This window comes from Nocardia sp. CC227C (genome assembly GCF_030767025.1).
Classification (GTDB): domain Bacteria; phylum Actinomycetota; class Actinomycetes; order Mycobacteriales; family Mycobacteriaceae; genus Nocardia.
In genome coordinates, this window is the sequence record NZ_JASITE010000009.1 from 224,128 (window position 1) to 281,798 (window position 57,671).

General features: G+C 70.2%; 46 protein-coding genes and 1 pseudogene (2 of these 47 only partly in view). 26 read left to right on the forward strand and 21 right to left on the reverse strand.

Annotated features, from left to right (window positions below):
- Positions 1–9,794, forward strand: the 3' portion of a protein-coding gene (locus QMO76_RS20285) for a non-ribosomal peptide synthetase (protein ID WP_306362892.1). The gene continues 6,529 nt to the left of window position 1, outside the view; only the last 9,794 of its 16,323 coding nucleotides appear in the window; its start codon lies off the left edge, out of view; its stop codon occupies positions 9,792–9,794.
- Between the two features lie 4 nt (positions 9,795–9,798).
- On the opposite strand, the gene QMO76_RS20290 is transcribed toward QMO76_RS20285, so the two are convergent.
- A complete protein-coding gene (locus QMO76_RS20290; protein ID WP_306362893.1) occupies positions 9,799–10,065 on the reverse strand; it encodes a hypothetical protein in 267 nt (88 codons plus the stop codon).
- A 182-nt stretch (positions 10,066–10,247) separates the two neighbouring features.
- Between QMO76_RS20290 and QMO76_RS20295 the strand changes: the two genes are divergently transcribed.
- Positions 10,248–11,624 (forward strand): MFS transporter, encoded by a 1,377-nt coding sequence (locus QMO76_RS20295; RefSeq protein WP_306362958.1) that lies wholly within the window; start codon positions 10,248–10,250, stop codon positions 11,622–11,624.
- Positions 11,625–11,672: 48 nt separating this feature from the next.
- Here QMO76_RS20295 and QMO76_RS20300 read toward each other — a convergent pair whose 3' ends face one another.
- From QMO76_RS20300 to QMO76_RS35385, 5 genes and pseudogenes are all read right to left on the reverse strand, one after another.
- A complete protein-coding gene (locus QMO76_RS20300) occupies positions 11,673–11,912 on the reverse strand; it encodes a hypothetical protein (protein ID WP_306362894.1) in 240 nt (79 codons plus the stop codon).
- A gap of 309 nt (positions 11,913–12,221) precedes the next feature.
- A complete protein-coding gene (locus tag QMO76_RS20305; RefSeq protein WP_306362895.1) occupies positions 12,222–13,376 on the reverse strand; it encodes an LLM class flavin-dependent oxidoreductase in 1,155 nt (384 codons plus the stop codon).
- Between the two features lie 44 nt (positions 13,377–13,420).
- Complete coding sequence (locus QMO76_RS20310) at positions 13,421–14,680, reverse strand: family 2 encapsulin nanocompartment cargo protein terpene cyclase (protein WP_306362896.1); 1,260 nt, start codon at positions 14,678–14,680, stop codon at positions 13,421–13,423.
- Positions 14,681–14,870: 190 nt separating this feature from the next.
- Positions 14,871–18,854: a carboxyl transferase domain-containing protein gene (locus QMO76_RS20315; RefSeq protein ID WP_372342025.1), complete on the reverse strand. Its 3,984-nt coding sequence runs from the start codon at positions 18,852–18,854 to the stop codon at positions 14,871–14,873.
- A gap of 201 nt (positions 18,855–19,055) precedes the next feature.
- Positions 19,056–20,297: pseudogene (locus QMO76_RS35385) on the reverse strand (acetyl/propionyl/methylcrotonyl-CoA carboxylase subunit alpha); the annotation flags it as partial.
- Positions 20,298–20,562: 265 nt separating this feature from the next.
- Here QMO76_RS35385 and QMO76_RS20320 point away from each other — a divergent pair.
- On the forward strand, positions 20,563–20,940 hold the full coding sequence (locus tag QMO76_RS20320) for a hypothetical protein (protein WP_306362898.1): 378 nt from the start codon (positions 20,563–20,565) through the stop codon (positions 20,938–20,940).
- A 282-nt stretch (positions 20,941–21,222) separates the two neighbouring features.
- Here QMO76_RS20320 and QMO76_RS20325 read toward each other — a convergent pair whose 3' ends face one another.
- A complete protein-coding gene (locus QMO76_RS20325; RefSeq protein ID WP_306362899.1) occupies positions 21,223–22,254 on the reverse strand; it encodes an AraC family transcriptional regulator in 1,032 nt (343 codons plus the stop codon).
- 403 nt (positions 22,255–22,657) lie between these two features.
- Between QMO76_RS20325 and QMO76_RS20330 the strand changes: the two genes are divergently transcribed.
- On the forward strand, positions 22,658–22,900 hold the full coding sequence (locus QMO76_RS20330; RefSeq protein ID WP_306362900.1) for a hypothetical protein: 243 nt from the start codon (positions 22,658–22,660) through the stop codon (positions 22,898–22,900).
- Positions 22,901–22,990: 90 nt separating this feature from the next.
- Here the strand turns inward: QMO76_RS20330 and QMO76_RS20335 are convergent, their stop codons facing one another.
- Positions 22,991–23,848, reverse strand: a complete 858-nt coding sequence (locus QMO76_RS20335) for an oxygenase MpaB family protein (protein WP_306362901.1) — start codon at positions 23,846–23,848, stop codon at positions 22,991–22,993.
- Between the two features lie 199 nt (positions 23,849–24,047).
- Here QMO76_RS20335 and QMO76_RS20340 point away from each other — a divergent pair, with 199 nt between their 5' ends.
- From QMO76_RS20340 to QMO76_RS20415, 16 genes are all read left to right on the forward strand, one after another.
- Complete coding sequence (locus tag QMO76_RS20340; protein WP_306362902.1) at positions 24,048–24,272, forward strand: hypothetical protein; 225 nt, start codon at positions 24,048–24,050, stop codon at positions 24,270–24,272.
- A complete protein-coding gene (locus QMO76_RS20345) occupies positions 24,269–25,135 on the forward strand; it encodes an ABC transporter permease (protein WP_306362903.1) in 867 nt (288 codons plus the stop codon). Before QMO76_RS20340 ends, QMO76_RS20345 begins: the two co-directional genes overlap by 4 nt.
- A gap of 1 nt (position 25,136) precedes the next feature.
- Positions 25,137–26,000, forward strand: a complete 864-nt coding sequence (locus QMO76_RS20350) for an ABC transporter permease (protein ID WP_306362904.1) — start codon at positions 25,137–25,139, stop codon at positions 25,998–26,000.
- 8 nt (positions 26,001–26,008) lie between these two features.
- On the forward strand, positions 26,009–27,559 hold the full coding sequence (locus QMO76_RS20355) for an MlaD family protein (RefSeq protein WP_306362905.1): 1,551 nt from the start codon (positions 26,009–26,011) through the stop codon (positions 27,557–27,559).
- 12 nt (positions 27,560–27,571) lie between these two features.
- Positions 27,572–28,594: an MCE family protein gene (locus QMO76_RS20360; protein ID WP_306362906.1), complete on the forward strand. Its 1,023-nt coding sequence runs from the start codon at positions 27,572–27,574 to the stop codon at positions 28,592–28,594.
- Complete coding sequence (locus QMO76_RS20365) at positions 28,591–29,610, forward strand: MlaD family protein (protein ID WP_306362959.1); 1,020 nt, start codon at positions 28,591–28,593, stop codon at positions 29,608–29,610. The genes QMO76_RS20360 and QMO76_RS20365 overlap by 4 nt, the downstream gene beginning before the upstream one ends.
- Before the next feature lie 32 nt (positions 29,611–29,642).
- Complete coding sequence (locus QMO76_RS20370; RefSeq protein ID WP_306362960.1) at positions 29,643–30,746, forward strand: MCE family protein; 1,104 nt, start codon at positions 29,643–29,645, stop codon at positions 30,744–30,746.
- On the forward strand, positions 30,743–31,888 hold the full coding sequence (locus tag QMO76_RS20375; protein ID WP_306362907.1) for an MCE family protein: 1,146 nt from the start codon (positions 30,743–30,745) through the stop codon (positions 31,886–31,888). Before QMO76_RS20370 ends, QMO76_RS20375 begins: the two co-directional genes overlap by 4 nt.
- Complete coding sequence (locus QMO76_RS20380; protein WP_306362908.1) at positions 31,885–33,063, forward strand: MCE family protein; 1,179 nt, start codon at positions 31,885–31,887, stop codon at positions 33,061–33,063. Before QMO76_RS20375 ends, QMO76_RS20380 begins: the two co-directional genes overlap by 4 nt.
- A gap of 10 nt (positions 33,064–33,073) precedes the next feature.
- Positions 33,074–33,745 (forward strand): hypothetical protein, encoded by a 672-nt coding sequence (locus QMO76_RS20385; protein ID WP_306362909.1) that lies wholly within the window; start codon positions 33,074–33,076, stop codon positions 33,743–33,745.
- A gap of 290 nt (positions 33,746–34,035) precedes the next feature.
- Positions 34,036–35,277, forward strand: a complete 1,242-nt coding sequence (locus QMO76_RS20390; protein WP_306362910.1) for an oxygenase MpaB family protein — start codon at positions 34,036–34,038, stop codon at positions 35,275–35,277.
- 25 nt (positions 35,278–35,302) lie between these two features.
- Entirely contained in the window at positions 35,303–35,614 is a 312-nt protein-coding gene (locus QMO76_RS20395) for a hypothetical protein (RefSeq protein ID WP_306362911.1), read from the forward strand.
- A gap of 281 nt (positions 35,615–35,895) precedes the next feature.
- The gene (locus QMO76_RS20400; RefSeq protein ID WP_306362912.1) at positions 35,896–36,885 is read left to right on the forward strand and encodes a TerC/Alx family metal homeostasis membrane protein; all 990 of its coding nucleotides are present in this window, start codon (positions 35,896–35,898) and stop codon (positions 36,883–36,885) included.
- A 128-nt stretch (positions 36,886–37,013) separates the two neighbouring features.
- Positions 37,014–37,586 carry a hypothetical protein gene (locus QMO76_RS20405; RefSeq protein ID WP_306362913.1) on the forward strand — a complete coding sequence of 191 codons (573 nt, stop codon included), beginning with the start codon at positions 37,014–37,016 and terminating at the stop codon, positions 37,584–37,586.
- A gap of 8 nt (positions 37,587–37,594) precedes the next feature.
- A complete protein-coding gene (locus QMO76_RS20410) occupies positions 37,595–37,909 on the forward strand; it encodes a DUF1707 domain-containing protein (protein WP_306362914.1) in 315 nt (104 codons plus the stop codon).
- Between the two features lie 135 nt (positions 37,910–38,044).
- Entirely contained in the window at positions 38,045–38,248 is a 204-nt protein-coding gene (locus QMO76_RS20415) for a hypothetical protein (protein ID WP_306362915.1), read from the forward strand.
- Between the two features lie 45 nt (positions 38,249–38,293).
- Here the strand turns inward: QMO76_RS20415 and QMO76_RS20420 are convergent, their stop codons facing one another.
- Entirely contained in the window at positions 38,294–39,187 is an 894-nt protein-coding gene (locus QMO76_RS20420) for an arylamine N-acetyltransferase (protein WP_306362916.1), read from the reverse strand.
- Positions 39,082–42,627: a BTAD domain-containing putative transcriptional regulator gene (locus tag QMO76_RS20425; RefSeq protein WP_306362917.1), complete on the reverse strand. Its 3,546-nt coding sequence runs from the start codon at positions 42,625–42,627 to the stop codon at positions 39,082–39,084. The genes QMO76_RS20420 and QMO76_RS20425 overlap by 106 nt, the downstream gene beginning before the upstream one ends.
- Positions 42,628–42,779: 152 nt before the next feature.
- Here QMO76_RS20425 and QMO76_RS20430 point away from each other — a divergent pair, with 152 nt between their 5' ends.
- The gene (locus QMO76_RS20430; RefSeq protein WP_306362918.1) at positions 42,780–43,367 is read left to right on the forward strand and encodes an NADPH-dependent FMN reductase; all 588 of its coding nucleotides are present in this window, start codon (positions 42,780–42,782) and stop codon (positions 43,365–43,367) included.
- Between the two features lie 82 nt (positions 43,368–43,449).
- On the opposite strand, the gene QMO76_RS20435 is transcribed toward QMO76_RS20430, so the two are convergent.
- From QMO76_RS20435 to QMO76_RS20445, 3 genes are all read right to left on the reverse strand, one after another.
- Positions 43,450–44,742, reverse strand: coding sequence for a hemolysin family protein (locus QMO76_RS20435; RefSeq protein WP_306362919.1), 1,293 nt, complete (start codon positions 44,740–44,742; stop codon positions 43,450–43,452).
- A 271-nt stretch (positions 44,743–45,013) separates the two neighbouring features.
- Positions 45,014–45,862, reverse strand: coding sequence for a class I SAM-dependent methyltransferase (locus QMO76_RS20440; RefSeq protein WP_306362920.1), 849 nt, complete (start codon positions 45,860–45,862; stop codon positions 45,014–45,016).
- Positions 45,859–47,478, reverse strand: a complete 1,620-nt coding sequence (locus QMO76_RS20445; RefSeq protein ID WP_306362921.1) for a radical SAM protein — start codon at positions 47,476–47,478, stop codon at positions 45,859–45,861. The genes QMO76_RS20440 and QMO76_RS20445 overlap by 4 nt, the downstream gene beginning before the upstream one ends.
- 247 nt (positions 47,479–47,725) lie before the next feature.
- Here QMO76_RS20445 and QMO76_RS20450 point away from each other — a divergent pair, with 247 nt between their 5' ends.
- A complete protein-coding gene (locus QMO76_RS20450; protein WP_306362922.1) occupies positions 47,726–48,076 on the forward strand; it encodes a DUF427 domain-containing protein in 351 nt (116 codons plus the stop codon).
- Positions 48,073–48,468, forward strand: a complete 396-nt coding sequence (locus QMO76_RS20455) for a hypothetical protein (RefSeq protein WP_306362923.1) — start codon at positions 48,073–48,075, stop codon at positions 48,466–48,468. Before QMO76_RS20450 ends, QMO76_RS20455 begins: the two co-directional genes overlap by 4 nt.
- Positions 48,469–48,584: 116 nt before the next feature.
- Here QMO76_RS20455 and QMO76_RS20460 read toward each other — a convergent pair whose 3' ends face one another.
- The 3 genes from QMO76_RS20460 to QMO76_RS20470 all read right to left on the reverse strand — a co-directional run bounded on the left by QMO76_RS20460 (position 48,585) and on the right by QMO76_RS20470 (position 50,827).
- On the reverse strand, positions 48,585–49,469 hold the full coding sequence (locus QMO76_RS20460) for a cytochrome c biogenesis CcdA family protein (protein ID WP_306362924.1): 885 nt from the start codon (positions 49,467–49,469) through the stop codon (positions 48,585–48,587).
- Between the two features lie 5 nt (positions 49,470–49,474).
- Positions 49,475–49,990, reverse strand: a complete 516-nt coding sequence (locus QMO76_RS20465) for a redoxin domain-containing protein (RefSeq protein ID WP_306362961.1) — start codon at positions 49,988–49,990, stop codon at positions 49,475–49,477.
- Positions 49,991–50,092: 102 nt separating this feature from the next.
- Positions 50,093–50,827 (reverse strand): Crp/Fnr family transcriptional regulator, encoded by a 735-nt coding sequence (locus QMO76_RS20470; protein ID WP_306362925.1) that lies wholly within the window; start codon positions 50,825–50,827, stop codon positions 50,093–50,095.
- A gap of 189 nt (positions 50,828–51,016) precedes the next feature.
- Between QMO76_RS20470 and QMO76_RS20475 the strand changes: the two genes are divergently transcribed.
- A complete protein-coding gene (locus QMO76_RS20475; protein WP_306362926.1) occupies positions 51,017–51,592 on the forward strand; it encodes a hypothetical protein in 576 nt (191 codons plus the stop codon).
- Between the two features lie 147 nt (positions 51,593–51,739).
- On the opposite strand, the gene QMO76_RS20480 is transcribed toward QMO76_RS20475, so the two are convergent.
- Positions 51,740–52,405 carry a metalloregulator ArsR/SmtB family transcription factor gene (locus tag QMO76_RS20480; protein WP_306362927.1) on the reverse strand — a complete coding sequence of 222 codons (666 nt, stop codon included), beginning with the start codon at positions 52,403–52,405 and terminating at the stop codon, positions 51,740–51,742.
- A 136-nt stretch (positions 52,406–52,541) separates the two neighbouring features.
- On the opposite strand from QMO76_RS20480, the gene QMO76_RS20485 reads away from it, so the two are divergent.
- The gene (locus QMO76_RS20485; RefSeq protein WP_306362928.1) at positions 52,542–53,840 is read left to right on the forward strand and encodes an MFS transporter; all 1,299 of its coding nucleotides are present in this window, start codon (positions 52,542–52,544) and stop codon (positions 53,838–53,840) included.
- A gap of 46 nt (positions 53,841–53,886) precedes the next feature.
- Here QMO76_RS20485 and QMO76_RS20490 read toward each other — a convergent pair whose 3' ends face one another.
- From QMO76_RS20490 to QMO76_RS20505, 4 genes are all read right to left on the reverse strand, one after another.
- Positions 53,887–54,297, reverse strand: a complete 411-nt coding sequence (locus QMO76_RS20490) for a MerR family transcriptional regulator (protein ID WP_306362929.1) — start codon at positions 54,295–54,297, stop codon at positions 53,887–53,889.
- Complete coding sequence (locus QMO76_RS20495; protein WP_306362930.1) at positions 54,294–54,683, reverse strand: hypothetical protein; 390 nt, start codon at positions 54,681–54,683, stop codon at positions 54,294–54,296. Before QMO76_RS20495 ends, QMO76_RS20490 begins: the two co-directional genes overlap by 4 nt.
- Positions 54,684–54,868: 185 nt before the next feature.
- Positions 54,869–56,269 carry an MFS transporter gene (locus QMO76_RS20500; protein ID WP_306362931.1) on the reverse strand — a complete coding sequence of 467 codons (1,401 nt, stop codon included), beginning with the start codon at positions 56,267–56,269 and terminating at the stop codon, positions 54,869–54,871.
- A 14-nt stretch (positions 56,270–56,283) separates the two neighbouring features.
- On the reverse strand, positions 56,284–57,270 hold the full coding sequence (locus QMO76_RS20505; RefSeq protein ID WP_306362932.1) for an acyl-CoA thioesterase II: 987 nt from the start codon (positions 57,268–57,270) through the stop codon (positions 56,284–56,286).
- Between the two features lie 53 nt (positions 57,271–57,323).
- Here QMO76_RS20505 and QMO76_RS20510 point away from each other — a divergent pair, with 53 nt between their 5' ends.
- Positions 57,324–57,671 carry the 5' portion of a helix-turn-helix domain-containing protein gene (locus QMO76_RS20510; RefSeq protein WP_306362933.1) on the forward strand. Its footprint extends 150 nt past the window's final position, so only the first 348 of its 498 coding nucleotides appear in the window; its start codon is at positions 57,324–57,326; its stop codon lies beyond the right edge, outside the window.

Sequence of the window (57,671 nt, forward strand, 5' to 3'; positions counted from 1 at the left end):
AGGTGCGCGGCTTCCGGGTGGAACTCGGTGAGATCGACGCGGTGCTGACCGAACACGCCGATGTCGACTTCGCGGTCACCCTGGGCCGGACGCTGCCGTCGGGAGCCACCGCGCTGGTGTCGTATGTGCGCGCGGCGCCGGGCCGTGCGGTCGACACCGCCGCCCTCACCGCGTATGCCGCCGACATCCTGCCCGCGCATATGGTGCCCGCCGCGGTGCTGGTGATCGACGAGGTGCCGCTGACCACCAACGGCAAACTCGACCACCGCGCACTGCCGGAACCGGTGTTCGCGACCGCGGTGACGCGCGCGCCCCGGGGACCGGTCGAGACCCGGCTGGCCGAACTGTTCGCCCAGGTGCTCGGCGTCGCGTCGGTCGGGGTGGACGAGTCGTTCTTCGCCGTCGGCGGCGACAGCATCATGTCCATCCAGCTGGTGTCCCGGGCCAAGGCGGCGGGCATCGTCTTCACCGCCCGGGACGTGTTCGAACAGCGCACCGTCGCCGCCCTGGCCCGGGTGGCGAGCGTGGGATGCGATGCGGGCCGACCGGTGCTGACGGAGCTGCCCGGCGGCGGCGTCGGTGAGATTCCGCTGACGCCGGTGCTCGCGGAATTCCTCGCCACCGGCTCCGCCGACCGATTCGCGCAGACCATGGTGCTGGCGCTGCCGGAGGGCGTCGACCGCGCCGGACTGGCCGCCACGCTGGGCGCGGTGCTGGACCGACACGAGATCCTGCGCTCTCGGGTGTGGCGGGACGCGGACCGCTGGCGCTTCGAGACACTGCCCCGATCGGCGGTCGACGCCGACACGCTGATCACGGACACGGTGGTGCCCGCGGATGTCGAGCGCGCGGAACTCGCCCGGATCGGCGCTGCCGCCGTCGATTCCGCCCTGGCCGCCCTGTCCCCCGCCACCGGCCGGATGCTCGCCTGGGTGTGGCTGCGCCGCCCCGACGCCCCCGACGTGCTCGTCATCGCCGCGCACCACTATGTGATCGACGGAGTGTCGTGGCGCATCCTCATTCCGGATCTGGCCACGGCCTGGGCGCAGCGGGCGGCCGGACGGCCGATCGCGCTGCCACCGACCGGTACGTCGTTCCGGCGCTGGGCACACGGCCTGGTGGACGCGGCTCGCGACCGCGTCGGCGATATCGACTACTGGCGACAGGTGCTGACCACCCCGGATCCGCCGCTGGGCGCACGGGCGCTCGATCGCACCCTCGACACCCACGCGACGCTGCGGTCGGTCACGGTACCGGTACCGGTGGAGGTCACCGAGGCGATCCTGACCACCCTGCCCGCCCGCTACCGCGGCGGCGTCAACGACGGACTGCTGGCGGCGCTGGCCATGGCGGTGCGCGCCTGGCGGTCCCGGCGCGGCATCCAGGCCCCGGTCACCCGCGTCCGGCTGGAGGGGCACGGCCGCGAGGAAACCGTGGTGCCGGGCGCGGACCTGACCCGCACCCTGGGCTGGTTCACCAGCGTGCACCCGGTGGCGATCGACCTCACCGGACTCCCGGACACCGACCCGGGCGCGGTGCTCAAATCCGTCAAGGAGCAGCTGCTCGCGGTGCCCGACAGGGGGGTGGGCTTCGGCCTGCTGCGCCATCTCGAACCCGCCGCCGCCGACCGGCTCACCGGCGATATCGGCCAGCTCGGGTTCAACTATCTCGGCCGCACGGGTGTACCCGCCGACGCCGTCGCGCACGAGTGGATGCCGACCGCCGCACTGGGCGACCTCGAGGTCGAATACGATCCCACCCTGCCGCTCGGCACCGTCGTCGACATCAACGCGATCACCGCCGAGACGCCCGACGGCCCCCGGCTCGAACTCGCATTCGGCTACGCGAGCGGCATTCTCGACGAGGCCGCGGTGACCGAGCTGGCCGCCGATTTCACCGCCGCGCTCAGCACGCTGGCCGATCACGTGCGCGATCCGGCGGCCGGTGGGCTCACCCCGGCCGATGTGCCGCTGGTACGCGTGTCCCAGGGCGAGTTGGATCGTTGGCACGCCGACTATCCGGGCCTGTCGGAGGTATTGCCGCTGGCGCCGCTCCAGGGTTCGCTGCGGGTGCTCATGGAGTTGCTCGACGGCTCCGTGGACGCCTACATCATCCAGCTCGCCGTACGCCTCACCGGAGAGCTGGACACGCCGCGTCTGCGCCGCGCGGCGCGCGCCCTGCTGGACCGGCACGCGAATCTGCGCTCCGCCTTCGTCGCCGCCGCGGACGGCACCCCGGTACAGGTGGTGGTGGACGGTCTGGAGGTGCCGCTGCGGGTGGTCGAGGGCGTCGCCGAGGCCGAGCTGCCGGAGCTGATCGCCGCCGAGCAGCGCCGCGGTTTCGACCCCGCGGTCGCACCGCTGCTGCGGTTCACGGTGTACGCCACCGCTTCCGGGACGCGGCATCTGGTGCTCACCGGCCATCACATCCTGCTCGACGGCTGGTCCATGCCGCTGCTCATGCGGGAGTTGCTGGTGCTCTACGCGACCGGCGGCGACCCCGCACCGCTGCCCCCGGTCCGTCCGTATCGCGACTACCTGCGCTGGCTCTCACAGCAGGACCGCCCGGCGGCGGCACGCGCGTGGGCCGAGGCGCTGACCGGTGCCACGCCCACCCTGCTCGCACCCGAGCTGACCTGGCCCGCCGCCACCGGAACCGGCTTCGGGCGTTGCGATATCGAGCTGTCGGCCGCGCAGACCGCCGCGCTCACGACCTATGCGGCCGCGGCCGAGGTGACCGCCAATACCGTGCTCCAGACGGCGTGGGGTCTGACCATCGCGGGCAGCACCGGACGCGACGACGTGCTCTTCGGGGCCACCATCTCCGGCAGGCCCGCGCAGCTCGACGGCATCGGCGAGATGATCGGCCTGTTCGTGGACGCCATTCCGGTGCGCGTCCGCTTCGACGCGCGGACCACCGCGCGGTCGCTGGTGGACGGTGTGCAGGCCGAGCAGGCCGCCCTGCTCGACCATCACCATCTGGGGCTCGGCGCGATTCAGCGCGCGGTCGGACACGGTGAATTGTTCGACACCATGCTGGTTTTCGAGTCCTACCCGGTGGATGTGGCGGGACTGCGGCAGGCCGGTGCGGCCATCGACGGCCTGCGGATCGAGGAGATCGAGGCCGAGGACTTCACGCACTACCCGATCACGGTGCTGGTCTTCCTCGAGCAGCGCACGCTGCTGCGGGTGAAGTACCGGCGCGACCTGGTCGCCGACGAGACGGCGCGGGCCATCGCCGACCGCCTGCACCGGGTGCTGACCGGGCTGCTCGCCGTACCGGACCGGCCGGCCGCGGAATTCGCCCGCGCACTCGGCCGCGAATCCGGCGACACGATCGCGCTCGCCCGCTTCTGGCGCACCGAACTGGCCGAGCTGCCCGAGCGCCCGGGGCTGCCGGTGAGCCGCGCGGCGGGAGCGGACCCCCGTGACCGCGCAGCGGCGGCCGATACCCCTGACCGCGCACAGGCGGCGAACTCCCGTGGCCACGTGACGTTCTCGATACCCGCGCCGGTTCGCGACGGATTGCACCGACTCGCGGACGGCACGGGCATGTCCTGGACCGCGGTGGTGCGGACCGCCGTGGCGGCGGTGGTGGCGCGCCTGGCGGGCGTCGAGGACATCACGGTGGGCACGCCGCGTCCGGGCGGCGAGCGCGCCGACGTGGTGCTGCGCACCCGTGTGGAGCGCACCGCCCGCTTCCGAGACATGCTGCCCACCACGCACCGGTCCGCGCTGGCGGCGTTCGCGCACGCCGGTATCGGACTCGACGAGGTCGCCACACTGGTCGGCGCGAGGCAGCCGCTGTTCCGGGTGGCACTGTCGTTCCAGCGCCCGCCGGACCCGGATACCGAGGTGGCGCTCAGCATTTCCGCCGACGGCCACGGTGAGCTGGCGTTCGCCGCCGAGGTCTTCGACACCGACGGCGCGACCGTGTTCGCGCGGCGGGTGGTGCGGATGCTGGCGGCGGTCGCCGAGCGGCCCGACATCCGTGTCGCGGATCTCCCGCTGCTCGTCGACGACGAGTACGAGCGCCTGACCCGCATGGGCGGCGGCATCCCGACCGTCGTCGGCACGCTGCCCGATCTGCTCACCCGGGGAATGGAATTCGGCCGCGACCGCGTCGCCGTACGCGCGGACGGTCACTCCTACACCTACGGCGAACTGGACGACCATTCTTCCCGGCTGGCACGGGTGCTGATCGAGCGCGGGGTGAGGCCGGATACCGTGGTGGCGCTGGCGCTGCGGCGCTCCTACCGCATGGTCGCGGCCATCTGGGCGGTCGCCAAGGCGGGTGGCGCGTATCTGCCGCTGGACCCCACCCACCCGATCGAGCGCCTCCGGCACCTACTCACCGATTCCGGTGCCGCCCTGGGGATCACGCTCACCGAACGGCTGCCCGGACTGCCCGGCACGGTGGACTGGCTGACGCTCGACGATCCCGACCTGTGCGCGGATCGGTCCCCGGCGGCCGTGACCGACGCGGACCGCCGCGCGCCGCTGCGTCTCTCGAACGCGGCGTACCTGATCTACACCTCCGGATCGACGGGCCTGCCCAAGGGCGTCACCGTCACCCACGCGGGACTCGGCGGACTCGTCGGCCATTCCGCCGAACTGCTGCGGCTGGAGCCCGATTCCCGCATGCTGCACGTCTGTTCGCCCTGCTTCGACCAATCGCTCGAGGAGATCGCCACCGCCTGCTACAGCGGGGCCACCCTGGTGCTCGCCCCGGCGGATACGGTCGGCGGCGGCGAACTGCGCGAACTGCTGCGCGCCGAGCGGGTGACGCACACGATCATCACGCCCGCCCTGCTCGACACCGTCGACCCGACCGGACTCGACGACCTCGCGGTGGTGTCCGCGGGCGGCGAGGCCACCACGGCGGACCTGCTGGCCCGCTGGCAGCCGGGGCGGCGCTTCCTCAACGGCTACGGTCCCACCGAGACCACCATCGGCGCGACGTACACCACACTGCTTGCCGGACAGCCGGTTTCGATCGGCCGCCCGGTCCCCGGCGGCTGGACCGCGGTCCTCGACGACCGGCTGCGACCGGTACCGCCGGGCGTGGTGGGCGAACTGTATCTGGCCGGTCCGGGCCTCGCCCGCGGTTATCACGACCGTCGCGCCACCACGGCCGAGCGTTTCGTCGCCAACCCCTGGGGTGTGCCGGGCGAACGCATGTACCGCACCGGTGATCTGGTGCGCTGGGTCGGCGTCCCGGCCGACGGAACGATCGGCGGCACGCTGGAGTACGTGGGCCGCACGGACTTCCAGGTCAAGATTCGCGGATACCGCGTCGAACTCGGCGAGATCGACGCGGTGCTCACCGCGCATCCGGGGGTGCGTACCGCGGCGACCATCGGGCGCGAGAATGCCGCCGGCGCTGCCACCGTGGTGTCCTACGTGGTGGGCCACGCCGTCGATACGGCGGAGCTGACCCGTTGGGCGGCGGATCGGCTGCCGTCGTACATGGTGCCCGCGGCCATCGTCGCACTCGACGCGCTCCCCCTGACCGCCGTCGGCAAACTCGACCGAAAGGCACTGCCCGAGCCGAGTTCCCCGGCGCGTGCCTACCGCGAGCCCGCGACCGCGACCGAGCGGGCCGTCGCCGAGGTGTTCGCCGCGGTGCTCGGGCTCGACCGGGTCGGCGCGGACGACGACTTCTTCGAGCTGGGCGGCAACTCGCTGCTCGCCACCCGGGTCAGCGCCCGGCTCGGCGCGGCGGCGGGTGCACCGGTGCCGGTGCGACTGGTGTTCACCGCGCCGACCGTCGCGGGTCTGGCGGCCGAACTGGCGGCGATCGGCGGCGCTCCGGCGCGTCCGGCGCTGACGTCCCGCCCACGGCCGGAACGGATTCCGCTGTCCCCCGCCCAGCAGCGCATGTGGTTCCTCAACCGGTTCGACGCCGAATCCACCGCCTACAACATCCCGGTCGCGCTGCGCGTGAGCGGGGCACTCGATGTCGAAGCCATGCGGCGGGCGTTCGCCGATCTGATTCTGCGCCACGAGATCCTGCGCACCGTCTACCCTCGGCACGACGGCGGTCCGGTGCAGGTCGTGCTGCCGCCCGAGGACCGCGCCGTGCCCCGGCTCGAGGTCGGCGCGCTGACCGCCGCCGAGGTGGCGTCCGCGGTGGCCGCGCTCGCGGCCACCGAATTCGACGTCACCTCGCGGGTGCCGCTGCGGGCGGCGCTGTGGCGGGTGGACGCCGACGAGTTCGTGCTGGCCCTGGTCGTCCACCACATCAGCGGTGACGGCTACTCGGCCGGACCGCTCACCCGGGATCTGGTGGCGGCGTACGCGGCTCGTGTGGCGGGCCGGGAACCGGAGTGGAGCCCGCTGCCCGTGCAGTACGCCGACTACGCGCTCTGGCAGCGCGACCTGCTCGGCAGCGAAGCGGATCCGGAATCGCCGGCGGCCCGGCAGATCGCCTACTGGCGCGATGCCCTCGCCGGATTGCCGGATCAGCTGGACCTGCCCGCGGACCGGCCGCGCCCGGCGGTGCGGACCTACGCCGGCGGGCGCGTCGAACTCGGCATCGACGCCCGCACCCATGCGGCGCTGGTGGAGGTGGGGCGCGCGCGGGGCGCGACCCTGTTCATGGTGGTGCACACCGCTTTCGCGCTGCTGCTGTCGCGGCTGTCGGGCAGCGACGACATCGCCGTCGGCACCCCCATCGCCGGGCGCGGTGCGGCCGAACTGGACGATCTCATCGGCATGTTCGTCAACACCCTGGTCTTCCGCACCCGGGTGGACCCGAATTCGGATTTCACCGAACTGCTGGACCGGCAGCGCGATAGCGACATCCGGGCCTTCGCGCACGCCGACGTGCCGTTCGAGCGGCTGGTCGAGGTGTTGAATCCGGCTCGGTCCACCGCCAGGCATCCGCTGTTCCAGGTGGGCCTGTCCTTCCAGAACCTGGCCCCGGTGGCAATGGAGCTGCCCGGCCTGCGGGTGTCCGCGCTGTCGGCGGATCGGCAGCTGTCCCAGTTCGATCTGCACCTGATCCTGGCCGACGCCTACGACGCGCACGGTGCGCCCGCGGGCATCGGCGGCGCGCTCACCTATGCCGCGGATCTGTTCGACGAGTCGACGGCGCGGGGCTTCGCGGACCGCTTCCTCCGGGTGCTCGACGCGGTGGTCGCCGATCCGCGGGTGCGGCTCGACGCCATCGATGTGCTGCTGCCCGCGGAGCGGTCGCGAATGCTGGTGGCGTGCGACGACACCGCGCATCCGACGGATGCGGCCGAGACGCTGGTGTCGCTGCTGGACGCCGCGGTCGCGGCCGACCCCGACGCGGTGGCGGTGGTCGCCGCCGACGGCGACCGCTGGACCTACCGCGAGCTCGACGCCCGGGTGAACCGGCTGGCGCGGCAACTGATCTCGCTCGGCGTCGGTCCGGAATCCCGGGTCGCGCTGGCCATGCGGCGTTCCGCGCGGCTGGTGGTCGCGATGTACGCGGTGAGCCGGGCCGGTGGCGCGTACGTGCCGGTGGACCCCGATCAGCCCGCCGCGCGCACCGACTACATCCTGACCACGGCGGCGCCGGTCTGCGTGCTGACCGATACCGACACCGATTTCGCGACCGCCGCCGCATCGGTCGTCACCGTGGACGCGCTCGACGGCGACCCGGCCAGCGCGGAACCGATCACGGCCGCCGAACGACGCGCGCCCGTGCGCCCCGGCCATGCGGCCTATGTCATCTTCACCTCGGGTTCCACCGGCCGCCCCAAGGGCGTGGTGGTCACCCACGGTGCGATCGTCAACCAGTTGCGCTGGAAGACAGCGGAATTCGGTATGACCGCAGCGGACTCGGTGCTGGTGAAGACGGCGGCGACGTTCGACCTGTCGGTATGGGAGTTCTGGTCCGCCGCCGCCTGCGGCGGCCGTCTGGTCCTCGCCGCACCGGACGGGCATCGCGACCCGGCCCAGCTCACCGCCCTGATGGCCCGCGAACGCGTCACCACGCTGCACGCGGTGCCGTCCCTGCTGGAGGCGCTGCTGACCGAGCGACTCCCCGGTTCCCTGCGCCGTATCCTCGCCATCGGCGAGACGTTGCCCGCCGCGCTCGCCCGCCGCTGCGCCGCCGCCGCACCGCACGCGACCCTGGTCAACCTCTACGGCCCCACCGAGGCGGCGGTGTCGATCACCAGCCATCGGGTCACCGACGCCGATACCCCGTCCGTTCCGATCGGCGCACCGGTCTGGAACAGCCGGGTGTACGTGCTGGACGCACGCCTGCGCCCGGTGCCGGTCGGCGTCCCCGGCGAGCTGTATCTCGCCGGAGCGCAGCTGGCGCGCGGCTACGCCGATCGCCCGGGGCTGACGGCCGAGCGATTCGTCGCCGACCCGTTCCGGCCGGGCGAACGCATGTACCGCACCGGCGATGTGGTGGCGTGGACCGCGGCCGGTGAGCTCGACTATCGGGGCCGCAGCGACTTCCAGGTCAAGATCAGGGGTTTCCGCATCGAACTCGGCGAGATCGACGCCGTGCTGGCCGCACATCCCGACATCGACGCCGTGGTCACGGTGGGACGGGAAACCCCGGCCGGGGCAACGGTGCTGGTGTCCTACGTGGTGGCCGTCCGGGATGGCGCGGCGGATTCGGCGCGGCTGCTCGCCTGGGCCGCCGCGGCGCTGCCCGCGCATATGGTGCCCGCCGCCGTGGTCGTACTCGACCGGCTGCCGCTGACCTCGGTCGGCAAGCTCGACCGGAGCGCGCTGCCCGCACCGGAATTCGCGTCCCGGGCCTACCGCGCCCCCGCGACGGCGCTCGAAACCACGGTCTGCGAGGTCTTCGCCGATGTGCTGGCTCGCGATCGCGTCGGCCTGGACGACCACTTCTTCGAACTCGGCGGCAACTCCCTGCTCGCCACCGAACTGGTGGCCCGGCTGAGTACGGCCGTGGCCGAGGCGGTTCCGGTGCTGTGGATGTTCACCACGCCCACCCCGTCCGGCATCGTCGCGCAGTTGCGCACCCGGGGCTCCGACAGCGCCGGCACCGAGGCCGCCTTCGATATCCTGCTGCCGCTGCACGGCGGTGACGCCACCCGCGAGCCGCTGTTCTGCGTGCATCCCATCGGCGGCGTCGCCTGGTCGTTCGCGGGCTTGGCGGCCCACACCGACCGGCCGATCTACGGCCTGCAATCGCCCGCCCTCGGCGCGAGCGCGCCCCTGCCCGATTCCATCGAGGACTGGGCGCGGCTGTACGTCAAGCATCTGCGCACCGTGCAGCCCACCGGCCCCTACCATCTGCTGGGCTGGTCGCTGGGCGGGGTGCTCGCCCACGCCATGGCGGTCCAACTCCAGGACGAGGGTGAGCGGGTCGCACTGCTCGCGGTCATGGACAGCCGCCTGCACGCCGCGCCGGTCGGATCATCGTGTGCCGCAGCGCCGTCCGTCACCGTGGCGGACCTGCTCGGCGGACTGCTCGGCGCGGACGCCGACGCAGCCGACCCGGACGACGAGCTGGATCCGGCCCGGCTGTCCGAACGATTGCGCGGGCTCCCGGAACCGTTCGGCTCCTTCGGGACCGACCGCGTCGAACGCGTCGTCGCCGCCGCGCTCGACTCGGCGGCGCTGGCCGCGGCCTATCGCCCGCGGCCGTTCACCGGTGACGTCGTCTACTTCACCGCCGCCCTCGACGATCCGCGCGGGTCCACCGGCGCATCGACGTGGCGGTCGGCGGTCACCGGGGCGGTCCACGATCACCCGGTGCCCACCACCCACTGGCGGATGACCACCGACACGGCCCTGCGGATCATCGCCGCCACGCTCGACGGCCGATCGCGCTAGTCGATCACCGCCAGGGCAAGCATCCGGCGGCGCGCAACCGCGCCACCAGCCCGGAGTCGACCGTCGCGCTGGAACCCCGCCCGGCGGCGAGCGCCAGTGCCAGGTCCGTACCGAGACCGGCGCCGATGGAGCAGCCGAGCAGGGTGATGTCGACGGAGATCGTCTCGTCGCCGCCCCCGGGCGCGGGTTCGTCGGCCCCCGCCGTACCGGTCACGGTCATGGTGGCCGCGGCGAGCGCCACGGCGATTACGCCGGCTTTGATCGATCGCACGGCAGGCAGAGTAGCCGATGTCACCACTCCCATCGCTTGAACTATACCCCTAGGGGGTATAGTTTCCGATGTCGAACGACCACCCGAGAGGAGATCGCCATGTGCGAGTGCCGCTGTCCCCGCGCCCGCGAACCACCACCCGGCCCACCGCCAAGGAGGTACCCCCGATGCGTACCGCACCCATGACCACCGCCCTGTTCGCCAATCACGACTACGTCCGGCTCTTCGTCGCGCAGCTGTCCGCCCTCTTCGGCACCGGACTGACCACCGTCGCGCTGGGACTGCTCGCCTACGAGTTCGCCGGCGGTGACGCCGCCGCCGTGCTCGGCACCGCGCTCACCATCAAGATGCTCGTCTACGTGACGGTCGCGCCGATCGTCGCCGCCCATGCCGACCGGTTCCCGCGCCGCGCGTTCCTGGTGTCGCTCAACGGCGTTCGCGCCGCGGTGGTGCTGGCGCTGCCGTTCATCGATCAGATCTGGCAGATCTACGTGCTGATCGCGGTGCTCCACACCGCTTCGGCCGCTTTCACTCCCACTTATCAGGCGATCATTCCCGATATCCTGCCCGACGAGCGCGAGTACACCCGCGCGCTGTCGGCGGCACAGCTGGCCGCCACCATGGAGACGCTGCTGAGCCCCATGCTCGCCGCCGCGGCGCTGGCCGTGATCAGCTATCACTGGCTGTTCGTCGGGACCGCCATCGGTTTCGCCGCCTCGGCCGCCCTGGTGCTCGGCACCCGCATTCCGAACGCCACCGGCACCGCGCGGGGCGGCTTCGGCGACCGCATCGCGGCGGGGATGCGCGTCTTCGCCGCGACGCCCCGGCTGCGCGGCCTGCTCGGCCTGAACCTGGTGGTCGCCGCCGCCGGATCGATGATCATGGTCAATACCGTCAACTATGTGCGAGACACCCTGGGCGGCACCCAGTCCGGCGTGGCGCTGCTGCTGGCCGCGAACGGTTTCGGCACCATGCTCGTCGCGCTGGCACTGCCGCGGGCGCTCGACCGCCTCGGCGCGCGGCCGGTCATGTTGACCGGCGCCACCACCCTGGCCACCGCTCTCGCCGCGGCCATCGCGCTCTCGCCGGCGAACACGGGCGACTGGCGCTGGACGGCGGCCGCCGCGATCTGGGCCGTCACCGGCGCGGGCACCGCCGCCATTCTCACGCCCACCGGTCAGGTCCTGCGGCGCTCCTCGCGACCGGCCGACCGCCCCACTCTGTTCGCCGCCCAGTTCTCGCTCTCACATCTGGCCTGGCTGATCACGTACCCCATCGCCGGATGGCTCACCACCGCCGCCGGTTTCACCATCACCTGGACCGTCCTCGGCGTCCTCGCGCTCGCGGGTATCGCGGCGGCCGCGCGGATGTGGCCGCGCCACGACCCGGAGGTGATCGCCCACCTGCACGAGGTCGGCAGCATCGACCCGGCGCGCCTCACCGACGCGGTGCGCGTGAGCGATCGGTACTACCGGCACACCCACCCCTACGTCATCGACGCCGACCATCCCCGCTGGCCGACGGCGGACCGCACGCCGCGACCGGCACTGGCGGCCTGACCGCGTCGAACACCGCGGGCGCTCGGGATGTCCGGGCGCCCGCCCACTTCACAGCAAATCTCGCGCGGGTGCCCCGGGCGCATCCTTCCCGGACCCGGTCGCGTCGTCGCCGTCCGGGGTGAACAGACCGGCTATGCCGAGTTCGGTGGCGGCCTCCAAGGAATCCCAACCTGCGGCAACGGCATTGGAGAACAGTTCCAGACGGTCCTGACCCGCGGCCGCGTACTCGTGCACGGCCGCGGTGTATCTGGCTCTGGCGGCGCGCAGCGCCTCACGTGTCACATTCACCCGGACCACACTATCGGCAAATTTTCAGCAACGAAACCCTGAGTCTCCGCTCCCAGGCGGCCGAACCACGAATCCCGCACGGCGACGGTGACGCGCCACTGCCGGCACGCGTCGGCGAGCGGCGGGTCCGGCCGAATATCCGACACGGTGAATGCCGTGAGCGCCCAAGGGAATCGCGGCGGCCGCCAGGCTGCGGCGCACCCTCGCGCGGGTCCGTTTCGCGCACCGCACTGTCCGATTCGCGCAGCGCGCAGTCCGCGGCGGTCGCCGCCGACCGTTCCCGGGCGGGCGCATATCGCGATGCGGCGGCTAGCCGGTCGGCCGGGAGTCGTCGCCACGGCGGAGCTGGGCGGCCAGCCAGAGGACGACGCCGTAGCCGAAGGCGGAGTCGGCGGTGGAGACCAGGGCGGAGCTGGGGAAGACGATGGCGTGGCGCAGTCCGGCGTCGGCCAGGGCGCGCAGCCGGTTCAGGATCTCGCCGGGGGTGCCGATCACGAGCCATTCGTGCAGCACATCGTCGGGCACCTCGGCAATGGCCGCGCGTACGTCGGCCGCGGTCAGGCGGTGCGGCATCAGGTCGATCAGGCCGCGGAAGTCCGGGCCGAAGGGGTGTTTCGCGCCGCAGCGGGTCCAGACGGCGGCCGGGGCGAACAGGCCCAGGTAGCGGACGGCCGGAGCGCGCAGGATGCGGCGCAGGCCCGCGGGCGTGCGGGCGGTGAGCATGGTGATCATGGCGGCGGGCACGATGGCGTCGGGATCGCGCCCGGCCGCGCGGGCGGCGGCGTGGACCAGTCCGAGCCGCCGCTGGTACTCCTCCGGCGACATGGACTCCCACGGGTACCAGCCGTCGCCGTAGCGTCCGGTGAGCGCCAGCATGCGGGGGCCGTGCGCGCCGATCCAGATGCGCGGCAGCCGGTCGGCGGGCACGGTGAGATCCATGGGGGCGTGGTCCAGGCGGTAGTAGCGCCCGGCGAAGTTCATGGGTTCGGTCGCGGTCAGGGCCGCGCGCAGCACGCGCAGCGCCTCCTCGAACCGATCCACCGGCCGGTCCCACTCGAATCCGTAGGGTTCGAGGTTCTCCCGCTCACCGCACCCGATACCGAGAATGGGTGCGCGCTTGGTCATATGCGCCAGGGTGAGGAAGGTCTGCGCCAGCAGCACCGGATGGCGGCGGTGCGGGTCGGTGGCGCCGACCCCCAGCTGCACCCGCCCCGCGCTCGCGGCCAGATGCGCCAGCAGTGGGGCGAAGTCGAACTGCTCGTCCGGACTGCGCACCGCCTTCGCCTGCGGCGTGAACTCGGGATCCCAAGCCGCCCGTGGGAACACGCTGATCAGATGATCGGTCGCCAGCACCGAATCCAGCCGCCCCAGCCGTGCCATCCGCACCGTGAAGCGCGCGACGCCGATCGGCGGATTGATTCCGGCGAGGGTACCGACCGCGAAGGGCTTCCGCGTTTCCGACATCCTGATCTCCTGGCGATTATGTTGTGCTGCAGCGCTTTCGCTGTCTATCGATAGCGCGGGTTGGTGTTGTGCCATTCGAAGGAGCCGCCCATCCAATCGCGCACTCCGTGCAGGAACAGCTGCAGTTCCGGCGAGGGGACGGCCCGCAGCGCACGATGTTCGGCCTCGAATTCCCGCACGGTGCGGTTGTGCAGGTCGACGGTGATCTCGGTGGCCTCGGCCACCGAGCAGCCGCGCTCGGCCGCGATCTGGAGCACCATATTGCAGACCGGGTTCTCGTCGGCGGCATCCTTGCGCACCGAGAACAGATCGTTGACGAGCACGCAGGCCGTGCCCGCCCGGAACGCGGCCCGGCGCACCCGCTCGTCGTAGAACAGCCCGGCGGGCACCTCGTAGCCGGCCACCGAGTCGATCAGGGTCATCGACGTGTAGAACGAATCGTGTTGGCGGGCGGCGAGATACTCCCAGGCGGGCGGGTTCTCACCGGTATGCCGCCAGGCCGCGTAGGCGGTCCAGGACACGAACATGGAGAAGGTGGCGTAGCAGGCGCGCTGGACCTGTTCCGCGGTGGCGTGGCGGCGCAGGTGCGCGACCGCCGATCCGAAGGCGCGCAGCACCTTGTCGGTGCGCAGCGCCTCGTCCAGGGGTGTGCTGAACTCACCCGCGTCGGGCAGCGGGTCCAGTGCGGCCATGGCCATGGTCAGGCGCTGCGGCAGCCGGTTCGGATCCGCGCCGAGCGCCGAATCGTCGGCGTAGTAGTCGTCGGCCATCCACCACGCGGTGTTCATCTGGGCGGCGACCAGCAATCGATCGGGATCGTCGGTGTCGGTGTGGGTCAGCATGACCAGTCGCCCGTAGCCGGTCTCGCGCAGCTTGTCGAGTTCGTCGTCGGTGTACCCGATGGATTCGGCCCAGACGGCCAAGCGATCGTCGACCGCCTCGGCCAGGGCGTCGTCGCCGCGGGCGGCGGGCGGACAGTAGACCGGCGGCGCGGAGCCGTCACCCCATTCGTGTTCGCGATAGGGTTCGGCATCGGTCAGCCGTCGGACGGGCAACCGAAAGGCGCTCTCCCCCAACCGCTCCGCGAGCCGCGCCGGGTTCGGGACGGCGGTGGCGACCGAGCCTCGCCCGGCGGCGGCCGAGCACCGGCTCGCCGCATCCGGTTCCGGTGGCGGCGGTGTCACGCCCGACCGTGCGGCGGAGAAGATCCCTGCGAGTTCGGTACCCAGTCCACGGGGCCCACCGAGTACCGGGGGCCGCACCGCGCCGAGCTCACCGCTGTGGTCGTTGTCGATTGTTGTCATCGTGCTGCTCCTGCCATGAGGGGTCATCAGGTGGAGGCAATGCGTAGATGGAGACACCATCGACTATCCGGCCTGACGGCCGACGCCGCAGACGAATGCGCGATTCCGCGCGGAACCGGAATGGCGGTCCCCGGAACGAACGAGGTCCGGCACACCGCTCGCGCGGCGTGCCGGACCCGTTGTTCCGTCGTCAGGCGGACAGACCCGCCTCGATGGCCTCGATGATGCGCGGCCGCAGTTCGGCGGCGCGGATGATGGCGTCCACCGAGCCGACATCGACGGCGCGCTGGATGTCGTGCACGCCATCGAATTCCGCGGCCACCTCGCCGAGCTTCTCCGCGCGGACCGAGGCCCGCAGCTCGTCGAGCTCCGCCGTCAGCGCCGCGCGATCGGCGCCGATGGCATTGGCGGCCCGCTCCTGCAATTCCCGCACCCGCGGATCACCGGCCGTGCGGGCGTTCACCTCACCGGAGAACACCACGGCCGCGGCGGGCGCGCCGCCGAGCACCGAGGCGTAGGAGCCCTCGATGGCGAGCACGGTCATATTCGGGTTGAGCGCCTTGGAGAACACCACGAACGCGCCGCCGTGATACCGCGAGATGACGCAGAACACGATCGGGCCGTCGAAGTTCACGATCGCCCGGCCGATCTCCGCGCCGTACTCGAGCTGCAGCTTGCGCATGGACTCCGGGGAGCCGTCGAAGCCCGACAGGTTCGCCAGCACCACCAGCGGCCGGTTCCCGCTGGCGGTGTTGATCGCCCGCGCGGCCTTCTTCGACGAGCGCGGGAAAAGCGTTCCCGCCGTGTAGGTGTCGGGTCCGTCGGTGGCCGGGAAGCCGCGCCGCGGCACGCCGCGGGACTCGATGCCGAGCAGGCACACCGGGATTCCGCCCAGGTGCGCGTCCTGCACCACCGCGGTCTCGGCGTCGGCCATACCGGCCCAGCGCTCCAGCACCGGGTGGTCCTGGTCGGCCAGCGCCCGCATGACGGTCCGAATGTCGAAGGGCTTCTTACGATCCGGATTGGCGGTCGCGGAGAAGATCTCGCCCACCGTGGTGAAGTCGCTACCCGCCAGCGCGTGCGGGAAGGACGAGACGTCGCGGTCGACGGGGTCGGTGGTCCGCGCCCGGCGCGGGGCCTGCTCGCCCGGGGCCACGTAGGTGTGCTCGTAGTGCGACATGAGCACGTCGCGGGCCGCGGTGAGGTTCGGCACCCAGTACTGTGCCTGCCCGTTCGGACCCATCACGCGGTCGTAGCCTCCGATGCCGAAGTTGTCCTCAGCCGAGACGCCGCCGGAGAAGTCCAGGGACTGCTTGCCGGTGAGCACCATGGCCGAATCCGGGGTCATCACCAGGATGCCCTTGGTGTGCATGAGCATGGTGGCCTCGGCGTTCCAGTACGGCTGCGCGCCGACATTGATGCCCGCGACCACGATATTGATCTCACCGCCGTCCTGGGTGAACTCGACGATGCGCTTGAGCGCGGCCGCCACCCAGTCCATGTTCTCGGTACCCGACTCCATGGAGATGCGCGCACCGGAGGACAGCGCGTACCACTCCAGCGGCACCCGCATCCGCTCGGCCAGATCCAGCGCCGCGATCACCCGGCGGCATTCCGGTTCCGACAGCGCGCCCAGCGATTTCGTCGGATCACCGAGCAGCACCACCCGGGTGACGCCCTGCGGGTGCAGGTCGGTCGGGGTGGTGACCACACCAGCGACCATGGCCGCGGTATTGCGCCCCTTGGGCCGGTCCACCGGCACCAGGACGTGGTCGGCGTCGAGGTCGTATTCGGTGAACTCCCCGAGCAGACCGGTCAGCTCGTACGGGTAGACGGTATTGCGGCTGCTGGCGCGCAGCACCTTCTGCCGGTACGCGTCGATCGGCTCGACCGGCTCCTCGGTGCGCTCGCCCACGCTCACCTGCGGCGTGCCGGTGGCGTCGAAGGAGATGCGGACCGCGACCTTGGTCAGCTCACCGCTGCGCGGATCGCGCTGGCGGGCGATGAGCAGGATCTCCTCGAGATTCGCGCCCACCGTCATCGGCAGCACGTGCCCGCCGATCACGGTCTCCAACTCCTCGCGGGTGACATCCACCGGGGGCCAGATGTACATGACGATGCGGTTGGTGTTGAAGCGTTTGGCCGAGGGCCGCTGGGCCTGCGCCCGGCGGATCGAGTCCAGGCAGGTGGCCACCGCGATCTCGGCCGTCGGCAGCGCCAGCAGGCGGCCGTCGTGCTCGCGCAGCGCGGCCAGGTCGCGCACCTGTGCGAAGGCGATGAGCCGTTCGTCGGACGGATTCTCCTTGGCGACCGCGCGGAACAGGTACACCTCGTCGTTGTCCGAGGACGGCAGCCGGGTGAGGTCGAACTTGCGCAGCCGCTTCATCTGCATACGCTGCGCGATGAACGGATGCAGGCCGCGAATGAGCCGCTCCTCCGCCATGCCGGTCGCCGACGGCCGGAAGGTGAAGTGATGGTGCATGACCGCGCCGCCGCTGCCCGCGACGGTGGTGGTAATGCGGTGCACCTGGTTCGGAAGTGATTGCGCGGCAAGTTTTTCCTGCAGCGCCGCGGCCATGGCCTCGAAGTCCTCCGGCTGGTTCTCCCAGCTGAGGTAGATGTCGGCCTCGATGGATGCGACGCCGCCGGACAGCTCGGCCAGCCCGCGCAGCGCGGTGTCGAGCGCGTCGAAGCGCACCGCCGCCGAGACCAGCGTCAGGCCGCGGCGTTCGGCGACGACGAAGCGGCAGCCGCCGACCTCCTCGGCGCGCACCCCGATGAGGTCCTTGTTGCCGTAGTAACGACGGGTCAACACCTCGAGCATGACGGTGTTGTCCACGCTGCCGCGCACCAGGCGCTGGCCGAGCAGTTTCACCAGCGGCTCGGTGCTGCGCACCATCTCCGCGATGCGGTCGGCGCGGTCGGGGGTGTCCGGGTGCGCGTCGAGGAAGCTGAGCTGTTTGCGCACATTGGTGTACACGCGGGCGCGGTTGCGCCGCAGCAGCGGCAGACCGAACCAGGCGTACACGACGCCGCGCGCCAGATCCGCGATCACGGGGAAGCGCACCTGGGTGGCGACCACCAGCCGTTCCAGCACCAGTCCGACCGGTTCGTGCAGGGCCTGGTCCGGCACCGGCTCCCGCAGCCACTCACGCAGCAGGGTGGTGATGACGGTGACGGTGTCGGACGGGCGCTGCTGGGCGAGGAAGACGCGGAACACCGCGCCCTCGAGGTCGGGCGTCCGGTCCAATTCGGTGACGCCGTAATGGCTCAGCGCCTGGGACAGCTTGGCCCGGTAGGAGTCCGGCAGACCCGCCCGCTCCACGTCCAGGCTCTGCAGGTAGGTGTGGAAGTACTCGCGGGCGCTGTGCACATGGCCGTGGCCGCCGTCCTCGTCACCGGAGCGGTTGTGGCTCAGCTCGGCGAGATCGGCGAAGACCTGCAGCAGCTCCAGTTCCTCGGCGAGCGGGCGGCGGTTGTCCACGATGGCGGCCCGGCGCGCGGTGAGGTAGTCCTCGACCACCCGGCGCTCATCGTGCGGATCGACGTCGAAGCCGAGCAGCAGGCTGCGCAGATCCTGCATGCCGCGCTTCAGCCGTTCGTGCGGCAGCACCGGCGCGGCCTCACCGGGCATTTCCAACTCGACCGATGCGGCGGTACCGGTCTCGGCCTCCTCGCCGTCCTCGACCAGCGGCTCCAGCCGCAGCAGCGGCGCGCCGGTCTCCACCTGGGTGCCGACCGAGACCGCGCATTCCTTGAGCCGGGCGCGGAACGGCGCGCGCAGCACCGTCTCCATCTTCATGCTCTCCAGCACCAGCACCGGTGCGCCCGCCTCGACCTCGGCACCGACGGCCAGCGGGGTGGCGACCACCAGCGCGGGGGCGGGCGAGCGCACGACACCGCCCTCGTCGCGGCTGATGCGGTGCGTGACGCCGTCGAGTTCGATCAGGTGGATCGGTCCGTGCGTACCGGTGATCAGTCGATACCGGGTGCCGTTCACCACGATCTGCCCGGCGTGGCTGTCGAAACGCTCCAGATCGACGTCGGCGGTGTGGATATCGCCGCCGGACTCGATGCCGACGCGGAAGCGGTGCGCGCCGATCCGGGCCACCCGCACCCGGTAGCCGACGCCGCGCAGCTTCAGATCACAAGGGCGGCCGCTCTGGTGCTGCACCTGCGGGCGGCCACCCGCCGCGGTGGACAGCAGCCGGTGCCGCTCGACCCGCTCGTCCTCCTCGTAGGCGTCGATGGCGGCCGCGGCCAGCGCGATGGCGGAGTGGCGGTCGGCAACCAGCCGGCCCTCGCCGCGCACCCGGTCGATCCAGCCGGTGTCGGCGCTGGCGTCGATCACCTCGGGCTGGTCGAGCAGGTCGAGGACGAAGCTCTTGTTGGTCGCGCCGCCCTCGATGACGACCCGGGTCTCGGTCAGCGCCCGGCGCAGGCGACCCAGCGCCTCGTCCCGGTTGCGGCCGTAGGCGATGATCTTGGCGATCATGGAGTCGAAGTCGGCGGGGATGGTGTCGCCCTCGCTGACACCGGTATCGACCCGGATGCCCGGCCCGGCGGGCAGATTCAGCCGCGCGATGCGGCCCGGGGCGGGTGCGAAGTCGCGGTCGGGATCCTCGGCGTTGAGCCGCGCCTCGATGGCGTGGCCGCGTTCGGCCGGGGGCTCGCCCTCCAGCTTGCCGCCCGAGGCCACGTGCAGCTGCGCGCGCACCAGATCGAATCCGGTGGTGATCTCGGTGATCGGATGCTCGACCTGCAAACGGGTATTGACCTCGAGGAACGCGAACAGCTCGTCACCCGGGTGGTACAGGAACTCCACCGTCGCCGCGCCGCGGTAGCCGACCGCGACCGCGAGTCGTTCCGCCGACGCCTTCAGCTCGGCCGCCTGATCGGGCCGCAGCACCGGCGAGGCCGACTCCTCGATGACCTTCTGATTGCGCCGCTGCACCGAGCAGTCGCGCACACCGAGGGCCCACGCGGTGCCCTGGCCGTCCGCGATCACCTGCACCTCGACGTGCCGCGCGCCGGTGACGAGGCGCTCCAGGAACACGACGCCGCTGCCGAACGCGCGCGCGGCTTCCTGCCGGGTGCGTTCATAGGCATCGACGAGTTCGGCCTCGTTGGTGATCATCCGGATGCCGCGTCCGCCACCACCGGCGGTGGCCTTCAGCATCAGCGGGTAGCCGATCTGCTCGGCGGCGGCGACCGCGTCCTCCACGGTCTCGACACCGCCGCGGCTCCACGGCGCGACGGGGACGCCGACCTCCTCGGCGATCAGCTTGGCGCCGATCTTGTCGCCGAGCTTGCGCATGGCCTCGGGGCTCGGGCCGATGAAGGTGACGCCGATCTGCTCGCACAGTTCCGCGAAGGCCGGATCCTCGGCCACGAAACCCCAACCGACCCAAGCGGAGTCGGCCTTCGTCGCGAGCAGCGCCTGCTTCAGCGCCTTCAGGTCCAGGTATGGGCGGGCGGACGCGGGACCCAGGTCGTACGCGATATCGGCCTCGCGTACGAAGGTCGAATTCCGATCGACGTCGGTATGCAACGCGACAGTCTCGATCGTCGATCCGGTCTCCGCAGCCAGATCCCGAACAGCATGGATGAGCCGCATGGCGGCCTCACCCCGGTTCACGATGGCGACACGGCTGAACACTCGCCGACTCCTTCCCACTCCACTACGTTGGCCCGATCGGGCGAGATGTGCGACTGGCTGTCCCGGGTAGTCTGCACCCTTACCCCACACATATGTACATGCGAGTCCGTGTTACCCGCGCGTATCGTCTCCGACTCGACGGTGAACACGACGTCCGGGCCGCCTCGGCGGCGCGCCGAAACCGACCGGCGGGGCACCCGACAACCCCGCCGCACCGTGGGAGGTGAACCCCCTGACCGACATTCTCGACGTATTGCACGCCCGCTGTGCCGAAACCTCCGCCGAGGCGATCCTGCGCGGCGAGGACCATCCGACCGTCACCCTCAGCACCCAGGAGGTCGCCGATCTGCTCAACCGGATCGTCGAGCTGCGGCGACACCACACCGATCTCGTCCACGCCCACCGCGACCTCACCGCCCGCCACCACCTCATCGACCAGACCGTCCAGGACGCGACCGCCGCGCTGACCCGCATCACCGCCACCCTCGAACAGCGCACCGCGCATCCGGAGGCCCGCACCCGCCAGGTGCACACCATCGCCCGCGTGGCCGCCGAACGACTCGCCGCCGCATACCCGCACGGCGACGAGGCGGTGCGCTGACCGCCGCTTCCGGTAGGCCACCGCACCCGCACGCACCGCACGCGCGCGGTCGGGAGGCCCGGGTTCGTTCGCAGGCCGGAGTTCGGCCGCGAGGCCGGGCATCCGCACCGGCGAACGCCGAGCCAGGCGGGGCCGGTCCCGGCGGGGCCAGTCCCGGCGAGGCCAGTCCCGGCGAGGTCAATCCCGGCGAGGTCAATCCCGGCGAGGTCAATCCCGGCGAGGTCAATCCCGGCGAGGCCAATCCCGACGAGGCCAATCCCGACGAGGCCAATCCCGACGGCGTCAATCCCGGTGGGGATTCGGATCTTTCGTCCGTTCCGGCCCGGTTGGGTCGCGGCGGGGCGGCACCTGTTCCGCGCGGGCGAATCGGCCCGGGGTCTGGCCGGTCCACTCCCGGAACGCGGCCGTGAAGGCCGACGGGCTGGCATAGCCCAGGCGGCTGGCCACGGTGTCGACGGTGAAACCCGCGGCGAGCAACTCCTCGGCCAGCATTCCCGTTGTCTCGCAGACCAGTTCGCGGAAGGTGGTGCCCTCGTCGGCGAGGCGGCGGCGCAGGGTGCGCACGCTCATGTGCAGGTCCGCGGCGACGGCCGCTTGGTCGACCGCGCCGCCGCGCCGCACCAGCAGGGCGCGCACCTGTCCGGCGAGCCCGATTCGCGCGCGGCGACGTTCGACCAGCCGCTCGCACATCCGCTCGTATTGGCGGCGCAGCACCGCGTTCGCCTGCGGCATGGGCCGCTGGAGATCCACGGCGCGCAGCACGAGCACGTCGGCGGGTCGGTCGTAGGCGATGTCGGTGATGCCGAGCAGCACGCCGACCGCCTCGTATACCGGCGCGTACGGAAGTGTCACCTCGAGCCGTTCGACGGGTACGTCCCAGCTCAACAGCTCGCGCTGCACCGTGCGCACCAATGCGAGATCGCGCTCGATGGCGAAGCGGCGCACCCGCGCGGGCACGGCCTCGGAGTCCAGCCGCACCAGCACCCGGTCCCCGGCGTCGGTGAGGGTGCAGCGGGTGTAGGCGAAGGAGAGATCGGCGTAGCGCGCCCACAGTTCGGCCATCTCCCGCACGGTCGAGCAACTGCCCAGCGCGATGCCAAGGCTGCCGAGCATCGGCAGGTGCACCGAGAATCCCGCCAGCAGGCCCAGACCGGGTTCGTCGCCGGTCGCGGTGAGAATGTTATCGACGATCCGGAACTCCTGCGCGATGTCGATCTCGGCCTCCGGATTCTCCAGATCCGCCGCCACGAGCCCGGTACCGGCCAGTGCCTGCGCAGTGGTCATCGAGCGGTTACCGGCGAAGTCGACCAGCACAGCGGCACTGTGTATCGAACGCACACACCAGGAATCGACGAGCATGCCGCAGATGATCTCGCATCGGACAGCGAATGCGACGCACTTCAGCAATTATGTAGCTAACTCAACCTCACCCGGGCGTGTCGGACCGGTCGTCCACACCGCGCATCTGGCCGAAATCCGCAGAAGCATGGCCGCGCACCGCCTCCGGCGCGCGCCGCGGCCGCACTAACCTGATGCGCGGTGGGCCGCCCGCCCCTTGGCGGCCCCCACGGTCCCCGCCCTTTTCAGGACCGACGCTGTACGCACCAGCCCCGCCGGTGGGCGCGGAACCCAACCGCGACAACCCTATCGGCCCCCACCGGCGGGCCCGCGCACTCCCCACTGCCCGACTCTCGGGCCCGACCTCCGGCGGAGACGTATGACGACGGCGAACACCGACGGCAGCGCCCTGCGGCTGCTGTCGACCATCCTCACCCACTTCGACAGCCTCGACGCCTTCCTCACCCAACTCCACCACGAACTCGACGGCCCCACCCAGATCCTGCCCCGCATCGACCCCGACGCCGCCCCCACGCCCCACGCGAACCGACCACCGATCCCCCGCATCTCGATCGGCGGCGCGGGCCGCCACGCGCGCCGCGACACGCGGACCCCGCGGTGAGCGGCGACCTCGACGCACCGTGACGTCGACGGGCACCCCCGATCGGCGCGACGACCACCACGGGCGTCCGGCCCGCCGATCCGCCACCGATCACACCAGCGCGCGATTGCGCCGCGAACGCCAGCGCACGTAGCCCAGCTGCGGGCCGCCCACATCGCGAAAGAACCTCGGCAGGAACCGGTTCACCACCGCCACGAGCCGGAACATCCGCTCGAAGCGACGCTGGTCGGCGGCACTCCACGCCACCCCCATCCGCGCGCGCATGTACGGCGGGAGGAATCCGGCGGTCAGGAAGCGCAGCAGTCCCCCGAACGGAATCCGCAGATACCAGTGGATCATCCGCAGGTGCAGCAGATCGTCGAGATAGGCCCGCACCTCGTCGTCGATGCGGACGCGCCGGCACGCCTCGTTCCAGTACACGTCGAAGTCCGCACGGGTCGCGGGCCACATCTCCGGCCGCATCTGCAAGGTGGCGCCCAGGCTGGCCGAGGTCGAATAGAACGCCTCGGCCTGTTCGGCGTTCATCCGGCCGTGCACCATCTGATAGCCGTCCTCGAATCCGACGTACAGACACGCGGCCACCCACCGCTGCACCGTCGGATCGAAAGCGTTGTACCGCAGCGCGGCCCCCGGCTTCGACCGCACCTGCCGATGCACCTCGTCGACCGCGGCACGCATGGCGCGCTTCTCCTCCGCACTTCCGAGCACAGCCACCGCCAGGTAGGAAGCCGTGGTGCGCAACCGTTTCCACGGATGCTTCAGCAGCGCCCCGGACTCGACCGGGCTCTCCACCACACCGCGCCCCACCTCGGGCCAGGCCATCTGCATGGCCACATTGGCCGCGGCGGCGGACAGCCCCCAGAAGTCGAGCGCGTCGGCCAACCGCGGCGGGCGGCGGGTGTCGACACGGTGCGTGCCCGGGATGTGGATACGGGTCTCATCCGACATGGTCAAGGCAATCCTTCAGATATGAATTGAGAATAACTTAACTATGCCAGCATCGGCGAGGGCTGGATGGAAGTGCCTGGAATAGACATTATTCGCCATCCTCGACGCCGGGCGCGAAACCTCTTCATCCAGCGAGAATTATCAGTAACATCATCGGCTGACTAGCCCTCCCGTGCGAGGTATGCGAAAGGACCACCACATGCTCGAGCGACTGGATCGAGTGCTGAACTACGAGATGAAGGTGTCGGAATTCCTGGGCACCTTCATCATTCTCGGCATCCCCTACGGCCTGGTCGGGGTCGTCTGGTCCCTCACCCACACCGAACACCTGCGGGATATGCACGGCGTGGACGTAGTCGTGTCATTCCTCGGATCCATCGTGTGCTGGCCCGTGCTCATCTTCTCGAACGTGTGCATGACATGACGACCGACCTCCGGCGGCCGCGATCGAATTCGGAACCCGGCGAGCTGCAGCGGCTTGCCACCGTCGCGGGCGCGCTCTGGCGAAGCCATCCGCAGCGCTCGCTCGAAACCCTGGGCCGCCAGGTCGGTTTGGGCCGGGAAGCAGCGCGGCAACTGGTCATCTCCCTGGCGCGGCGGCGATTCCCGTATCGGGAGTTCATCAAGCAGTGCGCGTTCATGACCAGCGTGTCCGCCCTGCCCACGGTCCTGGTGGCCATCCCCATCGCCGTGGTGGTGTCCATCCAGGTCGGCGCGCTCGTCAACCAGGTGGGCGCGACCACCTTCATCGGAGCGGTGGCCGGTCTGGGCATCATCCGCCAGGGCGCGCCCTTGGTCACCTGCCTCATGATCGCCGGTGCGGTCGGCTCGGCCATCTGCGCCGATCTGGGTTCGCGCACCATCCGCGAGGAGATCGACGCCATGATGGTCATGGGCGTGGACCCGGTGCGTCGGCTGGTGGCGCCGCGGCTCGCGGCGGCCGTCCTGGTGAGCGTGCTGCTGTGCGGGTTCATCGTATTCGTCGGCTTCGCGACCGCCTACCTGTTCAATGTCTACGCCCAGTCCGGCACGCCCGGCTCGTTCATCTCCTCCTTCGCGTCCTTCGCGGTCGCCAACGACATGGTGATAGCCCTGATCAAGGCCGCGATCTTCGGAATGCTCACCGCCGTCATCGCCTGCGATATCGGGCTGCACGCGCACGGCGGCCCCGGCGGTGTCGCACAGGCGGTCAACTCGGCGGTGGTGAGTTCGGCGCTGATGCTGTTCGCCACCAACATCATTCTCACCCAGCTGTACAACACCCTGTTCCCCACCAAGGTGATCTGACGTGAGCAGCGCATACACCCCGCCCGCGCTGAAACCCGCGCGCGTCGTCGGCCAAGCGGTCGCCGTGCCGGTGCGGGCGAATCAGCGGCTGGGCCATCAGGCCGTCACCTTCTTCCAGGCGCTGGCCGCGATCCCCTTCGTACTGAAGCACTATCGCAAAGAGGTGCTGCGGCTGACCGCCGACGTCGGATGGGGCAACGGTTCCCTGGTGGTCGGCGGCGGCACCATCGGCGTGGTCGTCATCCTCTGCGGCTTCGCCGGAGTCACGGTCGGCATGGAGTCGTTCGCGGCGCTGAACCTGCTCACCATGAGCCCGCTCACCGGGGCCATCTCCGGTTTCGCCATCACCCGCGAACTCGCTCCGATCATCGCCACCCTGGCCTTCGCCATCCAGGCGGGCTGCCGGTTCACCGCGCAACTGGGAGCCATGCGCATCTCCGAGGAGATCGACGCGCTCGAATCGATCGCCATCCGGCCGCTGCCGTACCTGGTCAGCACCAGGATGATCGCTTCGGCCCTGACCATCGTCCCGCTCTACAGCGTCGGCTTGGCCGTCGCGTATCTGGCCACCAAACTCTCGGTGCTCGTTCTCGGCGGCACCACGGCGGGCACCTACGATCACTACTTCTACCAGTTCCTCATCGGCACCGACGTGTTCTGGTCGCTGCTCAAAGTGGTGCTGTTCGTCATGATCGCGACGTTCATCCAGTGCTACCACGGCTTCACGGCCAGCGGCGGACCCGAAGGGGTGGGCGTGGCCGCCGGACGCGCGATCAAGATGGTGATCGTCGTGGTGGTCTTCGCCGATCTCGTTATGACCCTTGCGATCTGGGGTATCGACCCCGGATTCCGGATCGCGGGATAAGGACTGCCATGCTGCTCGATCCCAGCGGCCGCGGACCCACCGCGCGCCAACTCTCCCTGGCGGGACTGACCATGATCACCGCGTTCGCCGCCCTGATGTATCTGCTCGCCCTGCGCTACGAGGGTCGCTTCGAGGACAAGGTGACCGTCACCGCGCTGCTCACCAGCACCGGCGACGGACTGCCCGCCAATGCCGATGTGAAGTTCCGCGGCATGATCGTAGGACGCGTCGACACCGTCGACGTGGTCGCCCGCGGCGAGCGCCAACGGGCCTCGATCTGGTTGAAACCCGCTGTGGCGGGCACGATTCCGGCGACCGTGACCGCCCGCGTCATACCGAACAACATCTTCGGCGTCACCGCGATCGAACTGGTCGACAACGCACCCACCGCCGAGCGGCTGCGCGCGGGGGCGACCATCGCCGAGGACACCGGCGCCGCCACCGTCCAGTTGCAGACGACGCTGAACGTACTGCGCACCGTGCTCGACAATATCCAGCCCGAGAAGCTGGGCCGGGTGCTGGCGACCCTGTCGGCCGCGCTCGATCCGGCCGCCCGGGTGCCGGGTTCGACCATCGAACGCCTCGACACCTGGATGACCGAGGTGCGCGCGCTGCCGGGCATGGGCGAGCTGCTCGGCGATCTCGGACGTGCGGCCATCGCGGTGAGCGCGTCCGCCCCGGAGCTGGTCGGGGTGCTCTCCGAATCGGTCACCACGGCGAGAACCCTGACCGAGCAACGGACTTCGCTCGTCGAACTGCTCACCGGCGGCGGTGCGGCCGTCGACACCGTCAACGGCCTGTTCGCCGCCAACCCCGATTCCGGCAAGTTCCTCGTCTCGGGCCTGAACGAGCTGTTCGGCAGTCTCGCCGACGATCCCGACGCCATTCCCTATTCGATCGCCAACCTCAATACGGCGCTGCGGCGACTCCAAGGAGTGTTCAGCTTCGGCCCCAGCAAGCAGATGGTGTGGAAAATGGATGTGAGCCTCACCCCCTTCCAGCAGTACACGGCCGCGGACTGTCCGCGCTACGGCGAGCTGGCCGGTCCGCGCTGCGGCGGCACCAGCGTGCCGCAGGTCGCGCCCGAACAGCACTACCCGCCACAGCTGCTGCCGGGGCAGCTGTCGGCGGCCGGTCCCGCGCCGACGGTGCCCAGCCCGGCAGCGCCCGCGCCGGGAGCGAATTCCGATGCGCCACCGCCCGGCCCGCCGGGGCTGCCCGCGATCCCGGGCCTGCCGCAACTGCCCGCCATCCCCGGCATTCCGGCCATTCCGGGTATCACCGCGCCCGCGAGCCAGCGCACACCCACGACGGACGACGCGACCGCACCGATCGCCCGGCACGACGACGCGCCCACTTCGCGCGACGACGGCGCGGTCGCACCGCGCGACGACGCCGCAATCACGCCGCCCGACGACGCCGCAATCACGCTGCGCGGCGACGCCGCGGTGGCCGCGCTGCTCGGCCGCGTCCCCACCGCCGCCGAGTTGCTGCTGCTCGGCTCCGTGCTGCGCGGCGGCTACCTCGAGATCACCGATGCGCCCGAAGGCGGTGCGTGAGCAATGGGATCAATGCGATCGACACGAGCACTGATCGGGTTCAGCCTGTTCACCGTGGTCGCGCTCACGCTGACCTACACCATCTGGTCGACACTGCAACGTTCGGTCGCCGGCGACACCGACCGGTACTCGGCGGTGTTCACCGATGTACTCGGGTTGCGCGTCGGCGATGACATTCGCATGGCCGGGGTGCGCGTGGGCCGGGTCGACGACATCGACTTCACCGACGGCTACCGCGCTCGCGTCGACTTCCGTATCGACACCGATCAGCGACTGACGACCAGCACCAAGGCCCTGGTGCGGTACCAGAATCTGATCGGGCAGCGCTATGTCGCACTCATGCCGGGCCGGGACGCGGGCACCCCGATGCGCGCCGGAGACCAGATCCCCATCGAGCGCACCGAACCGTCCTTCGACGTCTCCGCGCTGCTGTCGGGATTCGAGCCACTGTTCAGCGTCCTGCAGCCGGACCAGATCAATTCGCTGTCGGAGACGCTGGTCCAGGCGTTGCAGGGCAACAATGTGTCGCTCAGCGCCCTCATCACCCAGGCCGCCGACCTCGCCGACACCTTCGGTCAGCGCGACCGGATTCTGGGCGACGTGCTGACCAACCTCAGCAGCGTCATCGCGGGCCTGGCCAACCGCAGCGGCGAGCTGGAAACATTGATCACTCAGGCCCGCGCCCTGATGGAGGGCTTCTACCAGCAGGGTGAGGCGCTGAAGGGTTCGGTGGAGCAGATCGCCACCGCCACCGATTCGCTGTCGCGCATCGTCGCCACGGTCAAACCCGGATTGGCCCGCGCCCAGCAGGACGCCGGCGCCGGTGTGGCGCTGCTGCTGCTCAACGGCGCGTCGCTGGACCAGGCCGCCGTGGAACTGCCCACGGTGCTCAACGCCCTCGCCCGTTTCTCGAGCTACGGGGCCTACGGGAATGCCTACCTGTGCCGCCTGGATGTCTCGCTCTGGGGCGTGGCGCTGCCGCCCGGCCTGTTCTCCCAGATCGGTGGCCCCGCACAGTCGGAGGTGTGCAGATGATCGCGTATCTGCGGGCGTCGTTGTCCGGCGCGTGGGCCAATCGCCCCCTGCGACTGGGCTTTCTGGCCGCGGCCACGGTCGTGCTGTTGCTGGTCGGGTCGATCGTGCTCGAGCGGGCGCGCCTCGGCGACAAGACCATCGAGGCCGAGTTCGCCCAGGCGGCGGGGCTGCGGCCGGGCGCGACCGTGGACGTCTCGGGAATCGAGGTCGGCCAGGTCAGCGCCGTGCGCTTGGAGGGCGACAAGGTCGTGGTCGCCATGAAGGTCCGCCGCGATCTGCGATTGGGCGCGGACGCCCGCGCCGTCGTCGAGATGTCCACCATTCTCGGCCGCCTGCACGTCGACCTCGTGCCCGGTGACGGGAACGGCTTGCCCGACGACCGCATTCGGATCGATCGGACCACCGTGCCGTACAACCTGAGCAAGGTGGTGCAGGATCCGCAGTACCGGAACTCCTTCGAGCGCATCGAGCGCATCGACCCCGAGAAGCTGCGCGCCGCACTCGATGTGGTCGACCAGCAGATGGGCGAATCACCCGAGCTGGCCGTCCAGGCGCTGGACAGCATCGGCGCGCTCGCCAAGGTGATCGACGACCGCCGCGACGCGGTCGACACCCTGCTGAAGGGCATGGACCAGGTGTCGGGGCTGGTCGCCGACAATCAGAACAGCGTGCTGCTGTTGCTGACCCGGGGCGAGGCGATCGGTGCGGCGGTACAGAAGCGGCAGGAACTGCTGCGCATGCTGCTCGACAATGTCGCCGAACTGTCGCGGCTGCTCCAAGAGATGGGCCTGGAGAACGACAACCGGATCGGTCCGCTCATCCACGATCTCGACACCATGTCCGAGGGTTTGGTGAAGAACCGCGACAACCTCGACCGGCTCTACGAGATCATGCCGGTCGCGCTGCGGCAGTTCAACAATGTGCTCGGCGACGGCCCGTACGGAAATGTGTACGCGCCGTGGCTGTTTCCGGACAACTGGCTGTGCTTCGCACAGGTGAATCAGGGGTGCCAGTGACAGGCTTTCCAATGACAGGTTTTCCAGTGACCATGAACCGTCTCATCGCCAAAGTCGCCGCGCTCGGCGCGGTCGCGCTGCTGGCCACCGGCTGCTCCCTGCTGCCGCGCGCGGTCACCGATATCCCCGAACGGTATCTGGGCGACCGGATGCGGATCAGCGCGGACTTCGAGAACACGGCCGGGCTGTATGCCGGCAACGAGGTCGCCGTCCTGGGCGTGCCGGTCGGCACGGTCGAGACCGTCACCCCGCGCGGCCGCTATGTCGAAGTCGTGATGAGCATCGACTCGGACGTCGAACTTCCGGCCGATGTCATTGCGGCACTGGTGAATCCGCAGCTGATCACCAATCGGCACGTCGAACTGGCCCCGGCCTACGGCGGGACCGGGCCGACCCTCGCCAACGGTGCGCACCTGCCGTTGCAGCGCACCCGCACCCCCGTCGAGCTCGATCGCATCCTCGAGAATTTCGACCAGCTCGGCGCGGCGCTCGCGGGCGACAACGAGACCGGGCCGATGGCCAGCCGAGTGCTGTTCCCGCTGCTGAACGGGAATGGCGATCGACTGCGCGAGACCCTGGACGCGATGTCCTCGGCCTTCGAGGTGACCCTGGCGAACAAGGACCAGATCGCCAACACCATCGTGAAGCTCAATGAGATCACGCAGATCATCGCCCAGAACGACCAGACGGTCCGGGATTTCAGCGGTCGCCTGACCGAGCTGGTGGAGCTGATGGGCCAGCAGGCCCCGGGGCTGCAAGCGGTGCTCACCCAGCTCAACGACTTCCTCGCCAACACCGCCGCGCTCGTCGGCGACAACTCCGACCAGCTGTCCGGGGCATTGACCCGCTTCGTCGAGATCACCACCCAGATGCGCGCCAACGCGCGCGGTCTCACCGAGATCGTGGACGTCGGGCCGCTCATGTTCCAGAACCTGGCCAATGCCACCAGCCGCGAGCATCAGGCGCTGCGGCTGCACGGCCTGCTCGACAAGGTCGTTCTCGACAGCGAGGCGCTGGCGCTGTTCTGCGAACGCGTCCAGATGCGGCTGGACGGCTGCCGCACCGGCAAGATCGCCGACTTCGGCCCCGACTTCGGCCTCACCGCCGCGCTGCTGGGCATCACGGAGATGAAATGAGAAAACCGGCCACATTCGTTACCGCCGTGGCGATCACCGCGGCAGTTTTGACGGGCTCGACCGGCTGCACGGTCACCGTGGAGAACATCCCGATGCCCGAGCCCGGCATCGGCGCGCCCGGCTACACCATCCACGCGATCTTCCGCGACACCCTCAATCTGCCCGATCGCGCGCACGTGAAGATCGGTGGCGCCGACATCGGCGTGGTCACCGATATCAGCACCACCAACTTCCTCGCCGATGTGGAAATGCTCATCCGCGAGGACATCCGGCTGCCCCGCGGCACCACCGTCGAACTGCGCCAAGCAACCCCGCTGGGCGACATGTTCGTCGCCGTGACGCTACCCGCGGCGGCGGATGCCGGGGAACCGCTGCGGTCCGGCGACACCATCGACGCCGACCACACCGCGACGGGCGCGTCGGTGGAACAGCTGATGATGTCGATCTCGCTGCTGATCAACGGCGGTGGCATCAACCAGGCCGCCCGCATCACCGCACAGCTGAATTCGATGTTCGCCGGACGCGGACCGCAGCTGGCCCACCTGCTCACCGAGATGACCGGCGTCATCGATGCGCTCAACCGACGAACCGGCGATCTCGACAACGTCCTCGGCGGGCTCGACGTCCTGACCGCCGAATTGGCCTCCCGCAAGGCCGAACTGGGCCAGGCCGCCGACACCTTTCCCGCCCTGATCGCCCTGCTGAGCGAGAACAACCAGAGCATCGTGGACCTGCTGACCAAGGTGTCGACCACCACCGCCGCTCTCCAGGACTTCAGCGATACCACCGGCGGCGACCTCGTCGACCTCTTCGACAGCATCCAGCAGCTCATGTCCGCCTTCGCCCGGTCCACCGATCTGACCGCGACGCTGGACGGCCTGCACACCATCTACCCCTCGCTCATGGCGAGCATGGAGGGACCGACCCTGGCGGTGGCGGCCACGATCTCCTACCTGAGCATCGGCGCGCTCACCGATCCGAGCGGCAGCCGCTGGCCCGAGGCGAGCGACATCCCGGCATTCATCGGCAGCTTCACCCAGGTGCTGGAGAAGGTGTTCGGACGGCTCAACAGTCCGCCGCGACCGGTGCCGACCACCCAGGCCCCGGCCGAGCCACCGCTGAACGAGGAGGGCGGGCGGTGAACTCCTCCCTCTGGCGCCGGGTGGTCCGGCACCGCATCGGCCTCGCCAATATCGGCCTGGTCGTGGTGTTGCTGCTGGGCTGCGGCTATCTCGGCGCGAATGTGCTGCGCTTCAACCCGATTCCGTACACCTACACGGTGACGGTGCTGCTGTCGTCCTCGGGCGGACTGCTCGAGGGCAACGACGTCAACTTCCGCGGGGTACGCGTCGGCCGCGTCGCGGAGGTACGGGTGACCGCCGACGGCATCGCCGCGGTCGCCGACATCGACGACGGCGTACGCATTCCCGCCGGCGGCACCGTCGCGGTCGGCCGCCTGTCCTCGGCGGGCGAGCAGTACCTGGACTTCCGGCCGGACCGCGAATCCGGTCCCTACCTCGAGGACGGCGCGGTGGTGGAGCGAGAACGCACCACCACCCCGGTGCCGATCCAATCGGTGCTCGCCAACCTCGCCGACTTCGTCGACGGCATGAATCCGCACCGGCTCGACGTCATCATCGACGAGCTGGACAAGGCGCTCGCGGGTGGACCGGATCAGCTGCGCAACATGATCTCCGGCATCAGCCGTGCCATGGCCGGGCTCACCGACCTGCTGCCCCAGACGCAGGCGCTGCTGCGGAATCTCATGGTGATCGGCGAGACCACCTCCCACGCGCAACCCGATCTGGGCACGATCACCAACGCGGGCACCGTCCTGTTCGAACAGCTCACCGCCGCCGACGCCGAGGTCCGCGACTTCCTCACCCACGGTCCGGGCCGGTTGTCGACCATCGGCGGATTCGTCAGCCGCACCCGGGACCCGATCACCGATCTGGTGACCAACTTCGTCGCCATCACCAAGGCCGCGAAACTGCGTGCGCCCGCCATCGCGGCCCTGTTCCCGGCCCTGCGGGCCGGATCGGAGGCCATCGGCATTCCCGCCCACGACGGCGCGTATCACACCCTCGTCGACCCTTGGCCGCGCCCGTGGTGCGAATACGACACCATCCCCGTGGCCCCCGGCGCGGCGGTCACCGACACCCGCGTGCGTTTGTACAACTACTGCGTCACCGATGATCCGGCCCTGCAGATCCGCGGCTCCGCCAACGCGCCGCGGCCCGACGTGCCCGACAACGGCGCGACGGCGCCACCGGGCGTGAACGGAAACGAACTGTCCCAACCCGTCCCCGGCCGATAGGAGAACACGTATGGGCGACAAGGAAATCGAGGCGACCGAAACCGGTCCCGAACCGGCGGCCGCCCCGCCCGCCGAGCCGGTGGTCACGGTCGAGAAGGCGTCCGGCGAGCGGTCGGCCGAGCCGGACCCCGGCGAACGGACCGCGCGATCGTTCACCGTCGCACTGCCCTCGTTCGGCCGCTGGGGACCGATGGCGCTGCGAGTGGCCGCGGTCGTGGCGCTGATCGCACTCGCCGTCTCGACCATCGTGTTGTTCCGCGACAACAGGCACAACGAGAATCTGCTCGCGGCCCACGCGGACGCCCGCGCGGCGGCCTGCGCCTACGCGCCCGTTCTGGTCACCTACGACGCCGAGGACCTCGACAGCTACTTCACGGCGGTGCTCGACGGGGCGGCCGGTGAATGGCGCGACCAATTCGACTCCACCAGCAAGGAATTGCGCGAGGTGCTGACCCAGGGCGAGGTGGTGGCCGAATCCAAGGACGTGCAGTGCGCCATCCGCACCGGCGACGAGGACTCCGCCGAGGCCATCGTCGTGATCGGCCAGACCATCACGAGTCTGGGCACCCAGGGCCAACCTGCGCCCGGACAGCTGTCCATGGTGATGTGGTTGGAGCGGTCCGGGGATCGGTGGCTGGTGAACAAGCTCCAATCGCCGCTGGCGCAGCTGCCGCAGTCCTGACCGCGGCACCCGGACCGGGACCGACGCCTCAGCGCGCCGCCGTCCCGCGCACCGGCATGTCCGGGCCTCGGCGGTCGCCCGGGGAACCGCGGGTCGCTCGGCGGCGGTGGCGCACGTCGGCGATCATGGATCCCACCTCCTGAGACGGTGCTTGCGAACAGCGGCAGCCGCATGGAATCGCCGATCAACCTTGTGATGCCCACCACAATGTGCTCTCATCAATGGTACGCAGATACGGTGAGCGTTTCAGTGCCTCACCTGCTGCGAAGTCTCGATGAGGAGCAGTGAACATGGACAATCTCAGCAGGCGACATGCGCTGAAAGTCGGTGGGGCACTAGGCGCTTTCGGTGCGCTGGCTGCCGTGACGCCCGCGCGGGCGCAACCGTGGACCTGGTCACCGGAGGGCTCGGTGGCCGGAACCGGGGCCGGAACCGATCCGATGTATGTCTGGGACGCCGAAGCCGATCCCGTGATCGCCCGTGTCATCGACAGCGGCGAGGTGTCCCGCGTCAATGAACTGCTGCGGACCTGGACCCGCAACGGTCAACCCCTGCCCGCCGGACTGCCGACGGAATTGCGCGACTTCATGGAATACGCCCGGCAGATGCCGCACTGGACCGATCCGGCGAAGCTGACCACCGCCGTCGACTTCAACAAGAAGCGCGGTCTCTATCTCGGTGTGCTGTACGGGCTGGCCAGCGGCATGATGAGCACCGTCATCCCCAAGGAGGCCCGCGCGGTCTACTACTCCAAGGGCGGGCACGACCTGCGCGACCGCATCTCCAAGACCGCCAAGCTCGGTTACGACATCGGCACCCACAATGCCTACGCTCCCGACGGCGAAATGGTGGTGACCTGCGTCAAAACCAGGCTCGCCCACGCCGGGGTGCGGCATCTGCTGCCGCAGTCGCCGCACTGGAAGGCCATGGCCACCGAAGACATTCCGATCAGCCAGAACGACATGATGGTCACCTGGCACAGCCTGCCGACCACGGTCATGAAGCATCTCACCGCCTGGCGGGTGCCGATCCCCGCCCACGAATCCGATGCCTTCCTGCACTCCTGGCAGGTGGCCGCGCATATGCTCGGCATCCACGACGAGTACATCCCCAACTCGTGGGCGGAGGCCGATTCCCAAGCGGCACAGGTGCTCGACCCGATCATCGCGGTGACCCCGGAGGGCGCGAAGCTCGCCGACCGGCTGCTCGGCCTGGGCAACCAGCTGGACCTGTCCATCGTCACCCGGCCGGTGCTCGGCGCGTTCACCCGCTTCCTGCTCGGCGACGAGATCGCCGACGGCCTGGGCATTCCCCGCGAAATCCTCTGGGACCCACTGCTGCGGGTGAGCTGGGGACCGTTCATCGCGGTCCGCGAGGGCGTGCTCACCGCCGTCCCGCCCACCCAGGAGGCGTACTGGATGTTCGACGAATTCCTGCGCCAGGCCGCCCTGATCTACCTGTCCGACCTGCGCATGCCGATCAGCATCGAAATCCCCACCATGAACCGCGATCTCAGCCAGCCCCCACGCTGACGACCCACCTTCTCAGGAGTTCCCCATGCGTACCCCACTGCACATCGGCTTCGCCTCGATCGCGGCGACCACCCTCGTCCTCACCGCCGCGCAGTCCTCCGCCGAACCAGCTCCCGCACCGACCCCCGCGGTCACCGTCGCCGACGACACCGGCTCCTCGGCCCTGGACTCCGGATCGGCCGCGGCGGAATCCCTCGCCCTGTTCGCCCAGCAGGGCAATGTCATCGGCATCCTCGCCCTGCTGGTCGCCGCACCCCTGCACATCATGACCGGCGCCATCTGCGATATGGCCACCATGTCGGCGTTGCCCAGCCCCTGCGCGCCCCGGGTCTACTGAACAACGACCATTCCGACGTCGGCGGCGAGGGGGGAGCCGCCGTCGCCCGCGGAGGTGGTGGCAGCCGGAAACCCGGGCACGGCACACGGCTCCGGTACATTTGTCGATAGGGCGGCCGGGTCGATACGAGACCGGTCGGACGCGAAACACCGAGAACCGAAAGCACATAGGCGTCGCCGCAGCTATCCCGGCGGCGCGCCGGTTCCCCGGGTCGAGCCGCCACCCCACCGTGCGGCGCGACCCGACTCCACACTGGGCCTAGCATCCGAGGAGCGGCGGAAATGGACGTCCCCATCTGGCTGTGGGCAGTCTTCGTCACTGTCCTGGTCGTCGGTCTCGTCGTCGACCTCGTCGCGCACCGCGGTCCGCATGTCATCGGTTTCAAAGAAGCGCTGCGCTGGAGCATTCTCTGGATCGTTCTCTCGCTGGCCTTCGCGATACTCGTCGCCGTCGTGGTCAGCCCGACCGCGTCGGTGGACTTCACCACCGCCTGGCTGCTCGAGAAGAGCCTGTCGGTGGACAACCTCTTCGTGTTCGCGCTGATCTTCGGCTACTTCCAGGTGCCTCGCGAGTACCAGCACCGCGTGCTGTTCCTCGGCGTCCTGGGCGCACTCGTCTTCCGAGGCATCTTCCTGCTCCTCGGCGTCGCCGTGGTGCAGCAGTTCACCGCCGTGCTGTTCGTCTTCGCCGCGATCCTGCTCTACAGCACCTACAAACTCCTCACCGACGACGACAGCTCCTTCGACCCCGGCAAGAGTACGGCGGTGCGGTTGGTGCGCCGGATCATGCCGATTCAGCACGAGTACGCCGGCGCGCACTTCTTCGTCCGCTCGGCGGGCCGGTGGGTCGCCACGCCCCTGCTGGTGGTGGTCGTGGCCATCGAGGCGGCCGATATCGTCTTCGCCGTCGACAGCGTGCCCGCGGTGCTGGCCGTCAGCCAGGAACCGCTCATCGTCTACTCCAGCAACGCGTTCGCCATTCTCGGCCTGCGCGCCCTGTACTTCCTGCTCTCCGGAATGCTCGCGCGCTTCCACCATCTGTCCACGGGCTTGGCGATCATCCTCGGTTTCATCGCCGTGAAGCTCATCCTGCAGGCCGCGCACAAGACGATCACACCCGCTGTCCCCGAGATCCCATCACCGGTGAGCCTGGCGGTGGTGGTAGTGGTGCTCACGATCTCGGTGGTGGTCAGCATCCGCCGACCACTGCCGGAGGAACCGGCCCCGTCCCCGAACACCGGTTCATTGGACGCCACCGATAAATCCGACTGATGGAATGCCCACGGCCGCAGTGCCATCGACGGATCGTCTGACTTTCGCCCGCCACCATGGGATAATCGCAGGTGCGACCAATCGCGCGTACATGACGACAGCCAGTTCGCCGGAAGTGGGTGACTGCGATGTCTGGTTACCCGTCGCTCTCGGTCCGGCTCTGGCGGATGCGACCGTGGAACGCCAACCCCCTGATGCCCGCGTCCCTGCGCTTCGAAACCGTCGCCCTCGCAACACTGCTGGCGCTCAGCCTGCTCGTCATCCCCATCGCGGGCGCGGTCGGCACCGAAGCCTACAGTCGCACGAGCAGCCGCATTCTGGCCGACAACGCCGGGAAGACACTCGTCACCGCCACGATCACCGACGATCCGACGCACCAGGAATCGGAGCGACGATTCCAGGCCACCGTGTCGTGGCGCGAGGAGGGGCGCGAGCACATCCGAACCGCACCCGTCCCCTTCGACGCCGGTCGCGGCGACGAGGTCCCGGTGTGGATCGGAGCGGACGGCACCCCGGTCGACCCGCCCCGGCGCACCGATGGCGCCGTCCTCGACGGCATCGGCGCCGGCATGGTGGTGCTGTTCTCGGTCTGGTCCGCCGCCGGACTGCTGATCTGGGCCGGGCGGGCCGCCATCGACCACCGGCGCGACACCGCCTGGGCCGCCGAATGGCGACAGTTGAACCACCCGACCAGACAGTGAAGGCGTCCATGCCCCTCGGCCCCTCCCCCCGTGCCACCGATGCCGACCGCGAGCAGGTCATCGGCCTGCTCCGCACCCAACTCGCGGCCGGTACCCTGACCCCCGAGGAGTTCTCCGCCCGCGCCGAAGCCGCCGCCCACGCCCGCCGCCGCAGCGACCTCGACCGCCTGACCCGCGACCTCCCCGCCGCCACGGTGACGACGACGATCCAGAATCCACTGCGCCCCTTGATCATCGGCGCACTCGTCGCCGTCGCCGCCTTCCTGCTGGTGCTGGTCGCGGTGGTCGCGGTGCTGGGAATCGGCGCGATGCTGGGCGGCTGACGGCGGCGGCCCGGAGCGGTGACCGAACACCGGTGCCCCGGAAACCGACGGCTGTGCTCGATCCGATGCCGCTGATAGCGTCCGGGCGCAAGCGATCAGCATCCGTCCCCAAATGACAGCGGAGGCCAGCCTCTCATGCGCACACTGTCTCGCCCGATTCTCGTCCTGTTCGTCGCCGCGGCCCTGACCAGCGGTGCCGCCGCACACGCCGACCCCGCCGCCACACCCGTCTCCGCCAATGCGATGAGCTGGTCCGCCGAATGCGCGGCCGGGCTGCTCGCCGGACTGGTCGCCGCACTCACCACCGGATCCTCGGCGGCGGTCGGCTGCCCCTCCTGACGCCGCCGACGCCGCCTGGACCTCGCTCCGCCCGCGGTCACGCGTTCACGACCGGTCACCCATGAGTTCCCCGTCGGAGATGGGCCGGGAACGACGGACCATGAGTTCGCGCTCCGTGGGCGACAGCGCGATGCCGAACAGCTCCTCCACCGCGCCCGGCACCGCGGCGGGCGTCAGCGTCCGTTCCGTGCGCGCACCGTCGGATCCGGTGTGCACCACCGTGAGTCCGCGCAACTCCCGGTGCACCGCGCCATCGAACAGGTCGATGAGATAGGTCTTGTGGAACGGTGAGCGCGGATGGTGCTGGGCGATGTAGTTGGCATCGACGTAATCGGCGCGGAAGGCGCGATCGGTGCTGAACTTGTGGACGGTCTGCCACCCGGCGCCGGTATCGCTGTACAGCACCCACAGACCGTGATCGGTGCGGTCCAGCCGGGTGCGGCGGCCGTCGGGGTGGGTGACCGGTCGGCCCGGCGCGAGGTCCACCGGTTCGGGGGTGCCGACCGCGCCCACGCCGACATCGGTGAACAGGAAGTGGTCGTCCCAGGCGATCAGCAGCGCGGTGTGCCCCGCGGCGCGCAGCACATGGTCCGGGGAGCCGCCCAGAATGCGGGCGTTGACACCGGTCACGGTGAATCCCAGCCGTTCCAGTACGGCGGCGAACAGGCAGTTCTGCTCGTAGCAGTAGCCGCCGCGGCCGCGGCGCACGAACTTGTCCTGCAACGAGGGCACGTCCAAGCGGATCGCACGGCCCGCCATGACATCGAGGTTCTCGAAGGGGAAGGTGGTGACGTGCGCGTGGTTCAAGGCCGCCAGCGTCGCGCGGGAACGGGTCAGGGGGCCGGTGTATCCGATCCGGTGCAGATAGGCGTCGAGGTCGAGCAGGTCGCCGTCCCATCCGTACGGGTCGACGAAATCGGTCTGTGCATTGGTTTCCACTGGTCCTCCTCAGCATCGGTGTGCTCCGTGACCAGCGTGCGACGCCCGGATTCCGGTACCGCTCCGGCCGGGTTCCGGAACCCGGCGGCGAGTTCCCGGGCCTCGGCCGGCGTGGACACCGCCGCCATCTCGCCGGCGACTCCGCGGGCGACCAGGTACTCGCGGAGTTCGGCGGCGGTCCGCTCGACATCGGGGCGATACAGCGGCGGCACCGTGGCGTCCGCGAGACCGCGCAGGATCTCGGCCGCACCGAACAGCCGCGCCACCGTCGCCGCCGGTTCCCGGCCGCACCGCGCGTACGCGCCCGCCAGCCCGGTCAGCGCCGCACCGAGCAATCCCGGATCGTCGAGCGCCGACGCCGCCGCGACCGCCTGCCCGTGCTGCCGCACGGATTCGGCGGTATCACCGCACTGATCGGCCAGAAACCCCAGTTCGGAACGGACGAGCAGCACATCGAGCGATTGCTGGTCGCCCGGATCGTCACCCAGCCACTCCCCCAACCGAACCCGCGCCTCGGCGAGGCGGCCGAGCCGACGCAGCGCCATGCCGAGTCCACGCCGGGCCAGCCGGACCCCGTAGGCCTCACCGTGCGCGGCGGACAGCCGTTCGGCCCGGGTGTAGTGGTCGACCGCGGCCTCCGGCTCACCTCGCACCAGGGCGTTGCGGCCCCGGCAGCAGTGCCAGAAGGTGACCTTCTCCCACATACGCAGTTCCTCGGCGAGGGCCAGCCCCTCGCCGGCGATGCGCTCGGCCGCTGCCGCGTCGCCGGTATTCTCCGCATGCCACCACAGCAGGCCCATCGCCTCCATCCGGCCCCAGTCGTCACCGAGTTCGGTGAACAGCCGCAATGCCTGCGCGCCATCGGTATCGAAGGTCGGCCGCCCGCCGCGCAGGTACGCCAGATGGATGCGGTTGCCCAGCGCCGCGGCGATGCCCCAGCGGTCGCCGCGCGCTCGGAACGCGGACAGCGCACGGCCGGTCATATTCTCGGCGACCGCGAGATCACCGGTTTCGACCAGCGCCGGACCGAAAAGCCACTGGGCGAACGACCTCCCGTCCGCATCGCCGGTGTTGTCGAATGCGGCGAGCGCGTCCGTCGCCGCGCGCACCGGCTCCGCCACCTCCCGGGCGACCAGCCGCAGATAGGTGTGGAAGGCGCCGGCGCGCGCCCGCGATGCGGCGAGCCCGCCCGCGGGCGGGCTCGGCAGTGCCAGCGCCGCGGTGAGCGACCGGCGTGCCTCGCCGTGCAGCCCGCGGATCCACCGGTACCAGAACAGGTCGACGGCGAGATGCAGTGCCGCCGCGGTGTCGCGATGACGCACGGCGGTGTCGAAAGCCGTTCGGAGATTGGCGTGTTCGGCGTCGAGCCGCCGCAGCCAGGTGCGCTGCCCCGCACTCCGCACCCCGTCGTGCACCGGCGCGACCAGGGCCGTGTAGTAACGCAGATGGGCGGCCTCGGCGCGCGCGCGTTCCCCGGCCGCGTCGAGCTGCTCGGCCGCGTACGCGCCGATCGATTCCAGCAGGCGGTAGCGCGGTCCACCGGGACCGTCCACCATATCGACCAGCGAGCGGTCGACCAGCCGCGCGAGTATGTCGAGCACCTCGTCGACGGCGATGCCGGTCAGCTCGGCGGCCACCGCCTCGGCGGCGTCGAGGGTGCAGCCGTCGACGTGCACGACCAGGCTGCGCAGCACCGCGCGTTCGGCGTGGTCGAGCAGGTCCCAGCTCCAGTCGATGGTGGCCCGCAGGGTCTGCTGCCGATCCGGCACGCCGGTGCGCGGTGCGCCGCCCAGCACCCGGAACCGGTCGTCGAGCCGGGCGCTGAGCTGCTCCACGCCGAGGGAGCGCACCCGGCGTGCGGCCAGTTCCAGCGCCAACGGCAACCCGTCCAGGCGACGGCAGATCGCCGCGACGGTGGGGGCCGTCCGCTCGTCGAGGACGAATCGGGGAGCCGATGCCGCCGCCCGCGCGGCGAACAGCCGAACGGCGGCAAAGGATTCCAGCGGCCCCGGCTCGGGCGGCAGCGCCCCGGCACGGTCCGGACCCATGCTCTCGGGCGGCGGGCAGCCGAGCGGCGGCACCTCCACCATCCGCTCGCCGGGTAGGTCCAGCGGCTGCCGACTGGTCACCAGACACTGGAGTTCGGGGGCGGTACGCAGGAGGCGGAGCACCAGGGCGGCAGCGGATGACCGCACATGCTCGCAGTTGTCCAGGACCAGCAGACACCGGCAGTCGCGCAGGGCACGGGCCAGGCGGTCGGCCTCCAGCGCCTCGATATCGGGGTGTGGCGGTCGATCCGGTTCCGCGGCGTCCGGCCGCGCGCCCGGCGGGTCGGCACTCTCGTTCTCCGGAGTGTCGAACTCCGGAGTGTCGAGCCGGATATCGAGTATCCGCGCCACCGTTCGCGCCACCGACGCTCCGCCGGGCGCGGCCACGGCGGCGAGCTCCACCAGCCACACCCCGTCGCGGAACCGGTCTCCGGCCGCCATGCCGCGCGCGACCTCCATGGCGAGCCGGGTCTTGCCAACACCGCCGGGACCGGTCAGGGTGACGAGGCGGTGCGCGCCGGTGAGCAATTCGTCGATCTCGTCGAGTTCATGCTCGCGGCCGACGAGCGCATCGGTATGTGCCGGAATGCGATTGCCGCGCACTCGCCGATCCGGGTCCGCAGTCCGGACGGCGATCGCGGGGGTGGCCCGGACCGGCAGCTCGCGTCGAAGAATCTCCTCGTGCGCGGTGGTGAGCTCCGGGCCCGGATCGACGCCCAACTCCTCCGCGAGACGGTGGCGGAGTCCCTCGTAGTGGTGCAATGCCTCGGCCTGCCGCCCGAACCGGTACAGGGCGCGCAGGTAGGCGGCGTGCAGCCGCTCCCGCAGCGGATGCTCGACCGCCCAGCCGCCGAGTTCGTCGGCGAGGCCGTCGTCGTCGCCCGCGGCCAGCCGCGCCTCGGCCCAGTCCTCGACGGTGGTGATCCGCTCGTCGTCGAGCCGGTCGGCGAACGGACGGGCGAACGGTGTGTCGGGGAAGTCGGCCAGGGCGGGACCGCGCCACAGTGCCAGCGCGTCGGCGAATCCGGCGACGCGGGCCGCCGGATCGGCGACGGCGCGGGTCGCGGTGGCGCGCGCCCGGAACCGCCGGGCATCGTCGTCGGCGGCGCGGAGCCGGTAGCCGCCGGGACCGTGGTCGAGCCGCTCGCGCCCATCCGGTTCGGCGCGTTCCAGGACGCCGCGCAGCAGCGAGAGCTTGGCGCGCAGCACCCGCCGCGGATCGGCGGGCAGCCGCTCACCCCATACCTCGTCGATCAGGGTGTCGGCGGGTACCGGCCGTCCCTCCCGCACCAGCAGGGCGGCCAGCAGCGTCCGAACCCGCTGCTCCGGAATCGGCACCGGTGTGCCGTCCGTCGTCCAGACCGTCAGAGCACCGAGCATTCCGAACCGCATGATCACCAGGGTAGGGGTGCGCTCGGACGCGACCGGAGCAGCCGCGAAATCTCCGGAGCCCTCCCGGAGCCCTCCCGGAACTCCCGGCGCGCAGCGTGGATGTCGTCACCGAGGCCGGACCGACCGGCCCGCTTCACCGGAGGAGAAATGCCATGACCACCCCCGCCTGCCTGCGCCTGGCCGTCGTGATCGGCAGCACCCGCACCGACCGCTTCGGACCCACCCCGGCCCGGTGGATCGCCGAACATGCCTCCGCCCGTACCGATTTCGAAGTGGACGTGGTGGATCTGGCCGATACCCGGCTGCCCTATGTCATGAACGGCGACGACGACAAGACCCTGCCCGCCGAGGTCGCCGCGCTTTCCCCGCGGCTCGCCGCGGCCGACGCCTTCGTGGTCGTGACCCCGGTGTACAACCGCGGCTATCCGGCCGCGCTGAAGAACGCCATCGACTGGTTCTTCGACGAATGGTGCGCCAAACCGGTCGGATACGTCTCCTACGGCGGCATGGGCGGCGGTCTGTTCGCCGTCGAACAGCTGCGTCAGGTGTTCAACGAGGTGCACGCGGTATCGATCCGAAACGCGATCTCCTTCGCCAACTTCTGGGACACCTGGGACGAGAACGGCCGCCCGATCGACACCACCGCCACCGACGGCGCCGCGAAATCGTTTCTCGACCAGCTGGCCTGGTGGGGGCACGCCCTCCGCGACGCCCGCGCCGCCCGCCCGTACACCGCGTGAGCGGTGTGCCCGGTCGTGCTCGCGGTCGGCACCCGGATCGGCCTGCCCTCGTGATCGCCCGTGCTCGGACAGCGTCCACGGCTCATCGTTCGCCCCGCTGCGGTGTCACCCGCAGCGCGGCGATCCGCCTGCCGTCCATTTCGCTGACCGTGAACCGATGCCCGGCGATGACGACACCCTCACCGAGGCGGGGGATCCGCTGCATATGGTGCAGCACGCAGCCGGCCACCGTTTCGTAGGGCCCTTCGGGCAGTGTGATGCCCAGAGTGCGCTCGGCGTCCGCCACGATCAGCAGTCCGTCGATGCGGTGGTGCGTCCGCGCCCTGCCCGGACGGTCGAGGGCCACCGAAACGGGATCGAATTCGTCACCGATCTCGCCGACGATCTCCTCGACGATGTCCTCCAGGGTGGCGATGCCGGCGGTACCGCCGTACTCGTCGACCACCAGCACCAACTGTGTGTTCTCGCGGCGCATGAGCCCGAGTGTGGACAGCGCGGATCTCGAGGCCGGCAGATGCGGCAGCGGTCGGCACAGGTCGGCCACGGTGGGGTGCTCACGTTCGTCGGCACGCAGGAGATCGCGCAGGTGAACAAACCCGAGAACATCGTCGAGGGACTCCCGGCAGACGGGAAAACGGCTGTGCGCGGCCCCGATCGCCTGCTCGCGGGCCGTGCTCACGGCCGTATCCGCAGCGAGGAAGTCCACCTCCGTCCGGGGCCGCATCACTTGCGCGAGACTGCGCTCCCCCGCATCGAAGACCTCGGCGAACACCTCGCGCTCCGCATCGGGGATGCCACCGTGGCCGGTCAGCAACTCCCGCAACTCCTCGGGCGTCATCTCCTCCCCGCGGTTCCCGGGATCGCCGCCGAGGACACGCACCAGTGCGTTCGTGGACACCGACAGCAGCCAGATCACCGGCGACATCGCCGTCGCGAATCGGTCCAGCGGCGAAGCCGTCGCCAGCGACACCGCCGTCGCCCGCTGCAATGCGATCCGTTTCGGGACCAGCTCGCCGAGAATCAGCGACAGGTACGCGATCACCAGCGTGGTGACGATCAGCGCGACCGCATTCGCCGCTGCCTCGGACAGTCCCCACCCCCGCAGAGCGGGACTGAAGTCCGGCGCGATCGTCGAGGCTCCGTAGGCGGCCGAGAAGAAGCCGGCCACGGTGACCCCGATCTGCACCGCGGACAGGAACCGGTTCGGATTACGTGCCAATGCCGCGGTACGAGCCCCGCGGCGGCTGCGCCGGGCCAGCGAACGCACCTGACTTTCCCGCAGCGACACCAGCGCGATCTCCGCGGCGGCGAACACACCGCCGACCAGCACGAACACCAGCACCATCGCCACGTTCACAAGCGTGTCCGCGGTCATGGCCGCCCCCTCGGCTCACGCCTCGTACGGTCGGCCCCGTCGTGGTGGCGCATATCCTTTCACCGCCGGAAGCACGCACGTGCTCGAGTCCGAGTGTAGTCGCCGGCCAGCCCGCAGCCTTCGGAGCGACCGCCGGTACGCGCGGGCCACGCGCGACGGCCCGAGCGGGTCCGCGAACCGGCGCTGATGTCCATACGGGCACCCGGGTCGATACGAGTTGATCCGAATCCGCTGCCACGCCGTCGCGCCGTGTGCACGGCGGCTTACCCGGTCAGTGCGGCTTCTCGGCGGTGATCAGGGCGTAGCCGAGGTGGCCTTCGGTGACGGCGTCCCGCGCGATGTGCAGATACCGGCTGATCACCGACCGGGTCATGCCTCGTTCGGCGAGGGGTGCGGGCGCGGTGATGCGGAGCAGGGTCAGGCGGGCCTCGATGTGGTCGAGCATGGTGGCGACGGCGCGGTCGTGATGCTCCGTCAGCGTCACGCGCAGTCCGGCTCCGGTCAGCAGGTCGGCGTAGGCGGCTGCCGGGCGTGCGTCGGCGATGCACGCGATATGGGAGACCAGGTCGGTCAACTCGGGTGGGAGGCCGGAACCGCTCACGGTCACATCGGTGATTCCCACGCGACCGCCCGGGCGCAGCATCCGCGCGAATTCCGCTGCGGCACGCGACTTGTCGGGAAATAGACACAGTGCGCACTCGCACACGACGGCATCGAAGGCGCCGTCCTCGAATGGGATCGCCTCCGCGTCCGCGCACCGGAACCGCACCGTATCCCCCAGTCCGGCGCACTCGGCGGCGGCCGTGGCGCGCGCCACCGTGGCCGCGGCGAGATCGATACCCTCGACCCTCACCCGGTACTCGGCGGCCAGCAGCCGGGCGGTGGAGCCCGGACCGCTGGCCACATCGAGCACCCGCCGGGCCGGACGCAGACCGAGGCGGTCGGCGAGCCGACGAGTGAGCCGGCTGCCACCCGGATGGAAGGACTCGCCGAGTAGCAGCGCCACCACATCGCGCGAATACCCGTCGGCACAGCAGGTTTTGAACTCCGTCCCCGACAACGAGCCGATGGCGGCGGGCGATGCGCCGCCGAGTGCCGCCGGTTCGCGATCACCGGTCACGGATACCCCTCCCGGGGCACCGCCCGGGTGCCCACATCGGTGCCGGTGTCGTCCGACATCAGCGGCAGGGTTCGTGGCTCCCGCGCGGTCATCGACCCGTGTGGTGATCGGGTCAGCAGCGGACCCAGTTCGGTGGCATTGGGCACCAGATCCGGTGTCGCGACACCGGTCATCGCCGCCCGGACCTGTTCGCGGTAACCGACGCTGTTGTAGGCGCAGAACGGAATCAGCCGGCCATCCGGGGTGATCTCCTCCACGCAGCACTTCATCAACTGCTTCACGTTCAGCGTGTAGGGGTCGAGGAAGTCCTGCACCACGATCATGAACGCCCGATCGGCCAGCTCCCGAGCGGCCCGCGGCAGGTCGATGCCGCAGCCGCCCGGGCCACAGACGAGTTCGGAGGCGGCGCGGACGAGCTTCTCGTCGGTGCTCGGCGTTCCCACCGAAGCCGAAGCACTCCACAGCTTCTCGAGCGCTTCCCGGATCTCGTAATCGGGCACGACACGATTGGACACATAGTCGAGGTAATCCTCCACCGCCAGCAACCGCGGGAGCGGGACCACGGTGTAGTCGAAATCCCCCGGTGTGCCGTCGGTGATCAGGTAGGTGATCGACCGACACGTGGGAAAACAGCACGGCACCGGGAAGAAATCGGCCGGAGTGAACCACCGCGGCAACTGCTCCGCGATCGCGTTCACCACGTCCGGGTTCGTCATCCGCTGCAGCGGATCGAATTCGATGTGCCGCCCGGCGTGGGTGACCGGCTGGAAGGCGACCGCGCGCACCGCCGGATGCGCCAATCCGAACTCCACGATCGCGCCGATCTCGTGCTCGTTGAGACCGCGTTCGATCGCGGCGGCCAGGGTGACGGTCAATCCGGCCGCGGCGCAATTGTCCAGGGCGCGTTGCTTGATCGCCCGCAGGTCCCGGCCCCGGATGCGCCGGTGCGTCTGCTCGTCGAAGCCGTCGAACTGCAGATAGATATTCACGACCTTGCCGCCGCGGCCATTGCGTTCGGCGAGCGCGGCCACGAAATCGCGGTCGGAGGCGAGCCGGATGCCATTGGTGTTGATGGTCACCGTGCGGATCGGGCTGGCCTGGGCCATATCGACGAATTCGAGCAGCCGCTTGTGAATGGTGGGTTCGCCGCCGGAGAACATGACGACCTCGGGTTCGCCCTCGGCGGCGACGAAGACGTCGATCATGCGCTGACACTGCTCGACGGTGATGGAATACCCGTCGGGCTGGTGACCGGAGTCGGCGAAACAGATCGGGCAGTCCAGATTGCACCCGGTATTGACCTCGATCAAGCCCAGACAGGCGTGCTGCTTGTGATCCGGACACAGCCCGCAGTCCGACGGGCAGCCGTCTCGGATCTCGGTCTGAAACTCCAGCGGCAGCGTGCCCGGCTTGTTGAACCGGCTCAACTCCAGGTATTTCCGCGCGTCGCCGTAGACCAAGGCGTCGAACCAGCCGTGCTCACGGCAGCGTTTGCCCAGGTACACCTTGTTGTCGCGGATATTGACCTGGGCGTCCACCACTACCTTGCACACCGGGCAGATGCTCTTGGTGTACTCGACGAACACCTCGTCCCGATCGGTACGCTCCACAGCCACGCGGTCTCCCGTCGTCTCCTGCCGCAATCGGCGGCCACCAGCGGTCACGACCATCGAAATCCGGCGACCGGGCGCACGTCACCGAGACTGTTGCTCTGCTGACAGTGTCGCACCGATCGCCACCCGCCGACCCGCGCTCCGACGAGATGCCCGCCGATCCTGTCAGCGCCCTGACACTTCACCGGTGCGGGTCCGGACGCACGCGCTTGGATGGGGGGACACTCGAAGTACAGGAGGTGCGGATCCGATGATGCGCGCGATATGGAACGACACCGTGATCGCCGAATCCCCCACCACCGTGCGGGTGGAGGGCAACCACTACTTCCCGCCGGAATCACTGCGCCGGGAGCACTTCAGCGACAGCACCGGCAAAACCCTGTGCCCGTGGAAGGGACTGGCGTCCTACTACACCATCACCGTCGGCGACTCGGTCAACCCGAGCGCGGCCTGGTACTACCCACACCCGAGCCCGCTCGCCCGCAGGATCACAAACCACGTCGCCTTCTGGAACGGCGTACGTGTCGAAGGCACGCCCGAGAAGACCGTCAAGAAACCAGGCGGACTGCTCGCGCGGCTGACCGGAACGGGCAGGCGATGACAGACAGGCCCGCACACGTCGACTCCGCGCCCCGAAGGCGACCGCACCGCACCGGCGAGCGGTTGCCCTCCTGGCGCATCGGGATCACCTCCGGCCTCGTCGGCATCCTGTGCTGCGTCGGCCCCACCGTCCTCGCCCTGCTCGGTATCGTCAGCGGCGCGACCGCCCTGGCCTGGGCCGACGACCTGTACGACAACTACGCCTGGTGGTTCCGGCTCGGCGGCCTGGCGGTACTGATCGCCCTGGTCTGGTGGTCGCTGCGCCGCCGCGACCAGTGCAGCCTCGACGGCGTCCGGAAGCTGAAATGGCGGCTGCTCATCGTCGTCGTGATCGCGGTCGGCACCTACGCCGTCCTGTACGCCGTCACCACCTGGCTCGGAACCCTCGCCTGAGCGCAACCCCGGGCGACACGTCGGCGCGAGAACCCGGAATCGCCTGCCGGCTCGACCATCTCGTCAACCGCACGCCCGTACTCCCCATAGTCGACTGTTCAGCCGGGCACAGCGCGTCAAGACAGCGAGCCATCGGTATCCGGAACACCTCGGCGACGGGCTCGGACCACCCGCCAGCCGATTCCCGCGATCACGAACACCGCCACGACAACGGCGAGCAGGGGCCGCCATCCGAGGTCGCCGACCCAGCGGCTGATCGCCTCCTGGATACGTCCGGCGGCGACGATCACCGGATCGTCGGCGTCACCGTCGCCGAAGAACAGTCGCAACTCGTAGATTCCGTAGTAGGTGACGTACACCCCGGAGAGAACGAGCAGGATGCCGCTGACTCTGCCGATGTAGGGCAACAGTTTTCGTGTCCACGCCGTCGCGACGGCGCCCGCCAGCGCGACGACGACCGCCAGAACGCCCACCAGCAGCGTCATTCCGAAACCGTAGGCGAGATAGGCGGCGATGCCGCCGAGCACCGACCCGCTGCGGAAGGTGCTGCTGGTGACGGCCAAGAACGGTCCGATCGTGCAGGACAGCGAGGCGATCGCGTACGCCACGCCGTACCCGGTCATCGACGCCAGCCGGGCGGTCGGCGCGCCGCGCGTCGGCTTGGGCAGCGCCACCGCGATATCGCGACCGCTGAGCAGCCAGACGCCGACGCCCACCAGCACCACCCCGATCACCACCGTCGCCGCGGGCAGATAGCGCTGCACCGACACCGCCAGCGGCGAGATCACCAGCCCGAACCCGCCGAAGACCAGCAGAAATCCCACCGCCATGGCTACCGTCGCGGCCAGTGCCCGGCCCAGCGCCGCGAGCCGCCCCGGTTCGGCATCCCCCGCGCCGGCCACCACCAGGGCGAGGTAGCCCGGCAACAGGGCGAATCCACACGGGTTCACCGCCGCGACCAGCCCGGCCGCCAGCGCGAATCCGAGCACGTCGGTGTCCACCGCACTCAGCCCAAAGCTTTGATCTGCGTGGCGATCTCGTCCTCGCTCAGACTGCCCGGAACCATGTCGATATCGGAGAACTTGCTCACGAAGGCGAAGGCGGGCTGCGCGGTCACCCCGAACCGCTGCCACACCGTACCGTCCAGATCCGCGATCTGGGTGAACGTCAGGCCGTGCTCGTCGGCGAAGGCCCGCATGGCCGGCAGTTCGTCCCGCGCGGCCACACCGACGAACTCCACATCCGGGTGGGCGGCGGCCGCGGCCGCGACACCGGGGGCCTCCCGCTGGCAGGTGGGACACCACGGGGCCCAGAACCAGAGCACGGCCTTCTTCCCGGCCAGACTGGCCCCGGAGAACTCCGCGCCGTCGATCGTCTGGGCGGTGAACCGCAATTCCTTGGGCACCGGAGCATCCGCGACAGCGGTCGTCGACGTCGCGTTGCCGGCCGCCGCCGTCGTGGTCGACGCGGCGTCCTCGGTGCCGTCACCGCATCCGGCCGCCACCAGGACGGCGGCGAGCATCGGCAGCAGCAGTCGAAGGGTCTTCACAATCGGTAACCTCCGGTCGGTGGATGGGTATCCTGGACGCTCATCATCACAGCCACAAGCCACTCCCCGCCCCCGTCAGGATCGTCGCTGTATCGCACGCAATCGGTCCGGATTCCTGATCTCGATCGCCGCGTAGCCGGTGCCGATCAATCCGTCGCGCTCGAAATCCTTGAGCACCTTGTTCAACGACGGCCGCTGCACCCCGATCATGGCCGCGAGGGTGCGCTGGGCCAGCGGCACCTTCCCGTCGACCGACTCGTCCAGCAGCAACTGCGCCACCTGGGTCGGCAGCGGCCGACCGAGAATGCTCAACAGCCGGTTCTGCGCCGCCGCGGTGCGCTGGGCGACACTCGACAACCAGCGCCGGGCAATGGCCGGTCGCGACGCGAGCAGCTTCTCGAACGCCGCCCGTGACAGGAACAGGCACGTCGTATCCGTCAGTGCCCGCGCGGTGTACATGAACGGCATATCCAGCAGCATCGCAATGTCCCCGTCGACGTCTCCCGGCCGCAACACATCGACAACGGCGCGCCGACGCCCCGAACCCACCGACAACTCGACCCGCCCGTGCCGGACGACCCACACGCCATCGGTGGGGCGACCGGCGGTGAACAGCACCGTTCCGGGCGGCACTATCCGCAGTTCCAACAGGTCCGCGAGCGCGGTCAGATCGTCGGGCCCCAGCGGAGCCGACTCGCCGCGGCCCACACACCGAGCGATCCACGCGGCCTGCCGCAACTGGTCATCGGAGTACGCCTCTCCCCCGACAGCCCGCACCAGCTGCGTGAACGGCCGTTCCAATCGACTCATCGGATCCTCTCGCTTCGCGTCGTCGTGCCTCGCGACCGCCACCGAGCAACACCGCCCCGACTGTCGCACAGCTGATACGACCGCGACACCGACATTGTCACGCGCCTGACAATCCAGGCGCGGTATCCCGGCCGATCGGAGTTGGCTCGAGGTGACACCGCAGACACCGGATCGAGAGGATTGTTCGTCATGGCCACCTCGGCTTCCAGCAGCTCGTTCTCCTCGAGCACCCGCACCGGGCAGGCCGTCGGCATCGCCGCCGGATGGGGCGCCCTCCTCGGCGTCGCCGCGGCCATGGTGATGGCCGCCTACGCGATGATCGCCGCCGCCACCTACCAGAACACCGGCTTCTTCACCCCGCTGTACCACATCGCGAGCACCGTCATCGCCCCCGACACCATGATGACCTCCGTGGAACGCGCGGGCGCCGGTTCACTGTTCTACTTCTCCTTCGGCCCCGCCGTCCTCGGCGCGGTCATCCACATAATGGTCGGCGCCGTGTACGGCGCGCTGTTCGCCGTCATCGCCCGCGTCACCGCACTGCATGGCCTGCCCGTCCTCACCATGGCCGGAATCGTCTGGGGCCTGCTCGTTTTCGCGATCAGCACCTGGATCGGCCTGCCGCTGGCGGCCGCGATATTCGGCGGCGGCGAACCGATCCGCGATATGGCCGGCATGGTCGGCTACCCGACCTTCATCGCCGAACACCTGCTCTTCGGCGCAGCCCTCGGCATGATGCTCGCCTGGCGAACCGGGCGTCGCTGATCCTCACGGTCGGACGGCCCCCGCTCCGTCCGACCGCCACCGTCCGGCGGCGCGGATCCGCCGTTCAGCCACAGCGCAGCGGCGGCGCGGCGTGTGACGGGCAGATACGCACGTTGCCCTGAATCGCGTTCGCCCTTGGTGTGGGGCCTATTGCGACATGCGCTCCACCGGTAGGCCCGCCAGTGCCCATTCGAGCATCCCCTCGTCGAGGCGTTTGACGTCCCGCCCGGACCGCTGGGCCATCTGGACGGCGTCCGGTGCCATGACGCAGTAGGCCCCGCGGCAGTAGGCGACGATGTCGCGGTCGGTGGGGAGTTCGGCGAGGCGGGTGTCCAGTTCGGACAGCGGGATATTGATCGCGCCGGGGATGTGGCCCGCCCGGTACTCCTCGCGGGGGCGCACGTCGATGAGGGTGATCTCGCCGGCGTCGCGACGGCGGATCAGTTCGTCGCGGGTGATGGCGTCCTCGGGTGCGCCGAGCACGGCGGCCGCGGCGACGGCGACATCGGCCAGATGGGCTTCGGCCACGGTCTGTACCAGGGCGAACAGGCGGGCGACATCGGTTCCGGCCAGGCGGTAGTACTGGCGGGTGCCGTCGCGGCGGGCCTGCACCAGGCCGCCCGCCTTGAGCGTCTGCAGATTGGCCGACGCGGTGGTCAGGTTCATACCCGTCGCGGTGGCGACGGCCTCGACGGTGCGCTCCCCCTGTGCGAGCAGGTCGAGGATCTGCAGCCTGCGGCCATTGCCCAGCGCCTTGCCGACGCGGGCGATCTCGTCGAACAGGGCCGCCTTGCGGCCGGTGGGCTCACTCACGCTTGCTTCTCCAATACGCTGTCGGATAGCTTATTCCATAGTTCTTTGGAACAACATCGGATGGTGCGATTATATGCGCCACTCGGACCACCCGAGCGGATGCGCCGCTTCACCACTGCCAGGAAAGAACGCTCTCGTGTCCCACAGCACCACCGTTACCGCCGCCTCCCCCGATATCGCCCGCGCGCAACGCCGCGTGCTGACCGTACTGGTGTCGGCGCAGATCCTCAGCGGCGCGGGGTTGGCCGCCGGAATCACCGTCGGCGCACTGCTGGCCCAGGACATGCTCGGCTCGACCAGCCTGGCCGGGCTGCCCAGCGCGCTGTTCACCGCGGGTTCGGCGCTCGCCGCCGTCGCCGTGGGGCGGCTGTCGCACGCCCGGGGTCGCCGTCCCGGACTGGCCGCCGGATACCTCACCGGCGCGGTCGGCAGTGTCGGCGTCATCGCCGCCGCCGTCGCGGACAATCCGGTCCTGCTGTTCGTCGCCCTGTTCGTCTACGGCGCGGGCACCGCCACCAATCTGCAGGCGCGCTACGCCGGTGCCGATCTGGCGACCGTCTCGCACCGCGGCCGCGCCGTCTCGACCGTACTGGTCGCCACCACGCTCGGCGGTGTCGTCGGCCCCAATCTCGCCGCGCCGACCGGCAGCCTCGCCGAGGCCGTCGGCATTCCGTATCTGGCCGGACCGTTCCTGCTCGCCGCGGCGGCCTACACGCTGGCCGCCGCGGTGCTGGCGGTGTGGCTGCGCCCGGACCCCCTGCTGCTGGCACGCACCCTGGGCACGGACGACCCGGTCACCGACTCGACCACGACCGAACTCCCGGCGGCGGAGAGTTCCGGCTCGGGCATCGCCATCGGCGGATTCGTCATGGCGGTGACACAGCTGGTCATGGTGGCGATCATGACCATGACACCGGTGCACATGCTGCACCACGGACACGGCACCGCCGCGGCCGGACTGGTGATCGCCATCCACGTCGGCGCGATGTATCTGCCGTCCCCGCTGACCGGCTGGCTCGTCGACCGCTACGGCCGCCTGCCCGTCGCCGCGGCGTCCGGGGTGACACTGCTGGCCGCGGGCCTGCTCGCGGGCTTCGCCCCGGGCGACTCCATCGCTCTGCTCGCCCTCGCGCTCGCCCTGCTCGGGCTGGGCTGGAATCTCGGCCTGGTCGCGGGAACCGCCATCATCACCGACACCGTCCCCCTGGCCACCCGCGCCAAAACCCAAGGCGCGGTGGATGTTTCCATCGCCATCGCCGGCGCTACCGGCGGCATGGGCTCCGGGCTCATGGTCGCCGCCACCAGCTATCCGACCCTGGCACTGGTCGGCGGCGTGCTCGCACTGGCGGTCGTCCCGGCTGCCGCGCTCACCGCCCGGCACAACGGTGACCGCCCAGCGCGTTCGGCCACGGCCACCGGCGAGAGCCACACCTGACGCGATCGGCCGAACCGGCCGCCGCGAACCCGCACGCGCTCCCAGCTCAGGCGTCGTCAGCCAAAGGCAATGGGCAAGAGGGCGATTCGCGGCACGCCAACAGATCGTCGCACCCGGCCGCGACCGCCGCGCGCAGCGTATCGCGTCTGGCGGTGAGCTCGGCCAGCGCGGTGTCCACCTCGGCCAGCTTGGCCTCGGTTCGCGCGCGCAACCCCACACCCGGCCGCCGCCCGACCCCGGTGGCCCCCAGCAGATCCGCGATCTCGTCGAGGGTGAACCCGAGCCGCTGGGCGGCCTTGATCAGGCGCAGCACGCTCACCGTCCGCTCCGGATAGAGCCGATGTCCACCCAGGGAGCGGTCCGGTTCGGCCAGCAGCCCGCGCCGCTCGTAGTAGCGCAAGGTTTGGATGTTCACTCCGGCCGCGCGCGCCACCTCCCCGGTCCGCAGCCCCGTCATGCCGGCCTGCCCGCGCGCGCCCGTGCGGCCAGCCCGTCGAGCACGTCGACTCGCTCGGGCGGCACTTCTATCACCATGTGCACCGATCGCTCGCCAGCCGTGGTGAATTCGAAGGCGAAGAACGAGCAGCAGCCCGACTCCCTCGCCGCCAGCTCACGAGCCCGCGATTCGGCGGCGGCGTCCATTTCCAGCCGCAGCCGCGTCGGCGACACGCGGTCGACACCCCGCACGGCATCGCGGAAGAGCGCATCGAACTCCGCGACCCGCAACGGCTGCCGCTCGGTGGGCAGCGAGCACGCGTCCACGGCTACCCACGATCCATCCGGCGAACCAGCCGCTGCCGGATCGGTATCCGCGTCACCGCTAGTCAGCGATTCATCAGCCATGACCTGCACCTCCCGCCTGGCCGAGAGCCACTCGACCCGCACACCCAGGCTAAGCCTGTACCCGGGTACCGGCTGCAACCCCGACGGTCCGAACACAGCCCGACAGTACGTCGGGTGAACCGCCGTCGCGGATGCACCGGTGCCGTCGCGGCCCGGTGGTACGACGACACCGGTACCTCGGCGTGTCACGACGCGGAGACCGGTCGCGGCATCCGGGCTGCCGATCCGGCCAGACCAGCCAGCACCGCCGCGCCCGCGATCACGTACCAACCGTGCCGGTAGGCCTCGAGGGTGGCGTCCGGTCCAGCGGGCGAGCCCAGTACCGCCACGAAAACCGCTACGCCGATCGCCAATCCGAACTGTCGAGCCATGCTCAGCACCGCTGATCCGGTCGCGAAGCGCTGCGGGGGCAGGGCCGCCGTGCCCGCGGCGAAGCTGGTCGGCATGGTCAGGCCGACGCCGAGGCCGGTCACCAACATACCGCCGAGCAGTCCTCCCACATAGTCCGGCGTCAGCGTGATCGCCGCTGCCCACCAAAGGATTCCGGCCGCGAACACGATACCGCCCGCGGCGATCACCGAGCCGACTCCGAGCTTGGCGATGAGCCGTCCGGCCAGCACCGCCACGATCGGTACCACCAGCGGTCCGGGCGCGATCGCCAGGCCCGTCCGCAGCGCGGACCATCCCCACACCTGCTGCGCCCACAGCACCGCCGACAGCAGCATGCCCGCGAAAGCGATATTGAACAGCAGTGCGTTGCCGATCATCAGGGCGAAGTTGGGCAATCGCAGCAGGGCCGGATCGACGACCGGACTGCGATGTGCCCGCGACGACATCACGAACGCGACCGCCAGCGCGACGGCCCCCGCGAAACCGCCCAGCACACCGGCCGAGACCCAGCCCCAATCCTCACCCTTGACCAGCGCCAGAATGAACGCCGCCACCGAGCCGATGAGCGTGAGCGCACCGAACAGGTCCGGCAGTCTCCCGCCGTCCCCGGCCGGATTCGGCAGCAGCCGCAGCCCGACCACCAATGCCACGATCCCGATCGGGACATTCACCAGAAACACCCAGCGCCAATGCACTTCGACCAACAGCCCGCCGAGAACCGGCCCCAGCGCCGCCCCGAGCCCGCCGAAGGCCACCCACAATCGCACCGCCATGGCCCGACGTTCCGGCGGCGTCGCCGCCAGCACCAACCCCAGCGAGGACGGGGTCAGCACGGCCGCGCCGACCGCCTGCAACACGCGAAACGCCACCAGCGCACCGGTATTCCACGCCACCGAGCAGAGGGCCGATCCGAGTACGAACACCCCAAGCCCGATCAGGAACGTGGTGCGGCTACCGCTTCGGTCGCCCAGCCGCCCCGCGGGCACCAGCAGCGCGGCGAATACGATCGCGTACGCATTGAGCACCCATGACAGCCCGGAGATCTCCGACCCGGCGAAATCCGCGGCGATCTCGGGGAGCGCGATATTGACGATGAACAGATCCAGGCTCGACAGCAGCACCCCGACCGCGACGATCCCCAGCACGGCCCGAGGCGACACCGTGCGCGGATTCTTCTCCACCACAACACTGTTCACCGAGCGCTCCTGATTCATCCGAGCACCCGACGTGTCTGCCGGGATTGAGCGAGCAGACGACCCTCGCGATCCCGGATATCGACATCATCCACCGACCAGCCGCCCGAGGTCGAGACGTTGGCAGCCTTCACGAGCACCGGCTGCGCCGGAGCCGCGGCGAGATCGGTGTGCAGATACAGCGACATGGCGACGGTCGGAACCGCCAACGGCGCCCGAAGCATCGGAAAGATCCCGGGCGGCAGCGCATCCGCCAGCACTGCCAGCGCCGCCGCATCGGTGTCCAGCTCCGGAACCAGGGAGATCCACGCGCACATCCAGGCTTCACTCGACCCGGTCAGCGGCAACGGCCCAGCCGCCGGGCGAATATCCAGATGCGCGCCCACGGGCACGATCTCCGGCGGCAGGGCGAACCGGGCACACCGCTCGGGAGCGGGGACGTCGATCGCTTCCACATTCGAACGCTCGAGGGCGCCGGTCCCACTGCGCCCCGACGGATCTCCGCGCCCATCACGGTGCGCGACGCCCGCGGGCTCGCCGCGGCCGACTCCTGCGGCGGACTCCCTGCCCCGAACTGCCTGCGTCGCACGGGAAGCAGCTGTCGACGACGACCCGGACTTCGCATCATCCGCCCCCACCCGATCCGGCTGCCGCCCGCGAGTTCCGATCCGCCCCAGCGTGATCGTTCCCGCCACCACGGCTGCCCCGCCCTGGCGCGCCGTCACATCCACGACCGTGGTGCTCCGACCCACCGCATGCACGGTCGCGTCGAACCGGAACCTGCCCTCCCCGGGCCGCCCCAGAAACCGCGTATCGACCGCCCGCACCGCGCCCCCATCAGGTGCGGCCATCCGCGACACCTCCACCAACAGCCCGGCGATCACGCCACCGTGCGGACCCGTCCACCCGCGCCAGGTTCCGTCAACCGTCGCCTCCCAGGCTCGCGGCCCGGTCTCGGTGAGCGCGAACACCGTCCGCACCGACCGCCCAGTGAGTTGCATCATGAAACGGACCATAGGCCACTGAGTCTCTTCAAGCAACCGACTAGGCTTTCCTCATGCGCCGAACCAGCTTCGAGGACATGAACTGCTCCATCGCCCAATGCCTGGAAGTGGTCGGCGAATGGTGGACCCTCCTGATAGTCCGCGACGCCCTCTTCGGCGTCACCCGCTTCGACGACTTCCGCACCCGCCTCGGCATCGCCCGCAACGTCCTCACCCAACGCCTGGAGCATCTTGTCGCCCACGGCGTCCTGACCAGGACGCCCTACCAGGACAACCCGATCCGCTACGACTACGACCTCACCGACAAGGGTCGCTCCCTCTGGCTGGTCCTCACCGCCATGCGCCAATGGGGCGACACCTGGTCCGCCCCCGACGGCCCGCCCGTCGAAGCCGTCCACGTA

What these genes read in the sequence shown, in the direction of transcription:
- QMO76_RS20295 (WP_306362958.1), top strand. Translation starts at nt 10,248, where the DNA reads ATGACCACCGCCCTGTTCGCCAATCACGACTACGTCCGGCTCTTCGTC.
- QMO76_RS20305 (WP_306362895.1), bottom strand. Translation starts at nt 13,376, where the DNA reads ATGTCGGAAACGCGGAAGCCCTTCGCGGTCGGTACCCTCGCCGGAATC.
- QMO76_RS20310 (WP_306362896.1), bottom strand. Translation starts at nt 14,680, where the DNA reads ATGACAACAATCGACAACGACCACAGCGGTGAGCTCGGCGCGGTGCGG.
- QMO76_RS20330 (WP_306362900.1), top strand. Translation starts at nt 22,658, where the DNA reads ATGACGACGGCGAACACCGACGGCAGCGCCCTGCGGCTGCTGTCGACC.
- QMO76_RS20335 (WP_306362901.1), bottom strand. Translation starts at nt 23,848, where the DNA reads ATGTCGGATGAGACCCGTATCCACATCCCGGGCACGCACCGTGTCGAC.
- QMO76_RS20340 (WP_306362902.1), top strand. Translation starts at nt 24,048, where the DNA reads ATGCTCGAGCGACTGGATCGAGTGCTGAACTACGAGATGAAGGTGTCG.
- QMO76_RS20345 (WP_306362903.1), top strand. Translation starts at nt 24,269, where the DNA reads ATGACGACCGACCTCCGGCGGCCGCGATCGAATTCGGAACCCGGCGAG.
- QMO76_RS20355 (WP_306362905.1), top strand. Translation starts at nt 26,009, where the DNA reads ATGCTGCTCGATCCCAGCGGCCGCGGACCCACCGCGCGCCAACTCTCC.
- QMO76_RS20360 (WP_306362906.1), top strand. Translation starts at nt 27,572, where the DNA reads ATGCGATCGACACGAGCACTGATCGGGTTCAGCCTGTTCACCGTGGTC.
- QMO76_RS20365 (WP_306362959.1), top strand. Translation starts at nt 28,591, where the DNA reads ATGATCGCGTATCTGCGGGCGTCGTTGTCCGGCGCGTGGGCCAATCGC.
- QMO76_RS20370 (WP_306362960.1), top strand. Translation starts at nt 29,643, where the DNA reads ATGAACCGTCTCATCGCCAAAGTCGCCGCGCTCGGCGCGGTCGCGCTG.
- QMO76_RS20375 (WP_306362907.1), top strand. Translation starts at nt 30,743, where the DNA reads ATGAGAAAACCGGCCACATTCGTTACCGCCGTGGCGATCACCGCGGCA.
- QMO76_RS20385 (WP_306362909.1), top strand. Translation starts at nt 33,074, where the DNA reads ATGGGCGACAAGGAAATCGAGGCGACCGAAACCGGTCCCGAACCGGCG.
- QMO76_RS20390 (WP_306362910.1), top strand. Translation starts at nt 34,036, where the DNA reads ATGGACAATCTCAGCAGGCGACATGCGCTGAAAGTCGGTGGGGCACTA.
- QMO76_RS20395 (WP_306362911.1), top strand. Translation starts at nt 35,303, where the DNA reads ATGCGTACCCCACTGCACATCGGCTTCGCCTCGATCGCGGCGACCACC.
- QMO76_RS20400 (WP_306362912.1), top strand. Translation starts at nt 35,896, where the DNA reads ATGGACGTCCCCATCTGGCTGTGGGCAGTCTTCGTCACTGTCCTGGTC.
- QMO76_RS20405 (WP_306362913.1), top strand. Translation starts at nt 37,014, where the DNA reads ATGTCTGGTTACCCGTCGCTCTCGGTCCGGCTCTGGCGGATGCGACCG.
- QMO76_RS20410 (WP_306362914.1), top strand. Translation starts at nt 37,595, where the DNA reads ATGCCCCTCGGCCCCTCCCCCCGTGCCACCGATGCCGACCGCGAGCAG.
- QMO76_RS20415 (WP_306362915.1), top strand. Translation starts at nt 38,045, where the DNA reads ATGCGCACACTGTCTCGCCCGATTCTCGTCCTGTTCGTCGCCGCGGCC.
- QMO76_RS20425 (WP_306362917.1), bottom strand. Translation starts at nt 42,627, where the DNA reads ATGCGGTTCGGAATGCTCGGTGCTCTGACGGTCTGGACGACGGACGGC.
- QMO76_RS20430 (WP_306362918.1), top strand. Translation starts at nt 42,780, where the DNA reads ATGACCACCCCCGCCTGCCTGCGCCTGGCCGTCGTGATCGGCAGCACC.
- QMO76_RS20435 (WP_306362919.1), bottom strand. Translation starts at nt 44,742, where the DNA reads ATGACCGCGGACACGCTTGTGAACGTGGCGATGGTGCTGGTGTTCGTG.
- QMO76_RS20450 (WP_306362922.1), top strand. Translation starts at nt 47,726, where the DNA reads ATGATGCGCGCGATATGGAACGACACCGTGATCGCCGAATCCCCCACC.
- QMO76_RS20455 (WP_306362923.1), top strand. Translation starts at nt 48,073, where the DNA reads ATGACAGACAGGCCCGCACACGTCGACTCCGCGCCCCGAAGGCGACCG.
- QMO76_RS20465 (WP_306362961.1), bottom strand. Translation starts at nt 49,990, where the DNA reads ATGCTCGCCGCCGTCCTGGTGGCGGCCGGATGCGGTGACGGCACCGAG.
- QMO76_RS20470 (WP_306362925.1), bottom strand. Translation starts at nt 50,827, where the DNA reads ATGAGTCGATTGGAACGGCCGTTCACGCAGCTGGTGCGGGCTGTCGGG.
- QMO76_RS20475 (WP_306362926.1), top strand. Translation starts at nt 51,017, where the DNA reads ATGGCCACCTCGGCTTCCAGCAGCTCGTTCTCCTCGAGCACCCGCACC.
- QMO76_RS20490 (WP_306362929.1), bottom strand. Translation starts at nt 54,297, where the DNA reads ATGACGGGGCTGCGGACCGGGGAGGTGGCGCGCGCGGCCGGAGTGAAC.
- QMO76_RS20495 (WP_306362930.1), bottom strand. Translation starts at nt 54,683, where the DNA reads ATGGCTGATGAATCGCTGACTAGCGGTGACGCGGATACCGATCCGGCA.
- QMO76_RS20505 (WP_306362932.1), bottom strand. Translation starts at nt 57,270, where the DNA reads ATGATGCAACTCACTGGGCGGTCGGTGCGGACGGTGTTCGCGCTCACC.